This is a genomic window from Microvirga medicaginis (assembly GCF_052658925.1).
Window position 1 is genome coordinate 1 of record NZ_JBQWEL010000016.1, and the last position, 56049, is coordinate 56049.

55 protein-coding genes and 1 tRNA gene (1 of these 56 only partly in view) are annotated in these 56049 nt (G+C 61.7%); 29 read left to right on the forward strand and 27 right to left on the reverse strand.

The window, feature by feature from the left end:
• Nucleotides 1-188 precede the first annotated feature (188 nt).
• A complete protein-coding gene (locus ACUXUR_RS18605) occupies nucleotides 189-575 on the forward strand; it encodes a hypothetical protein (protein ID WP_445503849.1) in 387 nt (128 codons plus the stop codon).
• 45 nt (nucleotides 576-620) lie between these two features.
• Complete coding sequence (gene rnd / locus ACUXUR_RS18610; protein ID WP_445503850.1) at nucleotides 621-1781, forward strand: ribonuclease D; 1161 nt, start codon at nucleotides 621-623, stop codon at nucleotides 1779-1781.
• Between the two features lie 224 nt (nucleotides 1782-2005).
• Here the strand turns inward: rnd and ACUXUR_RS18615 are convergent, their stop codons facing one another.
• From ACUXUR_RS18615 to ACUXUR_RS18640, 6 genes are all read right to left on the reverse strand, one after another.
• Nucleotides 2006-2629, reverse strand: a complete 624-nt coding sequence (locus ACUXUR_RS18615) for a 2OG-Fe(II) oxygenase (RefSeq protein WP_445503851.1) — start codon at nucleotides 2627-2629, stop codon at nucleotides 2006-2008.
• 105 nt (nucleotides 2630-2734) lie between these two features.
• Nucleotides 2735-4258, reverse strand: coding sequence for an exopolyphosphatase (ppx, locus tag ACUXUR_RS18620; RefSeq protein WP_445503852.1), 1524 nt, complete (start codon nucleotides 4256-4258; stop codon nucleotides 2735-2737).
• A gap of 1 nt (nucleotide 4259) precedes the next feature.
• Nucleotides 4260-6428 carry an RNA degradosome polyphosphate kinase gene (locus ACUXUR_RS18625; RefSeq protein WP_445503959.1) on the reverse strand — a complete coding sequence of 723 codons (2169 nt, stop codon included), beginning with the start codon at nucleotides 6426-6428 and terminating at the stop codon, nucleotides 4260-4262.
• A gap of 146 nt (nucleotides 6429-6574) precedes the next feature.
• Nucleotides 6575-7267, reverse strand: coding sequence for a P-loop NTPase family protein (locus ACUXUR_RS18630; RefSeq protein WP_445503853.1), 693 nt, complete (start codon nucleotides 7265-7267; stop codon nucleotides 6575-6577).
• A complete protein-coding gene (locus tag ACUXUR_RS18635) occupies nucleotides 7260-8375 on the reverse strand; it encodes an AI-2E family transporter (RefSeq protein ID WP_445503854.1) in 1116 nt (371 codons plus the stop codon). The genes ACUXUR_RS18630 and ACUXUR_RS18635 overlap by 8 nt, the downstream gene beginning before the upstream one ends.
• 32 nt (nucleotides 8376-8407) lie before the next feature.
• Nucleotides 8408-8938 (reverse strand): CDP-alcohol phosphatidyltransferase family protein, encoded by a 531-nt coding sequence (locus ACUXUR_RS18640; RefSeq protein ID WP_445503855.1) that lies wholly within the window; start codon nucleotides 8936-8938, stop codon nucleotides 8408-8410.
• A 246-nt stretch (nucleotides 8939-9184) separates the two neighbouring features.
• On the opposite strand from ACUXUR_RS18640, the gene purM reads away from it, so the two are divergent.
• Together purM and purN are read left to right on the forward strand one after the other, a co-directional pair.
• On the forward strand, nucleotides 9185-10252 hold the full coding sequence (gene purM, locus ACUXUR_RS18645) for a phosphoribosylformylglycinamidine cyclo-ligase (RefSeq protein WP_445503856.1): 1068 nt from the start codon (nucleotides 9185-9187) through the stop codon (nucleotides 10250-10252).
• Nucleotides 10252-10896: a phosphoribosylglycinamide formyltransferase gene (gene purN, locus ACUXUR_RS18650; protein WP_445503857.1), complete on the forward strand. Its 645-nt coding sequence runs from the start codon at nucleotides 10252-10254 to the stop codon at nucleotides 10894-10896. Before purM ends, purN begins: the two co-directional genes overlap by 1 nt.
• A gap of 234 nt (nucleotides 10897-11130) precedes the next feature.
• On the opposite strand, the gene ACUXUR_RS18655 is transcribed toward purN, so the two are convergent.
• Entirely contained in the window at nucleotides 11131-13284 is a 2154-nt protein-coding gene (locus ACUXUR_RS18655) for a molybdopterin oxidoreductase family protein (protein WP_445503858.1), read from the reverse strand.
• A 282-nt stretch (nucleotides 13285-13566) separates the two neighbouring features.
• Complete coding sequence (gene ndk, locus ACUXUR_RS18660; protein WP_445503859.1) at nucleotides 13567-13989, reverse strand: nucleoside-diphosphate kinase; 423 nt, start codon at nucleotides 13987-13989, stop codon at nucleotides 13567-13569.
• A 217-nt stretch (nucleotides 13990-14206) separates the two neighbouring features.
• On the opposite strand from ndk, the gene ACUXUR_RS18665 reads away from it, so the two are divergent.
• On the forward strand, nucleotides 14207-14611 hold the full coding sequence (locus ACUXUR_RS18665; protein ID WP_445503860.1) for a DUF2147 domain-containing protein: 405 nt from the start codon (nucleotides 14207-14209) through the stop codon (nucleotides 14609-14611).
• A gap of 127 nt (nucleotides 14612-14738) precedes the next feature.
• Nucleotides 14739-15083, forward strand: coding sequence for a hypothetical protein (locus ACUXUR_RS18670; protein WP_445503861.1), 345 nt, complete (start codon nucleotides 14739-14741; stop codon nucleotides 15081-15083).
• Nucleotides 15084-15190: 107 nt separating this feature from the next.
• Here ACUXUR_RS18670 and ACUXUR_RS18675 read toward each other — a convergent pair whose 3' ends face one another.
• On the reverse strand, nucleotides 15191-15898 hold the full coding sequence (locus ACUXUR_RS18675) for a glutathione S-transferase N-terminal domain-containing protein (protein WP_445503862.1): 708 nt from the start codon (nucleotides 15896-15898) through the stop codon (nucleotides 15191-15193).
• 187 nt (nucleotides 15899-16085) lie between these two features.
• Between ACUXUR_RS18675 and ACUXUR_RS18680 the strand changes: the two genes are divergently transcribed.
• Both ACUXUR_RS18680 and ACUXUR_RS18685 read left to right on the forward strand, forming a co-directional pair.
• Nucleotides 16086-16340 (forward strand): hypothetical protein, encoded by a 255-nt coding sequence (locus tag ACUXUR_RS18680; protein ID WP_445503863.1) that lies wholly within the window; start codon nucleotides 16086-16088, stop codon nucleotides 16338-16340.
• Between the two features lie 93 nt (nucleotides 16341-16433).
• Nucleotides 16434-16793: a hypothetical protein gene (locus tag ACUXUR_RS18685; RefSeq protein WP_445503864.1), complete on the forward strand. Its 360-nt coding sequence runs from the start codon at nucleotides 16434-16436 to the stop codon at nucleotides 16791-16793.
• Nucleotides 16794-16800: 7 nt separating this feature from the next.
• On the opposite strand, the gene ACUXUR_RS18690 is transcribed toward ACUXUR_RS18685, so the two are convergent.
• Complete coding sequence (locus ACUXUR_RS18690) at nucleotides 16801-17259, reverse strand: GNAT family N-acetyltransferase (RefSeq protein ID WP_445503865.1); 459 nt, start codon at nucleotides 17257-17259, stop codon at nucleotides 16801-16803.
• Entirely contained in the window at nucleotides 17256-17897 is a 642-nt protein-coding gene (locus ACUXUR_RS18695; RefSeq protein ID WP_445503866.1) for a glutathione S-transferase family protein, read from the reverse strand. The genes ACUXUR_RS18690 and ACUXUR_RS18695 overlap by 4 nt, the downstream gene beginning before the upstream one ends.
• A gap of 102 nt (nucleotides 17898-17999) precedes the next feature.
• Between ACUXUR_RS18695 and ACUXUR_RS18700 the strand changes: the two genes are divergently transcribed.
• Complete coding sequence (locus ACUXUR_RS18700; protein ID WP_445503960.1) at nucleotides 18000-18410, forward strand: DUF4345 domain-containing protein; 411 nt, start codon at nucleotides 18000-18002, stop codon at nucleotides 18408-18410.
• A gap of 204 nt (nucleotides 18411-18614) precedes the next feature.
• Nucleotides 18615-20021, forward strand: coding sequence for an adenylate/guanylate cyclase domain-containing protein (locus ACUXUR_RS18705; RefSeq protein WP_445503867.1), 1407 nt, complete (start codon nucleotides 18615-18617; stop codon nucleotides 20019-20021).
• 200 nt (nucleotides 20022-20221) lie between these two features.
• On the opposite strand, the gene ACUXUR_RS18710 is transcribed toward ACUXUR_RS18705, so the two are convergent.
• Together ACUXUR_RS18710 and gatB are read right to left on the reverse strand one after the other, a co-directional pair.
• Nucleotides 20222-20725 (reverse strand): GNAT family N-acetyltransferase, encoded by a 504-nt coding sequence (locus ACUXUR_RS18710; RefSeq protein WP_445503868.1) that lies wholly within the window; start codon nucleotides 20723-20725, stop codon nucleotides 20222-20224.
• A gap of 2 nt (nucleotides 20726-20727) precedes the next feature.
• A complete protein-coding gene (gatB, locus tag ACUXUR_RS18715; RefSeq protein WP_445503869.1) occupies nucleotides 20728-22203 on the reverse strand; it encodes an Asp-tRNA(Asn)/Glu-tRNA(Gln) amidotransferase subunit GatB in 1476 nt (491 codons plus the stop codon).
• 222 nt (nucleotides 22204-22425) lie between these two features.
• On the opposite strand from gatB, the gene ACUXUR_RS18720 reads away from it, so the two are divergent.
• From ACUXUR_RS18720 to ACUXUR_RS18730, 3 genes are all read left to right on the forward strand, one after another.
• On the forward strand, nucleotides 22426-22749 hold the full coding sequence (locus ACUXUR_RS18720) for a hypothetical protein (protein ID WP_445503870.1): 324 nt from the start codon (nucleotides 22426-22428) through the stop codon (nucleotides 22747-22749).
• Nucleotides 22750-22899: 150 nt separating this feature from the next.
• Nucleotides 22900-23427: a hypothetical protein gene (locus tag ACUXUR_RS18725; protein WP_445503871.1), complete on the forward strand. Its 528-nt coding sequence runs from the start codon at nucleotides 22900-22902 to the stop codon at nucleotides 23425-23427.
• Nucleotides 23428-23725: 298 nt separating this feature from the next.
• Nucleotides 23726-26401 (forward strand): glycoside hydrolase family 113, encoded by a 2676-nt coding sequence (locus tag ACUXUR_RS18730; protein ID WP_445503872.1) that lies wholly within the window; start codon nucleotides 23726-23728, stop codon nucleotides 26399-26401.
• 99 nt (nucleotides 26402-26500) lie between these two features.
• Here the strand turns inward: ACUXUR_RS18730 and ACUXUR_RS18735 are convergent, their stop codons facing one another.
• The 4 genes from ACUXUR_RS18735 to ACUXUR_RS18750 all read right to left on the reverse strand — a co-directional run bounded on the left by ACUXUR_RS18735 (nucleotide 26501) and on the right by ACUXUR_RS18750 (nucleotide 29653).
• Nucleotides 26501-26800: a hypothetical protein gene (locus ACUXUR_RS18735; protein ID WP_445503873.1), complete on the reverse strand. Its 300-nt coding sequence runs from the start codon at nucleotides 26798-26800 to the stop codon at nucleotides 26501-26503.
• 5 nt (nucleotides 26801-26805) lie between these two features.
• The gene (gene gatA, locus ACUXUR_RS18740; RefSeq protein ID WP_445503874.1) at nucleotides 26806-28320 is read right to left on the reverse strand and encodes an Asp-tRNA(Asn)/Glu-tRNA(Gln) amidotransferase subunit GatA; all 1515 of its coding nucleotides are present in this window, start codon (nucleotides 28318-28320) and stop codon (nucleotides 26806-26808) included.
• Between the two features lie 121 nt (nucleotides 28321-28441).
• A complete protein-coding gene (gene gatC, locus ACUXUR_RS18745) occupies nucleotides 28442-28729 on the reverse strand; it encodes an Asp-tRNA(Asn)/Glu-tRNA(Gln) amidotransferase subunit GatC (RefSeq protein ID WP_445503875.1) in 288 nt (95 codons plus the stop codon).
• Nucleotides 28730-28951: 222 nt separating this feature from the next.
• Nucleotides 28952-29653: a metal-dependent hydrolase gene (locus ACUXUR_RS18750; protein WP_445503876.1), complete on the reverse strand. Its 702-nt coding sequence runs from the start codon at nucleotides 29651-29653 to the stop codon at nucleotides 28952-28954.
• 131 nt (nucleotides 29654-29784) lie between these two features.
• Between ACUXUR_RS18750 and ACUXUR_RS18755 the strand changes: the two genes are divergently transcribed.
• From ACUXUR_RS18755 to ACUXUR_RS18790, 8 genes are all read left to right on the forward strand, one after another.
• Nucleotides 29785-31050 (forward strand): ABC transporter substrate-binding protein, encoded by a 1266-nt coding sequence (locus ACUXUR_RS18755; RefSeq protein ID WP_445503877.1) that lies wholly within the window; start codon nucleotides 29785-29787, stop codon nucleotides 31048-31050.
• Nucleotides 31051-31052: 2 nt separating this feature from the next.
• Nucleotides 31053-32024, forward strand: a complete 972-nt coding sequence (locus ACUXUR_RS18760) for a carbohydrate ABC transporter permease (RefSeq protein WP_445503878.1) — start codon at nucleotides 31053-31055, stop codon at nucleotides 32022-32024.
• Complete coding sequence (locus ACUXUR_RS18765; protein WP_445503879.1) at nucleotides 32021-32845, forward strand: carbohydrate ABC transporter permease; 825 nt, start codon at nucleotides 32021-32023, stop codon at nucleotides 32843-32845. Before ACUXUR_RS18760 ends, ACUXUR_RS18765 begins: the two co-directional genes overlap by 4 nt.
• 17 nt (nucleotides 32846-32862) lie before the next feature.
• A complete protein-coding gene (locus ACUXUR_RS18770) occupies nucleotides 32863-33999 on the forward strand; it encodes an ABC transporter ATP-binding protein (RefSeq protein ID WP_445503880.1) in 1137 nt (378 codons plus the stop codon).
• Between the two features lie 65 nt (nucleotides 34000-34064).
• The gene (gene ruvX / locus ACUXUR_RS18775; protein ID WP_445503881.1) at nucleotides 34065-34625 is read left to right on the forward strand and encodes a Holliday junction resolvase RuvX; all 561 of its coding nucleotides are present in this window, start codon (nucleotides 34065-34067) and stop codon (nucleotides 34623-34625) included.
• A gap of 171 nt (nucleotides 34626-34796) precedes the next feature.
• A tRNA-Gln gene (locus ACUXUR_RS18780) sits at nucleotides 34797-34870 on the forward strand.
• Between the two features lie 290 nt (nucleotides 34871-35160).
• Nucleotides 35161-35328: a hypothetical protein gene (locus tag ACUXUR_RS18785; RefSeq protein ID WP_445503882.1), complete on the forward strand. Its 168-nt coding sequence runs from the start codon at nucleotides 35161-35163 to the stop codon at nucleotides 35326-35328.
• Between the two features lie 156 nt (nucleotides 35329-35484).
• Nucleotides 35485-36516 (forward strand): Ldh family oxidoreductase, encoded by a 1032-nt coding sequence (locus ACUXUR_RS18790; protein WP_445503883.1) that lies wholly within the window; start codon nucleotides 35485-35487, stop codon nucleotides 36514-36516.
• A 15-nt stretch (nucleotides 36517-36531) separates the two neighbouring features.
• On the opposite strand, the gene ACUXUR_RS18795 is transcribed toward ACUXUR_RS18790, so the two are convergent.
• The 6 genes from ACUXUR_RS18795 to ACUXUR_RS18820 all read right to left on the reverse strand — a co-directional run bounded on the left by ACUXUR_RS18795 (nucleotide 36532) and on the right by ACUXUR_RS18820 (nucleotide 42444).
• Entirely contained in the window at nucleotides 36532-37098 is a 567-nt protein-coding gene (locus ACUXUR_RS18795; RefSeq protein ID WP_445503884.1) for a VUT family protein, read from the reverse strand.
• Nucleotides 37099-37151: 53 nt separating this feature from the next.
• Entirely contained in the window at nucleotides 37152-37466 is a 315-nt protein-coding gene (locus ACUXUR_RS18800; protein ID WP_445503885.1) for a hypothetical protein, read from the reverse strand.
• A 348-nt stretch (nucleotides 37467-37814) separates the two neighbouring features.
• On the reverse strand, nucleotides 37815-39332 hold the full coding sequence (locus ACUXUR_RS18805) for a UxaA family hydrolase (protein WP_445503886.1): 1518 nt from the start codon (nucleotides 39330-39332) through the stop codon (nucleotides 37815-37817).
• Between the two features lie 50 nt (nucleotides 39333-39382).
• Nucleotides 39383-40789 carry a TRAP transporter large permease gene (locus tag ACUXUR_RS18810; RefSeq protein WP_445503887.1) on the reverse strand — a complete coding sequence of 469 codons (1407 nt, stop codon included), beginning with the start codon at nucleotides 40787-40789 and terminating at the stop codon, nucleotides 39383-39385.
• Nucleotides 40789-41373, reverse strand: a complete 585-nt coding sequence (locus ACUXUR_RS18815) for a TRAP transporter small permease (protein WP_445503888.1) — start codon at nucleotides 41371-41373, stop codon at nucleotides 40789-40791. The genes ACUXUR_RS18810 and ACUXUR_RS18815 overlap by 1 nt, the downstream gene beginning before the upstream one ends.
• Nucleotides 41374-41472: 99 nt before the next feature.
• Nucleotides 41473-42444, reverse strand: a complete 972-nt coding sequence (locus ACUXUR_RS18820; RefSeq protein WP_445503961.1) for a sialic acid TRAP transporter substrate-binding protein SiaP — start codon at nucleotides 42442-42444, stop codon at nucleotides 41473-41475.
• Between the two features lie 150 nt (nucleotides 42445-42594).
• Here ACUXUR_RS18820 and ACUXUR_RS18825 point away from each other — a divergent pair, with 150 nt between their 5' ends.
• On the forward strand, nucleotides 42595-43311 hold the full coding sequence (locus ACUXUR_RS18825) for a GntR family transcriptional regulator (protein ID WP_445503889.1): 717 nt from the start codon (nucleotides 42595-42597) through the stop codon (nucleotides 43309-43311).
• A gap of 2 nt (nucleotides 43312-43313) precedes the next feature.
• On the opposite strand, the gene ACUXUR_RS18830 is transcribed toward ACUXUR_RS18825, so the two are convergent.
• The 3 genes from ACUXUR_RS18830 to ACUXUR_RS18840 form a co-directional block, all read right to left on the reverse strand.
• The gene (locus tag ACUXUR_RS18830) at nucleotides 43314-44153 is read right to left on the reverse strand and encodes an amidohydrolase family protein (RefSeq protein ID WP_445503890.1); all 840 of its coding nucleotides are present in this window, start codon (nucleotides 44151-44153) and stop codon (nucleotides 43314-43316) included.
• 165 nt (nucleotides 44154-44318) lie between these two features.
• Nucleotides 44319-44753, reverse strand: coding sequence for an RbsD/FucU family protein (locus tag ACUXUR_RS18835; RefSeq protein WP_445503891.1), 435 nt, complete (start codon nucleotides 44751-44753; stop codon nucleotides 44319-44321).
• Between the two features lie 23 nt (nucleotides 44754-44776).
• A complete protein-coding gene (locus tag ACUXUR_RS18840; protein WP_445503892.1) occupies nucleotides 44777-45754 on the reverse strand; it encodes an aldo/keto reductase in 978 nt (325 codons plus the stop codon).
• A 457-nt stretch (nucleotides 45755-46211) separates the two neighbouring features.
• Here ACUXUR_RS18840 and ACUXUR_RS18845 point away from each other — a divergent pair, with 457 nt between their 5' ends.
• From ACUXUR_RS18845 to ACUXUR_RS18865, 5 genes are all read left to right on the forward strand, one after another.
• Nucleotides 46212-47756 (forward strand): sugar ABC transporter ATP-binding protein, encoded by a 1545-nt coding sequence (locus ACUXUR_RS18845; RefSeq protein ID WP_445503893.1) that lies wholly within the window; start codon nucleotides 46212-46214, stop codon nucleotides 47754-47756.
• A 5-nt stretch (nucleotides 47757-47761) separates the two neighbouring features.
• Complete coding sequence (locus ACUXUR_RS18850) at nucleotides 47762-48763, forward strand: ABC transporter permease (RefSeq protein ID WP_445503962.1); 1002 nt, start codon at nucleotides 47762-47764, stop codon at nucleotides 48761-48763.
• Between the two features lie 114 nt (nucleotides 48764-48877).
• A complete protein-coding gene (locus tag ACUXUR_RS18855; protein WP_445503894.1) occupies nucleotides 48878-49819 on the forward strand; it encodes an ABC transporter substrate-binding protein in 942 nt (313 codons plus the stop codon).
• A gap of 198 nt (nucleotides 49820-50017) precedes the next feature.
• Nucleotides 50018-50584: a FecR family protein gene (locus ACUXUR_RS18860; RefSeq protein WP_445503895.1), complete on the forward strand. Its 567-nt coding sequence runs from the start codon at nucleotides 50018-50020 to the stop codon at nucleotides 50582-50584.
• Complete coding sequence (locus ACUXUR_RS18865; protein WP_445503896.1) at nucleotides 50584-52467, forward strand: CHASE2 domain-containing protein; 1884 nt, start codon at nucleotides 50584-50586, stop codon at nucleotides 52465-52467. The genes ACUXUR_RS18860 and ACUXUR_RS18865 overlap by 1 nt, the downstream gene beginning before the upstream one ends.
• An 85-nt stretch (nucleotides 52468-52552) precedes the next feature.
• On the opposite strand, the gene ACUXUR_RS18870 is transcribed toward ACUXUR_RS18865, so the two are convergent.
• A complete protein-coding gene (locus ACUXUR_RS18870; protein ID WP_445503897.1) occupies nucleotides 52553-52897 on the reverse strand; it encodes a DUF6894 family protein in 345 nt (114 codons plus the stop codon).
• A 1206-nt stretch (nucleotides 52898-54103) separates the two neighbouring features.
• Here ACUXUR_RS18870 and ACUXUR_RS18875 point away from each other — a divergent pair.
• Together ACUXUR_RS18875 and ACUXUR_RS18880 are read left to right on the forward strand one after the other, a co-directional pair.
• The gene (locus ACUXUR_RS18875) at nucleotides 54104-54307 is read left to right on the forward strand and encodes a hypothetical protein (protein WP_445503898.1); all 204 of its coding nucleotides are present in this window, start codon (nucleotides 54104-54106) and stop codon (nucleotides 54305-54307) included.
• A 240-nt stretch (nucleotides 54308-54547) separates the two neighbouring features.
• Nucleotides 54548-56049 carry the 5' portion of an AMP-dependent synthetase/ligase gene (locus ACUXUR_RS18880; protein ID WP_445503899.1) on the forward strand. It continues 481 nt past the right edge of the window, so only the first 1502 of its 1983 coding nucleotides appear in the window; it begins with the start codon at nucleotides 54548-54550; the stop codon falls past the right edge of the window.

Below are 56049 nucleotides of genomic sequence, written 5' to 3' on the forward strand. Positions count from 1 at the left end.
AGCATCGGTTTCGTAAGGGCCCTTCCCTCCGGCACGGACCTCGGGAACAGCCGAGATCCGTGCGGCAGGGGAACACGCGCTCTAGCCTGACCCCGCTGCGCTCCGTCGGGGATGAAGGCTATTGCCGAGCCCCCTTTTTCAGCCTCAAACCCCTATCCTTCAATGGTTTTTCCCTTGAAGAACAAAGCGTGAATTCCCATATCAGGTTCATGATGACGAACCATGCAACAACCCTGCTGCACCATGGCCGGAACGCCCCGAGCGAGGAGCGGATCGAGGGGAATTGGCACGTCTATCCCTTCGACGGTGCGCTTGAGATCGACTACGTGGACCAGGCCGGCAACCCCACCCGGCGCTGGGTGATCGCGCGTGAGCTGAAAGTGGGTCCGGGCAAGATGCTGCTCGGCGGCATCGACATGTCCGACGACGGCTATCGCGGCTTCCGGGTGGACCGGATCGAGCGCCTGGAGGATGCGGAGACCGGCTTCGTGGTCCATCGCAACATCCTGGACTGGCTCATGAAGCGGGCCGAGCGGCAGGCAAAAGAGCGGAGGAAAGCCCTTCAAAGGGCTTAAACGGGGAGTCGCCTGCACCAACAGGTTCCGCTAAAAGACTCCTCCATGGATTTGATCACGACCACCGAGGCACTCGAAGCCGCCTGCTCCCGCCTGAGCCAGAATCCGTTCGTCACCGTCGACACGGAGTTCCTGCGCGAGACCACCTATTTCCCGAAGCTCTGCCTCATCCAGATGGCGGGTCTGGATCCTTCGGACGCCTATCTCATCGATCCTCTGGCCGAATCCTTAAGCCTCGAGCCCTTCATGGCGCTCATGGCCAACCCGGATGTGGTGAAGGTCTTCCACTCTGCGCGGCAGGACCTGGAGATCATCTGGAATCTCGGCAATATCGTTCCCTCCCCCCTGTTCGATACCCAGGTCGCCGCCATGGTCTGCGGCTATGGCGATTCGGTTTCTTACGAGCAGCTGGTGAACGACCTCGCCAAGGCCAAGGTCGACAAATCCTCCCGCTTTACCGACTGGTCGCGCCGGCCCCTCACCGAGGCCCAGCTCACCTATGCGCTCTCCGACGTCACCCATCTGGTGAAGGTCTATGATGCCCTGATGGCTCAGCTTGAGAAGAACGGCCGCCTCGACTGGCTGAGAGAGGAAATGTCCATCCTCACCTCGCCGGAGACCTATCAGGCCGATCCGACCAATGCCTGGCGTCGCCTCGGCGGCCGCCTGCGCAAGCCGAAAGAGGTCGCCGTCCTCATGGAGGTCGCCGCCTGGCGCGAGCGCGAGGCTCAAAACCGGGACGTGCCCCGTGGACGCATTCTCAAGGACGACGCATTAATCGACATCGCTACCTCCATCCCCCGCAGCGTGGAGGCTCTGGGCCGCCTGCGTTCGATCCCCAACGGCTTCGAGCGCTCCCGGACCGGTGCCGATATCCTGGAAGCTGTCGAGCGCGGTCTCGCCCGCGATCTCGCCAGCATTCCCATGCCCGAGCGCAGCCGGGGGCGCGGCAATACGGGGGCCGTTGTCGACCTTCTCAAGGTGCTGCTCAAGGCCGTGGCCGAGCAGGAGGGCGTGGCGCCTAAGATCGTCGCTACCGTCGAGGAACTGGAAGCCATCGCCGAGAGCGACACGGCGGACGTGCCCTCCCTGCACGGCTGGCGGCGGGCCTTGTTCGGCGAGAAGGCGCTCGCCCTCAAGAACGGCCAGCTCGGCCTCGTGCTGGAGCGCGGGCGGGTGAAGCTCAAAACCATCCCGAGCGCGTAAAGCATCTCAATTTTTATCCCGGAGCCCTCATCCTGAGGAGGTGCGCAGCACCGTCTCGAAGGACGAGGGCGTCTCCAGTGCACTCTGGACCCTCCTTCGAGACGCAGACTCCGTCTGCTCCTCAGGATGAGGGCGGTGTTTCCAAGGCCCGCTCTAAAAGACAAACGCCACGGCGACCTTGCGTCTGCCGTGGCGCTTCTGTTTTCCTGGATCGAAGATCTGTCTTACCGCCCGAAGATGCCCTTGAAGAACTGGGCGACCTTGTTGTGCTTCTTCTTGCGGTCCACGTCGGCCTGGCTCTTCACCCAGGCGATCTGGACGACGCGACGTTCGCCGACGAACGGCAGGTGGCCGTGCCAGGAATTGTCGGAGCGCAGGAAGGCGAACATGGTGCCCATCATCGGCGGCACTTCCAGCTTGTAGGGCTCAAAATTCTTGCCGTCGTAGAGCACGCGGAGACGTCCGCCATCGTCCTGCTGCCACTCGTCGTTCATGTAGACGAGCATGGTCATGACCTTGGATGGGCCATCCGTGTGGATCGCGCCGTATTTCGGCTGCGAGCGCTTCATGATCGTGGTGAGGCGCGGATAGGGATGCAGGTCGATCCCGAACTTCTTCGACAGAGCCTCCGTCAGCTCGGGTCCTTCGAGCTCGTCGATGAGCTGCTTGAAGCGGCCGTGGAGCTTGACTTCGTCGACCGTGAGATAACCCGGCTTGTCGATCTGCGGAAAGTCGCGGCGGAGCTCCTCGACGGCCTCTTCCTTCAGAAAGCTGGACGCCAGAAGATGATCGTAAGGGTCGCGCGAATGCTGCGCGTTCTCGACCGCGGACAGGTTGATAAGGCTCATATGTTACTCCCGCTTGAGCCCCCTATTGGCTTTATGATCGGGGCTCGACTGACCTTTCGCCAAAGTTGCACTGAGCAGTCGAAAAATCAAACCCTCAGTAGGGGCTCAGCCCACGATCTCGATCACCGGCTCCATGTTGAGAAGCTTGGCGAGCGCCTTGACGCGGCCCACGAGACGCTCATTGGCGAGGTCCTCCATGTGGGGCGGCAGCTGCAGCACGACTTGGCTGCCCCGCACCCGTAGGGGGGCCTGCGGCAGAATGCCTTCCATGGACACGGAGACCGGATAGGCGACGCGCATGAGTGCGGCGAGCAGCCGCGCGCGTTCCAGATAGCGCGGCCCTGCCAGAGACCTGATGCGCGAGCCGACCTTGTCCGGTGAAAGGCCCTCGTGACGGAAGAAAATCGAGAGCGCGAGATAGGCGCGGCCCGGATGATCGAGACCGGCGAAGGCTCCATAGGCGATGAGATTGAGGCTCTGCTCGCCCCGGTAGTCGGGATGAGCGCGCCAACCGATATCGGCGAGCAGGCAGGCCGCACGGCGCAGCCGGGTTTCCGTCTCGGTTTCCTTGATGCCTAAGCTCTTCATGAAGGCTTCGGTCCACTCGCACAGTTCCTGGCCATGGCGCGGGGAACGGGACCGGAGCAGGTTCAGGTCGCTGGCAGCGGCAAGAAGCGGATCGCGCTTCTGCGTCTCCGGATCGAGCTTGTCGTAAAGCACACCCTCGCGGACACCGAAGGCGGAGATGGCGACCTCCTTCGGCTCGCCGAGCCGGAGGATCTCCTCCAGCACGATGGCGCCATAGGCCAAAAGCGGCCGTCGCGCCTCGGAAACGCTCTCGATATCCTTCAGGGTCTTGGCATCCGCCTCCTCCACGAGGCGCAGGAAGTCGAGACCGTCCTCGGTGTTGAGAAGATAGCCATGCATCACATGGAGCGGATAATCGGCTGCCGCCTGATGCAGGCGCGCCAAAGCGCGCCAGGTGCCGCCGACCGCATAGAAGGTGCGGCCATGCAGGTTTTCGAGATATTCCGGAGCGCGCTCCAGGGCTGCACGCACGATCTTCTGCGCCTTCTTCAGCGAGCCGCCACTCATGTCCTGAAGGGCCAGGCCGCCGAGGGGCATCGTGATGCCCCTGCCCACGGTCGCGCCCTTCACATCCACGAGTTCCAGGCTGCCGCCGCCCATGTCGCCCACGATGCCATCCGGCCCGTGGAAGCCTGCAACGATGCCCAGCGCCGAGAACCGTGCCTCTTCCGCACCCGACAGCAGGCTGATGGGGCAGCCGCAGGCTCTCTCCGCGGCCTCCAGGAAAGCAGGACCGTTGGAGGCATCGCGTGCGGCGGCGGTGGCCAGAACGAACACGTCGGACACCTGCATCGTTTCACAGAGCACGCGAAACCGGGCGAGAGCGCGCAGCGCCCGATCCACCGCCTCCTCATCGAGCTGGCCCGTCGTCGCCACATGCCGGCCAAGTCCGCAGAGAACCTTCTCGTTGTAGATCGGCGTCAGGGCGCGAGCCATGCCCTCGTAAGCCACGAGGCGCACGGAGTTCGAGCCGATATCGATGATGGCGACCGGACGTCCGATCTTGAGCCTGCCTTGCGCTTCGCCGGCGACGATCTGCATGTCAGCGCTGCCCACGTTTCGCGAGCGCCTTGGGGCTCGACGTCTTGAGGGATTTTCCGCGTCCGGAGAGACTTGGGTTCGTCATGAAATACTTGTGAGCGTTGAAGGGTTCCTCGCCCTTGGCAGGTACGATCCGCCGGCTCGTGCCGTCCGGCATGACAGTCCAGCTCTGCTCGTTGTCGAGAAGATTGGCGAGCATGATCTGATCCAGCACCTGCTGATGGACGGTGGGGTTGATGATGGGCAATAACGCCTCGACGCGCCGGTCGAGGTTGCGCGTCATCAGGTCGGCGGAGGAGATATACACATGCGCCTTGGGATTCGGGAGGCCCTGCCCGTTCCCGAAGGCATAGATGCGCGTGTGCTCCAGAAAACGTCCGACGATCGACTTCACGCGGATGTTTTCCGACAGGCCCTTGATGCCGGGCCTGAGGCAGCAGATGCCGCGCACGATGAGGTCGATCTGCACGCCCGCCGCACTCGCGTCGTAGAGCGCATCGATGATATCCGCATCGACCAGCGAGTTGCACTTGCCCCAGATCGCTCCAGGCCGCCCGGCTTTGACGTGAGCGATCTCCTCCTGGATGTGCTGAAGAAGACGGTTTCTCAAGGTCAGCGGTGAAACCGCCATGCGCTCCAGCTCCGCTGGTTCCGCATAGCCCGTCACGAAGTTGAAGATGCGCGACACGTCCCGACCGATCACGGGATCGGCGGTGAAGAAGGAGAGATCCGTATAGATGCGCGCTGTGATCGGGTGGTAGTTGCCCGTGCCCACATGGCAATACGTGATGAGCTGACTGCCCTCGCGCCGCACGACCATGGAGAGCTTGGCGTGGGTCTTCAACTCGATGAAGCCGAACACCACCTGAGCGCCCGCGCGCTCGAGGTCGCGAGACCAGCGGATATTCGCCTCTTCGTCGAAGCGGGCCTTCAGCTCCACGAGAGCCGTGACGGACTTGCCTGCCTCCGCTGCCTCGGCGAGTGCCGCCACGATGGGCGAATCCGACGACGTGCGATAGAGCGTCTGTTTGATCGCGACCACGTTCGGATCGCGTGCCGCCTGACGCAGGAACTGCACCACCGCATCGAAGGATTCGTAAGGGTGGTGGACGACGAAATCCTTTTCCCGGATGGCAGCGAAACAATCGCCACTGTGTTCACGGATGCGCTCGGGGAAGCGTGGATTGTAGGGCTTGAACTTGAGATCCGGGCGTTCGAGTGCGACAAGCTGCGAGAGATCGCGCAAGCCCATCATGCCCTCCACGACGAACACCTCGTCGCTGGAAACCTCCATCTCCTCGACTACGAAGAGGCGCAGATCCTCCGGCATCGCGGCCTCGACTTCGAGGCGGATCGCACTGCCGCGACGGCGCTGCTTGAGCGCCGTTTCGAACAGGCGCACCAGATCCTCGGCCTCTTCCTCCACTTCGATATCGGAGTCGCGAATGACCCGGAAAGCGCCCTGCCCCTGCACCTCGTAACCCGGGAACAGGCGGCTCGTGTAGAGCACGATCATCTGTTCGAGCGCGATGAAGCGGGCGGATCCCGTCTCGGAGAAATCCGGCAGGCGGATGAAGCGCTCGGCGCGGGACGGCAGGCGAATCAGCGCGTTCAGCACCTTGCCGTCGCTCTGGCGCACGAGCTTCAGGGCGATGGACGAGCCGAGGTTCGGAATGAACGGAAACGGATGCGCCGGGTCGATGGCGAGAGGCGTGAGAACCGGGAAGATGTGGTTGAGGAAGTAATCCTCAAGCCAGGAGGCCTCAGGCTTCGTCAGGCCGACGCCGTCGACAAGAACGATACTTTCCCCCTGCAGGGTCTCGCGAAGCTCCCGCCAGCGTCGCTGCTGATCGGAAGCGAGGTTCGACACCTCGACCGAAATCTTCGCCAGCTGCTCCTGAGGCGAGAGCCCGTCCTGCGAGATCGTGGCGACGCCGGAGCGCACCTGGCCCCGGAGGCCTGCCACGCGGACCATGAAGAACTCGTCGAGGTTTTCTGCCGAAATCGAGAGGAAGCGCAACTGCTCCAGAAGCGGATGATTGCGGTTTGAGGCTTCCTCCAGCACCCGGCGGTTGAACTGCAGCCAGGAGAGCTCGCGATTGATGAAGCGCTGAGGAAACTGGCGCAGCACGGCACCGTCCAGCTCGATATCCGGCGGGGCCTTCGGCAAGGGAGCTTCGCTGACCGTCTCCACATCTCTCAAGGCAATCGCGTCACGCACTTCGATCTCCGCCGCTTCCTTCTTCGGCGTCCGTTTTGCTCTGGGCTTCGTGACGGTTTCACGACGGTTCAACGACAATGCGGTAGGATCAGGCTTCACTCGATTTCATCCGTTTCCTGCGAGGCTCCGAGGATCTCGGCGGCAATCGCCCGCGACACGCGTCGACCCCGGCTGAGCGCCTCCTTGTCGAGAAGCGCCACCAGTTCCGAAGCCTTGGCCAGAGATCGCTCGATCCGAAGCGAAATATAGTCGACAACGGAGGTGTCGACCACGAGTTGCCTGTCGACGAAGAGCTTGACCAGCACGGCCTTGAGCAGCGCGTCGTCCGGAGCGTCGAGCGTCACGCTCGGAGCAAGCCGCAGGCGGGAGAGCAGATCCGGTGTCTTCAGGCCCCAGCGGTCGGGCGATGTCTCGCTGGTGATCAGAAGAGAGGCCTTCTTCTCCCGCGCCAGATTAAGCAGATGGAACAGGGCCGCCTCGTCCCGCTCAGCCCTGTCCATGTCCTCGATGGCAAGAGCCCCGTTGGAGACAAGATGCGGAACCTTGTCATGCGTGATCCCGGACGCATCGATGGTCCAGGCGTGGGCGTTCGTCGCCCAGATCGAGGCGAGATGGCTCTTGCCGCTGCCCGGCGGGCCGATCAGCAGAAGGATCGTATCCGGCCAGTCCGGCCAGCTCTCGATGAGACCATAGGCCTGCTCGTTGGACGGGCTGACGAGAAAGTCCTCCGCCCCGAAGCGTGGATCCAGGGGCAGATCGAAGGCCAGCTGCTTGGGCGCATCACGCATCGAGATCCGCCTTGTCCTCGACTTTCGGGTGGATGATCACCGGGCCGCCCGGGCCGCGATAGAGCGGGCTCGCCAGGTACTGTCTCAGTGCAAAGCGCGCGATCACGCCCATGGCGGCGGCAAGCGGCACGGCAAGCAGCAGGCCAACGAAGCCGAAGAGCGCGCCGAAAGCGAGCAGCGCGAACATGAGCCAGACCGGGTGGAGCCCCACGGAGTCGCCCACCAGCTTGGGCGAGAGGATGTTCCCTTCCACGAACTGGCCGAAGACGAAGATGCCGAGCGTCGCCAGGATCATGGTCCAGTCGGGCCAGAACTGCACGATGGCGACGCCCATGGAGAGAATGAGACCTGTGAGCGAGCCTACATAAGGAATGAAGCTCAGGAGGCCCGCGGTCATGCCGATGAGGGCGCCGAAGTTCAGGCCGATGACGGCAAGGCTCACCGCATAGAAGGTGCCGAGGATGATGCACACCAAGGCCTGCCCGCGCACGAAGCCCGCAATGGCCCGGTCGATGTCACGGGCGATGACACGGATCGTGTCCCGCTGGCGAACCGGCATCCAGGAATCGACCGTCTTCACCATGCGGTCCCAATCGACCAGCATGTAGAAAGCGACCACCGGCGTCACCACGAGCAGGGAGAAAATGCCGAGCAAGGCCTGCCCACCGGACCAGAGCCCCTGCAGGAAGGCGGCGATCCAGGCGATGCCCTGGGTGATCAGATTGGCCGCCGAGGTCTGCGTCTGGGGAAGAGCGCCCTCAATCCCGAGCCTTCGGATCAGCGGTCCCAGCTGTTGGCTTCCCAGTTCCTGGAGCCTTGCCACGTAGCTGGGAAGCCGCTCCACGAAGGCGCCGACCTGCTGGGCCGCGAACGGCACCAGGATCATGAGGGTGATGATGAAGACGAGAACGAAGAGCACCAGGATCAGGAGACTCGCGCCCAGGCGCCCGATCCCGATCTTCTGCAGCCGGTCCGCCAGAGGATCGAGCAGATAAGCCAGTGCGAAGCCTGCCACGAACGGCAGCAGGATGCCGCGCAGGGCGAAGAGCAGAAGCACTGCCACGACCAGCGCTGCAATCCAGAACCCGATCTGCCGTTGGATCGTCATCGATACTCCATACCCCGAAACGGCGAGAGCCTTCAGCCTGCCATGTGCCGCAGCCAGCCGCCGAGATAGGCACCTGCGGAAGCTACGGTCAAGGTGGCGACAGCCAGCATGACCAGATCCTCGAAACCACCCAGTTCCACTCCATAGGCATTGGCGGCAAGCGCAAAGGCCGCAAAGCCGATCTGTGCGCCCGTATTCAGCTTGCTCACCAGGATCGGCTTGATCTCGACCGGGCGGCTCATGACCCAGGACAGGAGCACGGCCGATACGATCATCGCATCGCGCGACACCACGACGATGGCAAGCCAGCTCGGAATCGCCCCCACGACCGCCAAAGACACATAGATCGAGACCAGCAGCGACTTGTCGGCCAGAGGATCGATATAGGCCCCGAACTCGCTTTTCATGTTGAATTGCCGGGCGATGAACCCGTCGACCGCGTCCGAGACGCCTGCCACCACGAACAGAATGAAGGCCGTCGCCCATCGTTGCTGCATGATCATGACGATCACGATGGGGACCATGATGAGGCGGGCGATGGTGATGAGGTTTGGAATAGTCATCGTGCAAGGATGATGCCGGGTCGGGGGGCCGAGTTCAATGTCTGACTCCGGTAAGAGTCCATTCCCTCTCCTCGTCATGGCCGGGCTTGACCCGGCCATCCACGTCTTTCGACATGAGATGCGAACAAGACGTGGAACCCCGGAACAAGTCCGGGGATGACGGCAGAACCATCATTCCAGGCGGGCAAAAATCCTTGCCTCTTCGCCCTTCTCGTCTTACTCCCCACCCCAACACGGGGTGTGCCCATGACCGAGAAGCAGACGAACGGCCTGACCTATGCCCAAGCGGGCGTCGATATCGACGCGGGCAATGCCATGGTCGACCAGATCAAACCCCTGGTGCGCTCCACGCGCCGCCCCGGCGCGGATGCGGAGATCGGCGGGTTCGGCGGCCTCTTCGACCTCAAGGCCGCGGGCTTCAAGGACCCGATCCTGGTCGCCGCCAATGACGGCGTGGGCACCAAGGTGAAGATCGCCATCGATACCGGCATCCACGACACGATCGGCATCGATCTCGTGGCCATGTGCGTGAACGACATCATCGTTCAGGGCGCCGACCCCCTCTTCTTCCTCGATTATTTCGCCACCGGAAAGCTCTCCCCCGAGGTGGGCGTTCATATCGTCAAGGGCATCGCCGAGGGCTGTCTCCAGGCCGGCTGCGCGCTGATCGGCGGCGAGACGGCGGAGATGCCGGGCCTCTACGCCAAGGGCGACTACGATCTCGCGGGCTTTGCCGTGGGCGCCGCCGAGCGCGGCACGTTGCTGCCGCAAGACGTGAAGGTGGGCGACGTGCTCATCGGCCTGCCTTCCTCAGGCGTTCATTCCAACGGCTTCTCGCTCGTCCGCCGCATTGTGGAGCATTCCGGCCTGTCCTGGGATGCGCCTGCTCCTTTTGCCTCCGGCAAGACCCTGGCTCAGGCTCTCCTTGAGCCGACCCGGATCTATGTGAAGCCCCTCCTCCAGGTGCTGAGGGGCGGCGACGGGATCAACGCGCTCTGCCACATCACCGGCGGCGGCTTCCCCGACAACATCCCGCGCGTTCTACCCGACGGCGTGGGCGTGCGGCTCGATCTGAACGCCATCTCCGCTCCCCCCGTGTTCGGCTGGTTGGCCCGGACCGGCGGAGTTGCCGAGGCTGAGATGCTGCGCACCTTCAACTGCGGCATCGGCATGATCGTGGTGACGAGCGCCGATCAGGCCGATGCGGTGATGGAGCGCCTGCGCCAGGCCGGTGAGAATCCGGTGCGCATCGGGGAGACCATCGCCCATACGGGTGGCGAGCGCGTGCAGACCGCAGGGTCTCTTAAGCTCTGATGACCCGCCGCGTTGCCGTCCTGATCTCCGGGCGCGGGTCCAACATGATCTCGCTGATCGAGGCCGCTTCCGCGCCTGGCTTTCCGGCCGAGATCGCCCTCGTCCTCTCGAACCGCCCCGATGCGGCCGGGCTCGAGCGCGCTCGGGCAGCGGGTATCGCGACGGCTGTCATCGATCACAAGTCTCACCCCACCCGTGAGGATTTCGAGCAGGCGATGGATGGGGTGCTGAGCGAGCACGGCATCGAGTTCATCTGCCTCGCCGGTTTCATGCGCGTGCTCACCGACTGGTTCGTGGAGCGCTGGGCGGGACGGATGATCAACATCCACCCTTCCCTCCTGCCCCTGTTCCGCGGCGTGCACACCCATCGCCGCGCGCTCGAGGAAGGCGTGCTCGTCCATGGCTGCACGGTGCATTTCGTGGTGCCGGAGCTCGATGCCGGTCCCATCATCGCCCAGGCCGCCGTGCCTGTGGTGCCGGGCGATACGGAAGAGACCCTGTCTGCGCGCATTCTCGTGCAGGAGCACCTGATCTACCCGCAGGCCCTGCGCATGATCTGCGACGGCAGCGCCCGGCTCGAAGGCGGCCGCGTGGTGTTCTCCGGAAGCTGGGATGGCACGGGCGCGCTGCGCTCGCCGGCTTAACCGATGCCTCCATGTCATGGCCGAGACGAGCCCGGCCATCCCGACCCGCGGGGCACTGCGCTCTTCCTCATCGGGATCACCGGCACAGGGCCGCTGATCCGCGCCTGAACCCTATCTCCGTCCTCATCCTGAGGAGCCGCGAAGCGGCGTCTCGAAGGAGGCTCCCGTGCGCGCTGGAGACGCCCTCGTCCTTCGAGACGCTACGCTCCTCAGGATGAGGGCTGTGTTTCGTTCTTACCCAGCGACCGGCTCGGCTCTTTCACGAACCGTGACGCGCGGCACCTCGACCTTCAGGTCCGCATCGACCTTTTCCAACGCCACCCGGTTGTCATGGAAGGCAGCACCGCCATAGGGCGCCACCTGATCGCCACCGGTGAGCGTGTTGATGCCGCGCCCGAGAGGATGCGCCCTGTTGGGCCAGATGCCTTCCGCGATCAGCACGCCGCGACGCACGCCATCGAACAGACGGGCTCGCAGGAACACCTCGCCGCGATGATTCTTCAGCTTTACCCAATCGCCGTCGGCAATGCCCTGCCGCTCCGCATCGAGGGGGTGGATCATCACCTCGGGCCTGCCCTCCTTGGCAATCGAGCCCGGCGTTTCGGTGAAGGACGTGTTCAGGAAGCTGCGCGCCGGGCTCGTGGAGAGGCGGAAGGGATAATCGCTCGTCGCATCTTCGATGACCGCCCAGTGGTCAGGCAGCGCGGGCATGCTGGCGTAAGGCCCCATCGGCCCGTTGTTGTAGGACGGCACGGATGTCCAATCGGGCTTGAACCGGAACTTGCCGTCCGGATAGCCGAAGCCATTCAGATAATGCGCATCCTCGAAAGGCGGCTGCACATCCTTGTGAACCGCAAGCTCCAGCTCCTCGATGGAGCCCCAGCCGGAGTTGCGCAGGGTCCAGTCGATGATCTCGCGCGGCTCCATGTCGAAGCCCCGATGCTCGGCTCCCAGGCGCTTCGCGAGCGCACGGGTCACCTCGTGGTTCGACCGGCATTCGCCGGGCGGATCGATGAGCTTCGGGCCGATCTGGAAATGCTGATGCCCGCCGCCGGAATAAAGATCGTCGTGCTCCATGAACATGGTCGCGGGCAGCACGATATCGGCCATCATCGCCGTCTCGGTCATGAACTGCTCATGCACACAGACGAACAGATCCTCACGCGCGAAGCCCTGTTTCACCAGCTCCTGCTCGGGAGCCACGGTCACCGGATTGGTGTTCTGGATCAGCATCGCCTTGACCGGCGGGCCGTTGTAGAGCGCGTCTGCATCGCCGGTGAGCACGCGGCCGATCTGCGACTGGTCGAGAATGCGGATCGAAGGATCGATGGTGTCGTGCCCCTCGATCAGCGCCTTGTTCCAATGATAGATGCCGCTGTTCGAATGGAATGCGCCGCCGCCCTCGTATTGCCACGCGCCCGTGACCGCCGGAATGCAGGCTGCTGCATGCATGTTGACGGCGCCGTTGCGCTGGCGCCCGAAGCCGTAGCCGAGGCGGAAGAAGGTGCGCTTGGTGGTGCCGACGAGCTTTGCGAAGCCCTCGATCTCCCCGACCGACAGGCCGGTGATGGCGGAGGCCCAGGCCGGATCGCGGGTTTTGAGATGCTCTTCGAGTTCGCGCGGATGATCGGTGTAGCGCTCCAGATAATCCCAATCCGCGTAACCATCGCGGAACAGAACGTGCATGACCGCGCAGGCGAGCGCGCCGTCCGTTCCCGGCTTCACGAGCAGCGCCATATCGGCCTGCTTCATGGTGGCGTTCATGTAGATGTCGACGGCGACAATCTTCGCCCCGCGCTCCTTTCGCGCGCGCATGGCATGGGTCATCACATTGACCTGGGTGTGAACCGGGTTCGTGCCCCAGATCACCACGCAATCGGAGACCGCCATCTCGCGGGGGTCGGAGCCTGCGAGCTTGCCCGTTCCGGCGACATAGCCGGTCCAGCCCATGGGGGTGCAGATGGTGGAGTACTGGCCGGAATATTTCTTCACGTGGCGCAGGCGGTTGATGCCGTCGCGCATCACGAGGCCCATGGTGCCCGCGTAGTAATAGGGCCAGACGGATTCCGAGCCGAACTCGGCTTCCGCCTTGAGGAAGGCTTTTGCCACCGCATCCAGCGCCTCGTCCCAGGAGATGCGCTCGAACTGCCCCGATCCCTTGGGGCCGGTACGCTTCAGCGGATAGAGCAACCGCTCCGGATGATGGATGCGTTCCGCGTAGCGCGCGACCTTCGCGCAGATGACGCCCGCCGTATAGCTGTTGGTCTTGGCCCCGTGCACGCGCCCGATGCTTCTGCCGTCGATCACCTCGACGTCGAGGGAGCAGGCCGAGGGGCAATCATGAGGGCAGATGGAGGCGCGGCGGTCGATGCGGGGAGCTTGGTTCATGGCAGGCGCATCATGACGGAGCAGAAAGCCAAAGAAAAGGCCGCATCTTCTCCCTCTCCCTGATCTCGGGTGTTCCCGAGATCAGCTTTTGCTTGCGCAAGTCGGGAACACCCGACTTGCGATGGGAGAGGGCCGGGTGAGGGAATGCCCTCGAACAGGAAGACAGAACCCAAAAAAGAATGGCCGGGTCGAGCCCGGCCATCGTAAGAGTTTTGCTGGATCAGGGTCCTGCCCTCACCCGGCTGCTAACGCAGCCACCCTCTCCCACTGGGGAGAGGGAATTTAGCCGACGATCTCGTTGCCCGAGAAGAACTGGGCGATCTCGATCTTGGCGTTCTCGATGCTGTCGGAGCCGTGGACCGAGTTCTCGCCGATCGACTTGGCGTAGAGCTTGCGGATGGTGCCCTCGGCAGCGCTCTCCGGGTTCGTGGCGCCCATGATTTCGCGGTAGCGGAGAACGGCGCCCTCGCCCTCGAGAACCTGAACGACGACCGGGCCGGAGATCATGAAGTCCACGAGCTCGCCGAAGAAGGGACGCTCCTTGTGGACCGCGTAGAAGGTCTCGGCCTCGCGGCGGGCCATGATCATGCGCTTCTGGGCGACGATGCGCAGGCCGGCGTTCTCGATGACGGCATTGATGGCGCCGGTCAGATTACGCTCGGTCGCGTCGGGCTTGATGATGGAGAAAGTACGCTCGATGGCCATGACAGGTCACCCTTTTAAGAGAAGAAATCGGGAAAGTCCGGCGCTTATAGCGGCGAGGCCCCTCCCCCTCAAGCGCCTTTTCGCAATTGCGAAGGTTCTCATGAGGGTTATCGTAAAGATCGCCCCGTTGGAAAGCTGGGCCGTCTCCTCTAGTCTCCTCCCCTGATCGGCCCCATGAAGGCTGACTTGGAGGAACAGGCTGATCTGGAGGAATAGTATGAAGTCTCTATCCCTTGCCGCCCTCGGTTTTCTTTTGCTCGCGGGAGCAGCCCAGGCCCAAGCTCTGGACCCGAGTGGCACCTACCTCAGCGAGAGTGGCGAAACCCGGGTGCGCATCGCCAAATGCGGCCAGGCCTATTGCGGAACCATCATTTCCGTTCAGGGCGATGCCAAGGACGTCAACAACCCGGAGACCAGCTTGAGGGGCCGCAGCCTCGTCGGGGTCCAGATGATCTCTGACATCCGGCCTTCCGACAACGGCTTCACCGGTCAGCTTTACAATTACAAGGACGGCAAGACCTATACGGGCAAAATGAGCTTCGCCGGCAAGTCCATGCAGCTCTCCGGCTGCGTTCTGGGCGGCCTCATCTGCCGGTCACAGACCTGGGCGAAATTGAATTGAGCCCCTTCTGACACATCCCACTCAGCAAGAGCCGAAGCTGCACCGAATAGATATATTTTCCTTCAATGCTCGACGCTATTTAAGTTACATGATAACAGGCCCTCAAGATTGCTCTTGGAGGCCCTTCATGCGTCGCGCTTTCCTCGCCGTTGTAATGGTTTTAGCTGGCACCAGTGCTGCTCCGGCCATCGAGTGCACGAAGGCCCTGCAGGCCCGCTGGGAAGCGGCGATGGGCGAGGCAATGCAGCTTCGCAAGATCCATTTCAAGGATCTTGATCAGCCGACGCTTTGCAGAATTACAAAGAACGCGAATGAGCTGATTGAAGCCGGAAAAGACTATTTCCCGGCCTGCGACCCGCTCGATGATGATGGGCGTCGTGTTGTCCTCACAAAGATGGAAACGCTGCTCGAAAACGCGGATCCGTCGGTTTGTTCGCCGGTCGGAAAGAACGGCCGAGAGAAGAAGAATTAGTCTCTCGGCTCTATAACTTGCTCGCGGCGGTAACTTGAAACAAAGCCAAATCAGGAATTGGAGCGGCCGGGAGAGGCACCTGCCATGTGGAGAGGCTGAAGGGGCTCTTACCGCGCCTTCTGACCAAACAATACTGCCTGAACGGCGGGGTCCTTCATGTCATAGGAGCTACGGTCGTCGGCATTGACCTCCAAGGCGCGCTTCACCGCTGGGCGCTCCAGCACGGTGCTGAGCCAGCGCTTCACATGCGGGAAGTCTTCGATGTTCTGGCCTTGGCGCTCCCAGAGCTTGGCCCAGGGGGCGATGGCCATGTCGGCGATGGAATAGTCGCCGGCCACGAACTCACGGTCCGCGAGGCGCTTGTTGAGCACGCCGTAGAGGCGGTTGGTCTCGTTGGTGTAGCGCTCGATGGCGTAAGGCACCTTCTCCGGCGCATAGATGCGGAAATGGTGCGTCTGGCCCAGCATGGGGCCGAAACCGCCCATCTGCCAGAACAGCCATTGATCCACCTCGACGCGCCCGCGCTCGCCCTGCGGATAGAACTTGCCCGTCTTGCGGCCGAGATATTGCAGGATCGCGCCGGACTCGAACACGGAGATCGGCTGCCCGTCCGGCCCCTGATGGTCGACGATGGCCGGCATCTTGTTGTTCGGGGAAATCGCCAGAAACTCGGGCTTGAACTGGTCGCCCTTGCCGATATTCACCGGATGGATCGCATAGGGCAGCCCGCATTCCTCGAGCATGATGGTGATCTTCCACCCGTTCGGGGTCGGCCAGTAATAGAGATCGATCGGTTGTTGGGCGGAAGCCGCCATGACACGCCTCTCCTTGTGTACGACACAGGTTGATGAGCTAAAGTTAGGGTATCGAACTCGATCCCGCACCCTCAAGCCCTCTGGTTTGCGGTGGATAGAGCGCATGGCTGACCACCCCCACTTGCATGTTTCATAGTTTCATCATGAGATGCCCAGCGCGCCTTTTGCAGCGCCTAAGGGGGATCTCATGATGAACCGAATTGTCACCACTGCACTCGCCGCCACCCTGGCCCTGGCTTTCGCAGGCACCTTTCCGGCGGCGGCCGAAACCAAGCCGAAGAAGGAGCCGACCGCAGCCCAGCTCGCCGCCCGCGAGCGCATGACCAAGTGCAGCGCCGAGTGGAAGCAGGCCAAGGCCGGCGGAAAAATCGAAGCCGGCATGAAGTGGCCGAAATTCTGGAGCGCCTGCAACACGCGCCTGAAGGGCGGCGCGAGGGCCTGAAAGGAAAAGGTGCGCGATCAGACCTTGATCGCGCACCTGCACCCGAGTGGGCGGCCCGCCTTACAGTTCGTCCGCACACGATGAGAGAATTCTATGGAATGGTTGTCCCGTTTGTTGGGAAAGCGCCCATCAGCTCCAGAGACTGTATCAGACGAGCAGGCCATCCTCATTCATCTTGATGGTGCGTCGCTGCCCGATGAGGTCTACGCAGCGTACGATCTCGCGATGCTTGAAGACCGTTTGACCGAGGCTCTAGGCAGCCTCGGTACATATGACGGCCACGAGAGCGGGCCAGGTGTAACGACCGTCTATCTTTATGGCCCCGATGCCGAAGCGATGTTCCGCACTATCGAGCCTGTTTTGACGGACTATCCGCTGGCCAGCGGTGCAGGCGTGATCATCCGCAAAGGAGCACCCGGAGCGCCAGAGCGTGAAGTCCGCATACCTCGCTGAAGGATCCTCACAGCTTCTTCTTGAAGCCCTCGTGGGAGCGTGCAAAGCCCAATCGCTCGTAGAAGCGGTGGGCGTCCTTGCGGACCTTGTTGGAGGTGAGTTCCATGGCCGCCGCGCCCCGAGAGCGGGCCACGCTTTCCGCATGGGTCATCATCTTCGCGCCGATGCCGCCGGAGCGGCGCGCGGCCTTCACCTTCACGCTCTCCACCTTCACGCGCAATGCCCCGCGCCCGGTCAGGTTCGGGATGAAGGTGAGTTGGAACGTACCGACGACCTCGTCACCGTCCACCGCCACGAAGAGCATGTTCTCGGGGCTTTTGGCGATGGCGGCGAAAGCGGCTTCGTAGGCCGGTCTTGTCTCAGGCGACCACATGTCTCCGTGAGCGCCGAGTTCATCCTCCTCATGAAGGCGGATGATCGCCTCCAGATCCTCTGCCCTCGCCTCGCGAAACTCGATCACGCTCATGCGGCCACCCGCGATTCCATGGGCAGAAGGGCCTTTGTCGAGGCAAAGCCGGGCAAAGCCTCGAACCGTTTCATCCAGGACTGGATATTGGAATAGGCAGAGAGATCGAATCCGGCCTCCTCGGCGTAAGCCACGACGCCATAGATATCGATATCGGCAATGGTGACGCCCTCCCCGACGATCCAGTTGCGGCCGGCGAGATGCTGATCGAGCACCTTCAGGGCAGCGTTTCCTCCGGCGATATGGGCGTCATACACTTCAGGAGGGGCCGGGCGGATACCGAGCTTGATGGTCCGGGCGCGATAGATCTGGGAGGCCAACCGGTCGAAATCCCAATAGAGCCACTCGCGGGCCTGCAGGCGCTCGTCCAGGGTCGCACCGCCGAACTTGCCCAGCGTGTCCGAGAGATATTCCAGGATCGCCGCCGACTGGCAGAGATGCCGTCCGTTGTTGCGGTCGGTCAGCAGCGGCACCTGGCCGTAGCGCTGTTTCGAGAGATGGGCAGGCTGCTTGTGCTCGCCCTGCATCATGTTCAAGTGCACGTAATCGAATGGCTCGCCCGCCAAGGCCAGCATCAGGCCCACCTTGTAGGTCGGGCCCGAAAAGGCGATCCCATGGAGTTCAAAACGCGCCGGCATGAGCATATTCCTCGTAGGATAATTTTGTCGCGACAGACCCTATCGGATTGTGTTTCGATACGGAAGCGACAGCAATGACCGGCAGGAGAAGTTATGCCCAACATGGATCGTGAGCGGAAGCTGTTGCAGCAAACAGTGGCCATCGTCGCCACGATTCCCGTGGCAACGGGGCTTTACGGCGTCCTCTTCGGGCAGGCTCTCACGGGTGATGCGGTGAGTATCTCGGCGGAAAGCCATTTCCGCTTCCTGTCCGGCCTTCTGCTCGGCATCGGCCTGTGCTTCTGGAGCACGCTGCCCGGCATCGAGGACAAGACCAACCGCTTCCGGTTTCTGACGCTGCTCGTCGTCATCGGGGGGTTGGGCCGCCTGATCGGCCTCGCGCTCACCGGCCTGCCTTCCTTCTTCATGATGGGAGGCCTGTTTATTGAGCTCATCGTCACCCCGGTTCTATGTCTATGGCAGACGCGGGTCGCGAACCGCTACGCGGAGGAATACGGCGTGGCAGAAACGTAAAAGCCTTTTCTGCGCCATCAATTTGCCTCCTCGTCCCTTTCTGCTGCCCGATTGCGCGCTCAAGCCCTTGTTTTGCAAGCCTTTGAGCCCACAAAGTGCTATTCTGAAAGCTAAAGCCGACATCTTGCGAGTGTGTATGTGAAACACTGCATGCAATGATGCCCGAGACTCAAGGCGTACCTGAACCTCGAAGGAGGTCGGACCATGAGTGAAGATCAGAAACTCCTCGCAATACTGCGTCAATCGGCAGATCCGGACGCCGTCGATGCCATCGAGCACCTGATCCGCGAGGCGCCGGACCATGAACTGAACCGCATCAACGCTCTCGCTTTCGCTGCCAAACACCATCTCGATGAGGAGGGCACCATTGCTGCCTTCCTGCACGCCGCGCGGCTTGGCCTCTTCGAGTTGTCCTGGAACGTCCTGTGCCCGGGCTGCGGCGGGGTGATGGATGCAGGCGCAAGCCTGAAGTCCATAAAGAAAGAGGAATACAGCTGCGCTCTCTGTGCTGCCGGATATGAACCCACCCTCGATGAAATGGTCGAGGTGACATTCACGGTCAGCCCGCGCGTGCGCAGGATCGCAGCGCATGAGCCGGACAGGCTTCCGATGCCGGAATACTTACGCCAGATTTTCTGGAGTTCCGGTGTCGATCTGCCGGAGGATTTCGAAAAGCGCCTGGAGGAGATCATGCTCGATTCCGTCGAGCTTCCCCCCGGAGATCGGGTCATCCTGTCCCTGCAGCTTCCTCCGGCATTCGTGATCGTCTTCGATCCCGTGACGCATGTCACTCAGTTCGTCGAGGTTAAAGGCGAACCCACTCGCGAGCGTCAGAATCTATCCTTGATCCTGACCGAGCAGCCTGCGGAGAACCAGACTTTGGAGCTGCACCCGGGCCCCGTCCGCCTCCTGCTCGAAAACCATACCAAGAGGCGCGCGCTTCCCGCCGTATGGCTCGCCAACGATGCCCTGCATGAATTGATGGAGCATCGCCGTCCGTTCCTCACCGCCAAGCGCCTTTTGACGAACCAGACATTCCGCGACCTCTACCGCACGGAAACGCTCGATATCGATCAACGGTTGAAGATCACGAGTCTCACCTTTCTCTTTACCGACCTCAAGGGCTCGACAGAGCTCTACGAGCGTGTCGGAGACCTCGTGGCCTACGATCTGGTGCGCGAGCATTTCCGCGTGCTGAATGAGATCGTAGCCTCCGAGGCCGGGGCCGTCGTGAAGACCATCGGTGATGCGGTGATGGCCACTTTCCCGACGCCGGATCACGCTGTTGCGGCAGCGCTGCGCATGCGCGAGGCCATGCGCATGCTGAACGAGCAGCGCGGACATGAGGACCTCCTGCTCAAGATCGGCATTCACGAGGGCCCATGTCTTGCCGTCGTTCTCAATGAGCGGCAGGACTATTTCGGGCAGACCGTGAATATCGCTTCAAGGGTCCAGAACCTCGCGGACTCGCGCTCGATCTATGCAACCGGAGCAGTGATCGAGAACCCTGAAGCTCTTGAGATCATCGAAACGCAAGGCCTGCACCCGAACCTGCAGAAGACTACTCTGCGCGGGATCAACAACGAGTTCTCGGTTTATGAGATTCCGTGAAGCATTGCGCATTCCCCCTCTGCCCTCATCCTGAGGAGCAGACGCAGTCTGCGTCTCGAAGGAGTGTCCAGAACGCACCGAAGCCTCCTTCGAGACGGTGCTTAAGCGACCTCCTCAGGATGTGGCGAGAGTATTGGAAACGAATGAGGCGTGGATGGCCGGGACAAGCCCGGCCATGACGTGAGCAGCAAAGAGCCGCCTCAAAGCTCCTTCTCGAAGTGATATTCCGACGAGTTGGAAATATCGCCGAGATCGCGCCGCCGATCCGTCTGCGTGTAGCCCAATTTCCTGTAGAGCCGGTGCGCATCGGTGAAGCGCGTATCGGACCAGAAGAACATGAGCCGCGCACCCTTCCCGCGAGCGTGACGCTCGACAGCGCGCACGAGCGATGAGCCGAGGCCTCGTCCGCGCTGATCGGGACGCACGTAAAGGCGGTGAAGCTCCGCCACGCCGACTTCGGGAAAATCGACGGAAACGCAGGCGCAGATCCGTCCGCTCTCGTCCTCCATCACCCATAGAACGCCATCGTTCTGTCGCGGCGATCCCGGCGCACGAAGATCCTTCAGATCGTCGTGGGGGTCGATGAAGCAGCCGGGATAGTCGGCGAAGCAGAGAGACAAAAGCCCGAAGAGATCCTGCGCATCGCGATCTTCCGCGAGGCGCAGGACAAGAGCGCTGTCAGCGACTTTCAGCGCCTCGCTCACAATCACTCGATCCCGAGCTTGGACTTCAGGATCTCGTTGACGGCCTGCGGGTTGGCCTTGCCGCCGGTCTGCTTCATCACCTGGCCGACGAACCAGCCGAGCAGTGTGGGCTTGGCCTTGGCCTGCTCGACCTTGTCGGGATTGGCTGCGATGACGGCGTCGATGGCCTTCTCGATAGCGCCTGTATCGGTCACCTGCTTCATGCCGCGCTTTTCCACGATCTCGCGCGGGTCGCCGCCTTCGGTGAAGACGATCTCGAACAGGTCCTTGGCGATCTTGCCGGAGATCACGTTCTCACCGATGAGCTCGATGATGGCGCCGAGCTGCTGCGCAGAGACCGGCGTTTCCGTGATGTCCCTGCCTTCCTTGTTCAGGCGGCCGAACAATTCGTTGATGATCCAGTTCGCGGCGGCCTTGCCGTCGCGGCCCTTCGCGACGTCCTCAAAGAAGTCGGCGGAAGCCCGCTCGGCCACCAGCACGCTCGCGTCATAGGCCGAGAGACCGTAATCGCTCATGAAGCGGGCCTTCTTGGCGTCCGGCAGCTCCGGCAGGTGCTGGGCGAGATCATCCACGTAAGCCTGGTCGAATTCGAGCGGCAGCAGGTCCGGATCGGGGAAGTAGCGGTAATCGTGCGCCTCTTCCTTCGAACGCATGGAGCGGGTCTCGCCCTTGCCCGGATCGTAGAGGCGCGTCTCCTGCTCGATGACGCCGCCGTCTTCCAGGATCGCGATCTGACGGCGCGCCTCATACTCGATCGCCTGGCCGATGAAGCGGATGGAGTTGACGTTCTTGATCTCGCAGCGGGTGCCGAGTTCCTCGCCGGGGCGGCGAACGGACACGTTCACGTCGGCGCGCAGGTTGCCCTTGTCCATGTCGCCGTCGCAGGTGCCGAGATAGCGCAGGATCGTGCGCAGCTTGGTGACATAGGCGCGCGCCTCGTCCGACGAGCGCAGATCGGGCTTCGACACGATCTCCATCAGGGCCACGCCGGAACGGTTGAGATCGACGAAGCTCAGGGTCGGGTGCAGGTCGTGGATCGACTTGCCGGCATCCTGCTCGAGGTGCAGGCGCTCGATGCGCACCGTGATCGTCTCAGACGTTTCCGGCACGTCCACGATCACCTCGCCCTCGCCCACGATGGGGCTCTTGTACTGGCTGATCTGATAGCCCTGCGGCAGGTCCGGATAGAAATAGTTCTTCCGGTCGAAGGTGCTCTTCAGGTTGATCTGCGCCTTGAGGCCGAGGCCGGTGCGGATCGCCTGGCGGACGCATTCCTCGTTGATGACGGGCAGCATGCCGGGCATGGCGGCATCCACGAGGGAGACATGGCTGTTCGGATCGCCGCCGAAAGCTGTCGAGGCGCCGGAGAACAGCTTGGCCTGGCTCGTCACCTGGGCATGGATTTCCATGCCGATGACCACTTCCCAATCGCCTGTCGCACCTTTGATGAGCTTCTTCGGGTTCACCGGAGCGTTCATGAGCCTTGCGCCTTTATCTTTCAATATTTCCTGCCCGGAGTAAGAGCGACGCGAAATCGGGTCAACCCCTTTCGAGATGAACAGGCGTTCAGATTAGTGCGGCATAAGGCCAAGATAAATTATGATTTATGCACAAGGATTTAAGATAATTGCCACGCTGGCATGAAACCGCATCCAACATCAGGCGTTGATCGGGAGGTAAAACGGTCAAGGAGCTTAAAAATGGCTATGGATCCCATGGATCGCGAACCGAATGTCTACAATCGGGAGACGAATGTCTACGATACGGATCGGCGCGGTTCCAATACTCTTGCTTACGTGATCGGCGGTCTTGTTATCGCCCTCGGCCTGCTGGCTTTTCTCTTCTATGATGGCGGCCGCAATGAGCCGAGCACGACCGGCAGCACGAGCACGCAGACGGAAAGCTCCTCACGGAGCACCAGCCCGTCCCCGGCTCCGGCTGCTCCGTCGGCCCCGGCTACGCCGGCCACTCCGGCCCCGTCGGCCCCGGCTGCTCCGTCGGCTCCGGCTTCCCCGCAGCAGTAATCCCGCATCTCGTGTGAAACTGCCGCAAGGGCCTGACCTCGGTCAGGCCCTTTTTCTTTTGGCTCGAAACCCTGCCCAACCAGGAACAAAGCCGAAGCTTAAGCGGTTACGCCTGTCGATCCCCCACGGCACCGCATCAGGAGCATCGCGATGGCAAGCAAATCGAGCTTCACCCCCGAGGAATGGTCTCGTCTCGTTGCAAGCCCGGTCGTGGCCAGCATGGCGATCACCGCCGCGGACCCCGGTGGCCTCTGGAGCCTCTTGCAGGAATCCATGTCGAGCGGCTGGGCCCTTCTGGAAGCCAAGCAGGACGCGCAGGCGAACCCGCTCGTGAAGGCGGTGGCCGACGACATCGCGAACGCAGACACACGGGAGGCCGTGCGCCATTCCTTTCAGGCGCAATTCAAGGGAAGCCAGTTCTCCGACATCAAGCGCAAGGCCATCGATGAATTGACAGCGATCTCGAGCCTGCTCGACGCCAAGGCGCCTGACGACGCAGCGGCTTTCAAATCCTGGCTTTGGAGTGTGGCCCGGAAATCCGCGGAAGCTGGCAAGGAAGGCGGCTTCCTCGGCTTCGGCGGCGTCGCGGTGAGCGACGCCGAAAAGGCTACGCTCGCAGATATTGCAGCGGCGCTGGGGAACCCTGCAGGTTCCGGCGCAGGCCTTGCAGAAACTTAGAGCATCGGCGCCGACTTCTCTCTGCAGCAGCGATCACGCGTCAAGCGGAATGCTGTCTCACAAGGGTCTGATCCCTGTTAGGCCCTTTTCTTTTGCGCGAAGCCCAAGGGCATTGAAGGGCCTTTACCCTGGAGCTGCAAATTTGGCTCCATGGCTTGCATGAATGCAAGCATTTCGCAATTGAGCCCGCCAAAGGGCAATAGTAACTTTATATCATAAATTATCGAAAGCGGCCGAATAGCTGCTGCAACGCGAAGTGATCGAGGCAAGGCCTGAGCTTTGGGGAGTGAGAAAACCTATGCCAATTCGAAAAAAGAAGTCTCACCCGGTATCCTTTCCCGCTATTGCAGAGTCCCGGAACAATTCGGCCAAGCTGGGCGAGTTGTTGCTCGACAAGGTCCACAAGCGCTCTCCAATCGAGCAGGACGCGTATGTGGCAAACAGCACCCTCTCGAAGGTCACAATCGCCGGGAGAGCGACCAAGACAACAGGCGTGCAGATCAACGGAACCGAAAGCGCCGATTCCCTGGTGGGCGGTGCCGGCAACGACACTTTGAATGGAGCAGGCGGGAACGACACGCTCGTAGGGGGAGACGGCGCCGATCGTCTCGACGGCGGCCTTGGTGACGACCGCCTCGTCGGCGGGCTCGGCAACGACACGTTGAGCGGCGGCGCGGGCAACGATTATTATGTGATCGATGCCACCCGCGAGAGTGTCACGGAACTCGCCAATGAGGGCAGCGACACGGTTGAATCCTCCGTATCCTTCACGCTCGGCAGCAATGTCGAGAATCTCATTCTTGCTGGCTCGGCCAATCTCAGCGGCACTGGCAACACGCTCGACAACCAGCTCACCGGCAATGCGGGCTCCAACCTGCTCTCGGGCGGCGGCGGCAACGACACTCTTGATGGCGGGGCGAATACGACCGGCGCCGTCGACACGCTCGCGGGCGGCGCGGGTGATGATACCTATATCGTGCGCAGCAGCTCGGACATCGTGCGCGAATATACCGGTGACGGCGTCGATACGGTTCGCGCCGCGGTCAGCCATACACTCGCGGCCAATGTCGAGAACCTCGTTCTCACCGGATCGGTGGCTCTCGACGGCACCGGGAACGAGTTGGCCAACCGCATCGAAGGCAACGGCGCGGCCAATACTCTTCGCGGCCTCGCAGGCAACGATACGATCCTCGGCGGTGACGGAGCGGACACACTTGAGGGCGGAACCGGCAATGACCAGCTCACCGGCGGCGCCGGGGCGGATCTGTTCCGTTTCATCAAAGCCGTGGGGCAGGACACGATCACCGATTTCAATGCGACGCAGGGTGATCTCATCGACCTGACCGGTACGGGGATCACCGGCATCGAACAATTGCAAATCACCCTGTCTGGCTCGAATTACGTCATCAGCCTCGGCGACGGCACGACGATCACGTTGACCAACAGCACGGCGCCTCAGGCGAGCTGGTTCAAGTTCGACCCTGCGCTCCCTCCCGGCGGCGGCGGCGGCAGCACTGGCGAATCGATCTTTGCCTGGGAAGGCACGACCCTGGTGTCCTATTGGGGTGGAAACTTCGCCACCACCGGCGGGCACTCGGCCATGGACCAGGTCGCGGCCTCCGGCGCCAACACCATCACGCTGGTGCCGAATTTCTTCCAGAGCGATCAATACAGCAACTCGGTCGCGTTGGGACTCGGCGATCCGAATAACCCTTGGGACAACGAGAGCGACACCTTCGAGCAGGTCAAGCAAGCCATTCTCGATGCGGCGGCCCGTGGTCTGAAGGTGGTTCTCAAGCCACATCTCGAGACCAACAACCGTGTTTGGCGCGCCGAAATCGCGCCCACCGATCCCAAGGCGTGGTTTGAGAGCTACAAGGCCATGATGGTGGAATACGCCAAGGTCGCGCAGGCCGCGGGCGCATCCATGATCTGCGTCGGCACGGAACTGAAGAGCATGACCGATCCGACCAAGGTCTGCAGCGACGGCATGACCTACACCCAGAAATGGGTGGACATCATCGCGGCGGTGCGCAGCGTCTTTTCGGGCCAGGTCACCTACGCCTCGACCTACGATGAAGTGACCAAGATCGGCTTCTGGGACGCTGTCGATAATATCGGCGTTGACGCCTATCTGCCGCTTTCAACCACCAATACGCCGACTGTCGATCAGATGGTGAAGGCTTGGGTCGAACCGCATTTCAACAGCTGGATTCGGGATACCCTGTACCAGGGCAAATCCGCCATCGAGTACTACAAGGGCCTGTCCGAGCAATACGGCAAGCAGGTCATCTTCACCGAGGTCGGCTATCGCAGCATGGATGGCACGAACAAGGATCCGGGTGTTTTCACCGGCAGCGGCACCGTCGATTACCAGGAGCAGGCGGATAGCTACACGGCCCTGTACAAGGTGATGGAAAATTACGGGGGCCAGTGGCTCGGCGGCTCCTTCCTCTGGAGCTACTATCCCTATGCGAGCAAGCAGGACATGACCGCAGCAGGCGTATCCGAACTCGACTACACCACCCAGTGGAAGCCCGCGAACGACATCGTCACTGCGAATTATTCCAGCCCGGCTCACGTGACGGGACTAGTCTGGACGGGAACGTCCGGCAACGACAAGCTCGATGGCGGATATCACAACGACACCCTCAATGGCGGAGCCGGCAATGACACCCTCTGGGGTGGCAACGGTCACGACATCATCAGCGGCGGCATGGGTGCGGATCGCTTCGATTTCGGAGCGTCGAACGGCACCGACACGATCACGGATTTCGAAGTCGCGACTTTGGGTGAGGTCATCAGCATCGCCAAGAACGTGAACGGCCTCTCCTTGAGCACTTTCGAGGAGCTGATGGCCCGCACGACGATGTCGGGAGCGGACGCGGTCATCGATCTGGGTGCAGGAAACAGCATCAAGCTGGCCAATGTCGACAAGGCCATGCTCAACGCGAACCACTTCCTCTTCATTTAAGAAAAAGGCGGCGCGGAGATCATTCGCACCGCCTCCCTCGTTCAAAGGACAAAGGCCGCGGCGACGTCGCGGCCTTTGGCTTTCAGGAATGCACCCTCTTCAACGCTTCGCCACGTGCCGCACGGCATAGGCGCCGCCGGCCCAGAGAAGCGCTGCGACGAACCGCACGGGAAACAGCATCAGCGCGTCGGCCCGTACGGGCGCGATCCACGGAATGCCGACGAGGCTGATCAGATACGACACCACGATCGACAGGCCGAGCGCCGCCATCGCGGCGATCAGGATCTTGCCGAACTGATCGGCCTTCCAGCCGAGGAGCACGGCGATGATGACCAGCACGGGGTCGAAGGCCGCGGGCAGCCAATCCCAGAGGTGAATGACGGGAACAGTCGGACCCACGTCGTTCAAGCCCACCAGGGCTGGGGCAGCCTGATGCGGCCAGCGGCATCCTCGATTACCTGGCCTGCGGCGAAGAGCGTCTCTTCATCGAAGGCGCGGCCGATGAGCTGGAGGCCGAGCGGCAGGCCCTGAGAATCGAGGCCAGCCGGAACGGCGAGGCCCGGCAGGCCCGCCATGTTCACGGTCACCGTGAAGATGTCGTTGAGGTACATCTCCACCGGATCGCCGGAGCCCTTCTCGCCGATGCCGAAGGCGGCGGACGGCGTGGCGGGCGTCAGGATCGCATGAACGCCTTGAGCATAGACTTCCTCGAAGTCGCGCTTGATGAGCGTGCGGATCTTCTGGGCGCGCACGTAATAGGCGTCGTAATAGCCCGCCGAGAGCACATAGGTGCCGATCATGATGCGGCGCTTGACCTCGCGGCCGAAGCCGGCGGCGCGGCTCTTCTCGTAAAGATCGACGATGTCCTTGCCGTTCTCACGCAGGCCGTAGCGCACGCCGTCATAACGTGCGAGATTCGAGGAGGCCTCGGCCGGCGCCACGATGTAGTAGGCCGGCAGCGCATACTTGGTATGCGGCAGGGAGACCTCGACAATCTCGGCCCCGGCCGCGCGCAGCCATTCCGCGCCCTGATGCCAGAGCTTCTCGATCTCGGACGACATGCCGTCGACGCGGTATTCCTTCGGAATGCCGATCTTCAGCCCCTTCACGCCGCGCGTGACGGCGGCCTCGTAATCCGGAACCGGCAGATCGACGCAAGTGGTGTCCTTGGCGTCGGGGCTCGCCATGGAACGCAGCATGATGGCGGCGTCGCGCACCGTACGGGTGATGGGGCCCGCCTGGTCGAGGGACGAGGCGAAGGCCACCGTACCCCAGCGGGAGACGCGGCCATAGGTCGGCTTGATGCCCACGGTGCCCGTGAAGGCCGCAGGCTGGCGGATGGAGCCGCCCGTATCGGTTGCGGTGGCGCCGAGGCAGAGGTGCGCGGCGACAGCCGCCGCCGAACCACCGGACGAGCCGCCCGGGACGAGATGCGTGCCTTCGATCTGGCCGGAAGCCCCCGCGCTCACGTTCGAGCCCTCGCGCCGCCAGGGCGACACGACCGGGCCGAAGGCGCTGGTCTCGTTGGAGGAGCCCATGGCGAACTCATCCATGTTGAGCTTGCCGAGCATCACGGCGCCGTCGTTCCAGAGGTTCTGGGTGACGGTGGACTCGTAGGGCGGGTTGAAGTTGCCGAGGATCTTGGAAGCGGCGGTGGAAACCACGCCCTGTGTGCAGAACAGGTCCTTGATGCCGAGCGGGATGCCCTCCATCGGGCGGGCCTCGCCCTTGGCGATCTTCTCGTCGGAAGCCTTGGCCATGGCGAGTGCCTTCTCGGGTGTCTCGAGCACATAGGCGTTCAGCGCCCTCGCCTTCTCGACGGCGGCGATATGAGCCCGCGTGAGCTCGGTGGCGGAGAAGGTCTTGGCCTTCAGGCCGTCACGGGCCTCGGAAATCGTGAGATGGGTCAGTTCGGTCACTGGACTGGATCTCTTTTATCGACGTCATGGCCGGGCTTATCCCGGCATCCACGCCTTATTCTGCGGGAGATCCCCGGGTCGCGCTTCGCTTGCCCGGGGATGGTCGAAAAAGGCTGGCGCCTTATTCAACCACCTTCGGCACCAGGAAGAAGTTGTCTTCGGTGGCGGGGGCGTTCTGGACGATCTTCTCCGGATAGCCGCCATCGGTCACGCCGTCCTGGCGCTTCTTCATGGTCATGGGCGTCACGGAGGTCATGGGCTCCACGCCGTCCACGTTCACCTCGTTGAGTTGCTCGACGAAGGAGAGAATCGCGTTGAGCTCGCCCTGGAGGTGAGGCACCTCCTCATCCGTCACGGCAATGCGCGCCAGATGGGCGATGCGGCGGACCGTTTTCTCATCGACCGACATGAATGGTCATATCCCTTGGAAATCTGATGGCCGGGCTATAGCACCCGCTCGCCTCAGGGGGCAACGGCGGATGTGCGCAAGGATGGGCGCATGCTAACCGTCTCACTGCCGTCATCCCCGGGTTCGTCCCGGGGATCCACACCATTGACCCGCCGCCGTTCCGAAAGACGTGGATGGCCGGGACAAGCCCGGCCATGACGAGGAATGACAGCACTCCGGAAGCTAAACCCTCACCGCTACCGTCTTATGAGGCACCACCACCTGGACGCCGTTGCCCTCCAGGGCCGCCACGAACCGGTCCGCATCGGGGACGAGTGGCGGGAAGGAGGCATAGTGGCAGGGAATGACCGCCTTCAGGCCGCTGAAATAGCGCTGGACGGCGAGTGCAGCGACCTCCGGGCCCATGGTGAAGCGGTCGCCGATGGGCACCATGGCCACCTCCGGCTGATGGATCTCGGCGATCAGGGCCATGTCCCCGAAAATATCCGTATCGCCCATGTGGTAGACGGTCGGCTCTCCCGGTGCCTTCACGATGATCCCGTTGGCGGAGCCCAGCGGGAAGTTCACATCCATTTCCACGAGGCCGGAGGAATGATCCGCCCGCACGAGCGTGACGGTAAAGCCGCCCTGCTCCGTCGTGCCGCCGGTATTCATGGGGTCGATGTTCTGAACGCCCTGCTTCGTCAGGTACATGCAGAGCTCGAAATTGGTGACGACCTTGGCGCCCGTCGCCTTCGCGATCTCCACCGTATCGCCTACATGGTCGCCATGACCGTGGGTGAGCAGGATATGGCTCACGCCCTGGGTGATCTTAGCCTTGTCACCCTCGAAAGCCGGATTCCCGGTGAAGAACGGGTCGATAAGCAGGGCCTTGTCGGCAAAATCGAGCCGGAAGGCGGAATGTCCAAACCAAGTAATTTTCATGGGAGCACCTTCGCTGAAACGAGCATGAAGATGGGGCAAGGCCCACGCATGGCCATGTTCCAAAGGAACAAAGAGCGGGTCCTGGGCTTATCAACCTAAGCAATAAACGCGAACTTTGCCGGAGGATAGCCATGTCTCGCCTCATCGCCTGCCTGACCCTTGCGGCTGGCCTTCTCACCTCAGCCAGTGTCTCCGCCGTCGAGATTTCCATCTCGTGCAGCGCGCTCGGCAAGGAATATGAAATCTGCAAGCAGGGCGTCGATGCCTGGGCGCAAAAAACGGGCAACACGGTCAAGATCGTCTCGACGCCGAACTCCGCAACCGAGCGCCTTGCTCTCTATCAGCAGCTTCTCGCTGCCGGCGCGGGCGATATCGACGTCTTTCAGATCGACGTAGTGTGGACCGGCATTCTCGCCGATCATTTGCAGGATCTGACTGCCAAGGGCCAGAGCGTCGTGAGCCAGCATCTTCCCGCAATGGTCGAGACGAGCCGCGTGAACGAAAAGCTCATGGCGATGCCCTGGTTCGCCGATGCAGGCCTGCTCTATTACCGCAAGGACCTGCTCGACAAATACAAGCGCCCCGTGCCGCAGACCTGGTCCGACCTGACCGAGACCGCCCGCATGATCCAGGAGGGCGAGCGCAAGGAGGGCAAGGGCGATTTCTGGGGCTATGTCTGGCAGGGCCGCGCCTATGAGGGCCTGACCACCAACGCTCTCGAATGGATCGCCTCCTACAACGGCGGCACCATCGTCGATGAAAAGGGCGAGGTCACGATCGAGAATCCGAAAGCCGTCGAGGCCTTGAAGACGGCCGCCGGCTGGGTTGGCACCATCACGCCGGAAGGCGTGCTCAACTACACGGAAGAGGAATCGCGCGGCGTCTTCCAGGCGGGCAACGCCGCATTCATGCGCAACTGGCCCTATGCCTGGGCACTGGCTCAAGGAGCGGACAGCACCATCAAGGACAAGGTCGGCATCGCACCATTGCCGAAGGGTGGTGCGGACGGGCGTCATGCGGGTACGCTCGGCGGCCAGTTGCTCGCCGTCTCCAAGTATTCCAAGAACGCCGATGTCGCGATCGATCTCGTCATGTACCTGACAGGTCAGGAGGAGCAGAAGCGCCGCGCGGTCCAGGGCTCGTTCAATCCCACCATCGTGTCGCTCTATGGCGATGCCGACATTGCCAAGGCCAATCCGTTCATCGGCGATCTTGAAGATGTGTTTTCGAATGCGGTCGCACGCCCGGCAACCGTGACGGGGCAGAACTACAACAAGGTCTCAACCGAGTTCTTCAACGCCGTCCACCAGGTGCTCTCGAAGCGGGCGGAACCTGCACAGGCGCTCAACCGCCTCGATCGTGATCTGAAGCGGATCAAGCGCAGCGGCTGGCAATGATCATGTCGGGAGCGGCCATCCGGGCGACCGCCCCTGCGCGCGAAACCGTGCGGGGCGGCCGATCCGCCCTCACCCGCTCGCGCGTCAGGTCGGCGTGGATCTTCATCGCGCCGACGCTGGTCGTGCTGGTGCTCATCGCAGGCTGGCCTCTCGCGCGCACCATCTGGTTCAGCCTCACGGATGCGAACCTCAACAGCCTCAACGATTACGAATTCATCGGCTTCGAGAACTACATCGCCAATTATGACGGCGAGTGGTTGGGCCTGCTCACCGATCCGGATTGGTGGCGCTCGGTGTGGAACACGGTGTGGTTCACAGGCGTATCCGTCTCCATCGAGACCGTGCTCGGCACCATCGTCGCGCTGCTCCTCAATGCGTCCTTTCCCGGACGCGGCATCATGCGCGCCGTCATTCTCATCCCCTGGGCCATTCCCACGGTGGTCTCGGCCAAGATGTGGAACTGGATGCTGCACGACCAGTTCGGCGTGATCAACGACATGCTCCTGCGCCTCGGCCTCATCGCTGCGCCGATCACCTGGACCGCCAACCCGGACACGGCGCTTTGGACCGTGGTCATGGTGGACGTGTGGAAGACCACGCCCTTCATGGCGCTGCTCATTCTTGCCGCCCTCCAGATGCTGCCGGGTGATATCTATGAAGCCGCGAAGGTGGACGGGGTTCATCCCGTAAAAGTCTTCTTCCGAGTGACGCTGCCGCTGATCAGGCCGGCGCTCATCGTCGCCGTGATCTTCCGCGCGCTCGATGCGCTGCGCGTCTTCGATCTGATCTACGTGCTCACCGCCAATTCGCGGGACACCATGTCCATGTCGGTCTATGCACGCCAGCAGCTCGTTGATTTCCAGGAGGTGGGTCTCGGCTCGGCAGCCTCCACTCTCATCTTCCTCATCATCGCCCTTCTCATCGTCATCACCATGGCGGCGGGCCGGGTTCGGCTGGGAGGTGAAACCCGATGAAAGCGCTGACCCGCCTCGGCTTCTGGTTGCTGGTTGTGGCCATCGGCCTGTTTTCGATCTTCCCGTTCTATTACGCCGTGATCTCGTCCTTCCGCTCAGGCTCGGATCTGTTCAAGGTAGCCTATTGGCCCGAACGTCTTGACTTCTCCAACTACATCGCCGTGTTCGAACGCCAGCCCTTCGGCACGAACATCTTCAATTCGGTTGTCGTCGCGGGCTCAGTGGTGGCGCTGTCGCTTGGCTTAGGCATCACGGCGGCCTATGCCTTCGGGCGCATCCGCTTTCGCGGCCGGTCGCTGCTGCTCATGACCATTCTGGCGGTCTCCATGTTCCCGCAGGTGGCGGTGTTGTCGGGCATGTTCGAGCTGATCCGGACTTTCGGTCTCTACAACACCCTGCCCGGCCTGATCCTCGCCAACCTCATGCTCACCCTGCCCTTCACGGTCTGGGTGCTCACCACCTTCATGCGGGAATTGCCGAAGGAGATCGAGGAGGCCGCCTTCGTGGACGGAGCAACGCCCTGGATCGTGGTGCGCCGGGTCTTTTTGCCGCTCATGATGCCGGCCGCCGTCACCACGGGGCTGCTTGCCTTCATCGTCTCATGGAACGAGTTCCTCTTCGCCCTCACCTTCACCCTGACGAACGAGCAGCGCACGGTGCCGCCCGCCATCGCGCTCATGAGCGGCTCGACGGCCTACGAGCTGCCCTGGGGCACGATCATGGCGGCCTCCGTCATCGTGACGCTGCCGATCATCGCGTTGGTGCTGATCTTCCAGCGCAAGATCGTGGCGGGCCTCACCGCAGGAGCGGTCAAGGGATAATTCTAAGGACTTTTCAGATGGCTGATGTCGTTCTCAAAAATGTTCGCAAATCCTTCGGCCGTGCCCGTGTGATCCACGGCGTTGATCTCGACATCAAGGACGGTGAGTTCATTGTCTTCGTCGGCCCTTCCGGCTGCGGGAAATCCACCTTGCTGCGCCTCATTGCAGGCTTGGAGGACATCACCTCCGGCGACATCTTCATCGGCGGCCAGCGCGTCAACGACCTTGCACCCGCCAAGCGCGGCATCGCGATGGTGTTCCAATCCTATGCGCTCTATCCGCATATGAGCGTTTATGACAACATGGCCTTCGGCCTGGAATTGGCGAAATCCTCAAGAGCTCAGATCGATGCCAAGGTGCGCGAGGCCGCGCGCATGCTGCAGATCGAGAACCTTCTCGACCGCAAACCGCGTCAGCTCTCCGGCGGACAGCGCCAGCGCGTCGCCATCGGCCGAGCCATCGTGCGCGATCCGAAGGTGTTTCTCTTCGACGAGCCGCTCTCCAATCTCGACGCGGCTCTGCGCGTGCAGACCCGCATCGAGATCGCCAAGCTCCACACCGACACCCGCGCCACCATGATCTACGTGACCCACGATCAGGTGGAGGCGATGACGCTCGCCGATCGCATCGTGGTGCTCAACGCCGGCCGTATCGAGCAGGTAGGCACGCCTCTCGAACTCTACCACCGCCCGGCGAATCTCTTCGTTGCGGGATTCATCGGATCGCCGCAGATGAACTTCATCACCTGTGCCGTCTCGCATGTCGGCTCAGACGGCGTGCAGGTGCAATTGCCCAATGCCAGCATGATCACCGTTCCGGTTTCATCGGACGGCGTACACGTGGGTGAAACCGTGACCCTCGGCATCCGGCCCGACCATGTGCAGATCTCTGCCCAAGGCACTTTCACCGGCCGCATCGAGCTGGTGGAGGAGCTTGGCGAGAACCACCTGCTCTATGTGGATTTCGGCAGGGACCGGCACCTCACAATCCGCGAGCCGGGCGATGCGCGCCACGAGGTCGGACAAGAGGTCAGTCTCCTGCTGGCGCCGGAAGCCTGTCATCTTTTCAGGGAATCGGGCGAGGCTCTGCCTCTGCTCGCCCCCACAGGGACACCCATCGCTCGGTTACCCTCTCCGGCGTCCAGCGCCGCCTGATCTCGACGCAGGCCAACTTCCTCTATACTGGCTGTCATCGAGACAGCGCCGCGAGGAGGCCGCCCATGACATCGAGGGATGACGAGCTGATCGCCTTCATCGAAGGTTTGAACCCGCGCGCGCGCCTCATGGGCGTCGATCTCGGCACCAAGACAATCGGGTTGTCTCTGTCCGATGTGGAGAAGCGGATCGCGACACCGCTCGAGACCGTCAAGCGGGTGAAGTTCACCCCCGATGTGCAGCACATCAAGAATCTGGTGGAGCGCTACGAGGTTGGCGGCCTCGTCTTCGGCCTGCCCCTCAACATGGATGGCACGGAGGGCCCCCGCTCGCAGGCGACCCGCGCCTTCGTGCGCAACCTGAAGCCTCTCCTGCCCCTGCCCGTGCTGTTCTGGGACGAGCGCATGTCCACCATGGTCGTGACCCGCACCCTTCTCGACGCGGACGCCTCCCGCGCCAAGCGCGCCGACGCCGTGGACAAGATGGCCGCCGCCTACATCCTGCAAGGAGCGCTCGATCGCTATGAGCGGATCGCGGCGGACGCCGAGGCCGCCCGGGACGAGGCCGAATACCGGGCAGGCATGGGCCTCGACCCGCCCCCCGAAAGCGGCGACATGGACGATTGACGGCCCGCCCCAGCGCCAAGCTTGAAGAGCCTGTCATTCAGATGTCGGAAAGCCGTCGAATGGGGTTGACGCACCCGCAAAAGCAGCCTATCTGACCGGCACTCGCTGAGTTCGCCGCCCATAACCGGACCTTTCGTTCTCCGGAAATCCAAGCGGTTCAAGGACTTATGGTGGGGGATAGTTTAATGGTAGAACAGCGGACTCTGACTCCGTTAGTCTTGGTTCGAATCCAGGTCCCCCAGCCAATGCTTTTCGCCCGTTAAGTCCATGACTTAGCGGGTTTTTTAATGCTTCTTCGACAGAAAAGAACCTGTGCCGTCTGGTCGTCTTCGTTTGCTCGAAGGCCGGAGGAGCGGCCACCCGGCTTCGAACCTTCACCCTGTCCTTAATCCCCATAGCAATCTAAGGAGATGCTGAAGATCGCACTGAAAGAGTTAATCCAAGCGCGTCACTAGGATTATCCGCCTGCTACAGGGTTTGTTAAGGCAGCAGGAGTAAAATCGGGCCCTGACATCCCTTTGACTGAGGAGGGACCATGTCACGCGAACGTCAAGCTCAGTGGACGCATCGGCTTGAGCGCCTGCGCGCCTTAAGAGAGCGCTTTACGATAGCCCACCGTTATGATCGCGCCTACGAAGCCTATCTCACCATCCAGCACCTCTATGACCGCTGGGCGGATGAGGTGTTCTGCTCGCAGAGGTAGCCTGTCGCCGAATGGCAGCGCAGATCAGGGCTTCCTCGAGCTTCAGCTAAGGTCGCGTCCAACGACAGTTTATTTATCAAGGCTATTTTGCATTGTCTCGATGCGGAGGCGCGTGGCACTGTTCTCCGCAACAAAGCAAGCATAACGAGGACCCACGTGGCAGATTTGATTTACGTTCCCGAGCAGATACTGGATGCAAGGACCTTCGACGCCCTGCGCGATGCCGGTGCGGATGAGAACTCGGCACGCGCGGCGACACGTGCCATGCTTCACGCATCGCGCTTCGGAATCGACAGCCATGGCGTCCGGCTCACATCCCATTATGCGAAGGTTCTGCGCGGCGGGCGTGTGAATCTGACACCTCGGATGGAGATGCGCCGCACGGCTGCGGGCTCCGCCATTCTCGATGCCGACAACGCTCTTGGTCATGCGGCAGCCTATGCCGCCATGGACCTCGCCTGCGACATGGCGAAGGAAGCCGGCGTCGCCGCTGTCGGAGTCGTCAACTCCTCGCATTACGGAGCAGCCGGCGCCTATGCTCTTGCGGGTGCCGAGGCTGGTCTCATCGCCATATCGATGACAAACACCGATTCCGTTGTCGCCTTGCATGGAGGAGCACAGCGTTTCCACGGCACGAACCCCATCGCGGTCGGCGCCCCCGTGCCGGGTCAGCGGCCATGGCTGTTGGACATGGCGACCTCTTCCATTCCGTTCAACCGGGTTCTGCTCTACAGAACACTCGGCCGATCCTTGCCGGAAGGGGTTGCCGCCGATCAGTCGGGCCAGCCGACGCAAGATCCCAACGATGTCGAGATGTTGATGCCTCTCGGCGGCATCGACTTCGGTTTCAAGGGCGCAGCCCTGGCAGGACTCGTGACCCTTCTGTCAGCCGTTCTGACCGGCAGCACCTTGGATCATCTCATGATCCGAATGGCCGAGACCGATGATTTCAAAACGCCCCGGCAGATGGGACATTTCTGCCTTGCCATCGATCCGGACCGGTTTGCGGGCCGCGCCCTCTACGACGCAGCAATCACGCGCTACCTGACGGATCTCCGGGCCAGTGCAACCAGCCAAGGACAGAGCGTCATGGCACCCGGAGACAGGGAGTGGGCCGTCGAGGCCGAGCGCCGGCGCACCGGCATTCCAGTGGATTCGGAAACCGCAAGGTTTCTCGGTGTCGGCTAGGTCCTCTCGCCTAGCTCAAGTGCACACAGGCATGCCGATCCGCTCATCGCGTTGGCGCAGCCAGGAGATGACCGGAATGCTGAGGATCACCATCCAGGCCTTGCCGATGATCTGAGGCAGCAGGAACTGGAGACTGCCGAAGGCCAGGAACAGGAACACCATGCTGTCGATGACCAGGCCCACGACGCTGCTCGCGACCACCGCAAGAACGAGGCCACGCTTCTGCAGAGGCGTGTAGACGGCCAGATCAGCCATTTCGGACAGCAGGAAGGCAGCCGTCGACGCGAGAATGAGCGACGGCGGAGCAAACACTGCGGAGAGGATCGCTCCGACAGCAATGGCGGCCAGGGCCCAGTAACGCCCCAAGCGGCGCTGCACGAGGTCACGCAGAACAAGCGCAAGACCGACCACGAGCACGCCGCTGGGGGCCGAGACGCCTGGTGCGACGGGTATGAGGCAAGGACCATCCGGAACGCAGGTTGTGCCGACATTGCCGACGAGCCAATTGGCTGCCGGAATACAGGCAGCAAAACCTATCAGAACGGCAATCCCCTCGATCCTGCGGCGTTTATCCGGAGTCATGGTTCGGCTCATCCCTGTGTTCACTGCAAGCGGTTCAAAAGCAGTCTAACACCTCAATGCGCCAGCACCGAGCGTCCCTCTTCCGTCAAGGTCGAGCTGTTGAGTGCCGCCTCGGGCGGATGCGGCACAGGACGCACGATCTGGGTCGGCTCGAATGCCTGCGCGGCGAAACGCGGCCTGTTGCGCAGATCCATGAGAGCGCGCAATTCGGTTGCCGGAAGATCCATCGGCTTCGCATCACGCCAGCGCCTGCGGAACTTGGGCTGCCGGGAAAAGAGGCTCCAGGCGCTCTTCACCTCTTCTTCGACCTGCAAAATGATCCGTCCGGAAAAGGATTTCCGGAGATTGAAACGCCCCGTCAGAGCCATTGTCTTCTTCCTTTTTGAGTTTCTTCGACCCGCCGCGTGATTAGCGCATCGTGCGGACCCAGAGGGCCACGTCAGCGACCCGAAAGGCCACGTCAGTGACCCGCAGGGCCGCGTCAGCGAAAAGTGGACCCGGTTTTCCGCTCTCAAGGATGCGCTCTCCCAAGGAAATGAGCATCGGATCAAGCCCAAAAGTGCAAGTCCACTTTTGGGTCCGATGCTCTAGCCGATCGAGGTCGCCAAAGGCTTAAGACATAAGGTAAACGACAGCGGATGAGGGCGGTGAGAGCGCCCTGCCCTCACCGCCCTGGCGCGCATTGAGACGTTGTGGTGAGGAACAGTTCCCTGTGCTTACATCACCGCGCCGACCTGCCAGGGAACGAATTCCAGATCGCCATAGCCAAGGTCTTCGGATTTCGTGTGCTCGCCCGATGCCACACGCAGAAGCGTATCGAAGATCTCCGCACCTTTCTGCTCGAGCGAGACTCCATCGAGGATATCGCCGCAGTTGATGTCCATGTCCTCCTGCATGCGGCGGTAAATGTCGGAGTTGGTTGCGAGCTTCAGCGATGGCACGGGCTTGGCCCCGAAGGCGGAGCCGCGTCCGGTGGTGAACGCGATGAGGTTTGCCCCTCCCGCCACCTGGCCGGTGGCCGCCACCGGATCGTAGCCGGGCGTGTCCATGTAAACGAAGCCGTGCTCCTTCACCGGCTCGGCATATTCGTAGACGGCGTGCAGGGTCGAGCGCCCTCCCTTCGCCGAGGCGCCGAGGGATTTTTCCAGGATCGTCGTGAGGCCGCCCGCCTTGTTTCCGGGAGACGGATTGTTGTTCATCTCACCGCCGTTGCGCGCGGTGTAATCCTCCCACCAGCGGATCCGGGAGACGAGTTTCTCGCCCACCTCGCGGGTCGCGGCGCGCCGGGTCAGCAGATGCTCGGCCCCATAGATTTCCGGCGTCTCGGACAGGATCGACGTGCCGCCATGGCGCACAAGCAGGTCGGATGCGACACCGAGAGCCGGATTGGCCGTCAGGCCCGAATAGCCGTCGGAACCGCCGCATTGAAGTGCGAGGACCAGTTCGGAGGCCGGGCGCGTCTCGCGCTTTGCGCGGGCTGCGATGGGCAGCATGTCGCGGATACCGGCGGTGATCGCCTCGACGGTCTTGCGCGTGCCGCCCGTCTCCTGGATCGTCAGGGTCCGGAAAGTATCCGTCTCCTCCAATCCGTATTCCTTCTTCATGCGCCCGATTTGAAACACCTCGCAGCCGAGGCCGACCATCACGACTCCGGCAAAGTTCGGATGGCTGGCGTAGCCCCATTGCGTGCGGCGCAGAATGTCGAATCCCTCGCCATAGGCCGCATGTCCGCAGCCCGTGCCGTGGACAATCGCCACCACACCATCGATGCCAGGATAATCCTTCAGGACGCCCGAACGCTCGATTTCTGCTGCCGCAAACCGGGCGACCGATGCCGAGCAGTTCACAGAGGTCAGGATGCCGAGATAGTTCCGCGTGCCGGTTTTCCCCGACTCGCGCCGATAGCCCTCGAAGGTGGCCCGCATGTCCGGCGGAAGGAGATCGTCATCGTGAGCGTCCACGCAGAAGGCGTAGTCGCGCTCGAAATCATGGAGGCCCACATTGTGCTCATGCACCCATTCGCCGGGGGCGATGTGGGTTTTGGCAAAGCCGATGATCTGGCCGAACTTACGGATCGGCTCCCCCTCGCGGATCGGCTCGATGGCCATCTTGTGACCACGCAGAATGCGCTCCCGGGCGGTAAGACCGGAGACGGTATCGCCCTGGTTCACGAGATCGATGGCGATGGCGACGTTGTCGTCAGCGGAAAGACGGATGGTGCGGGGGGATGTCATGGTCATCTCACAAAATCGGTTATTTTCATCGGATGTCGCCCTTCACCTCGTCATCGGCCGAGACCCATCTGCCGGGGCAGCCAGAGGGTCAGCTCTGGAATGTATGTGATCGCGATCAAGGCGAGCATCAAGGGCACCAGCCACGGCAGGATTGCCATGGTCGTGCGTTCGACGGAGAGTTTCGACACTCTTGCCAGCACGAACAGAACCATGCCGAGCGGCGGATGCAGCAGGCCGATCATCAGGTTGAGGGTCATGATCAATCCGAAATGAACCGGATCAATGCCGAGCTTGAGCACGATCGGCAGCAGGATCGGCACCAGGATGGTGATGGCCGCGATGGTGTCGATGAAGCAGCCGACGAACAGGATGAGGATGTTGGCCAGCAGCAGGAACACCCACTTGTTCTGCGTGAAGCCCAGGATGGCATCGGACAGAATCTGCGCCGCTTGGCTGACGGTCAGAAGCCAGGCGAAAATCGACGCGGCCGTGACGATGAAGAGCACCGAGGCGGTGGTTTCGATGGTGTCGAAGGTTGCCTTGGCGAGGCTCCTGAAAGTCATCGAGCGGTACCGCACGAGACCCAGGAACAAGGACCAGATCACGGCGGCTACGGCCGCTTCAGTCGGCGTGAAGAGGCCCAGCGTCATGCCGCCGATCAGGATGACCGGAGCCATCAGGGCCATCACGGCCGAGAAGTCGAAATACCAGTCGAGGGCCAGAAGCACGACAAGCGCGATGCCGATGGCGACATTGGTGGAGAGGCCGGCCTGAACCAGCACCCAGACCGCCACCGGAAAGGCGAGCACCATCACCACTTCGATGCTGGCACTGCCGAGCTGACGCCAGGAGAATGGCGTATCCGAGCCCCAACCGTTCCTGTAGGCGAAGTAGGCGACGGTCGCCATCATCATGAGCGTCATGACCACGCCAGGAATGAGCCCGCCGAGGAAGAGCGCGCCAATCGAGACATTGGCCATCATGCCGTAGATCACGAAAGGCAGAGACGGCGGAATGATCGGCCCGAGAGTTGCAGAGGCCGCCGTCACGCCGACGGAGAACTCGGTCGAGTAGCCATGATCCTTCATGGCCTTGATCTCGATCGTGCCGAGACCCGCCGCATCGGCAATGGCCGTGCCGGACATGCCCGAAAAGATCACGGAGCCGACGATGTTCACCTGGCCCAGCCCGCCCTTCATCCAGCCGACAAGGGCGACGGCGAAAGAATAGATACGGCCCGTCACGCCGGCGATGTTCATCAGGTTGCCGGCAAGGATGAAGAACGGGACCGCCAGAAGCGGGAAGCTCTCGACGCCGGCGATCATGCGCTGCGCCACGATGACGTCCGGCACCACACCGGTGGCGAGAATGTACAACAGGGAGGCGAGCGCCATCGAAACGGCGACGGGCAGCCCGAAAATCATGAGGACAAGAAAGGAGCCAAGCAGAATGAGCATCAGGTTTCCGCCACGAGAGGAGCATCAAAAGCTTCGGGCCGTTCAAGAACGGAGTAGCCGCGCCGCCAGTTGGCCACAGCCACCTGGATCGAGCGGAAGCACATCAGCAGGAAGCCGATGAAAACGAAGGCATAGGTCAGGTTCTTCGGCAGATTGACCGTCGTCATCTGCTCGTCACCCACGATGCTCATGAAGCGCCAGATCAGGACGGCGCCATAAGCAAAGAAGGCAAGGCGAGCGAGGTCAACGACGGTCGCCAGGATGCGCCCTACCCGAGACGGGACATAGCGATAGACGAAATCCACATGGATGTGGCGGCTCATGCGCACACACATGGCGGAGCCGATGAAAACCAGCGCGACGTTGAGATTGGTCGCGATCTCTTCAGTCCAAGCGAAGGAGTCGTTAAGCACATAGCGCGTAAAGAACTGCACGAAAACGGCAAGCGCCATGGCCCAGAACAACGCCAGCGCCAGCCAGTCCTCGAAGGCATATTCCGATAGATCGACGGGCGCGTGCTCGCTCTCGTCGAAGGTTTGCGCCAGCTCCTCGGCGTTCACTTGGGTATGAACTTCACTCGTCATGGAACGATGATCCTCGTCCTCGAAATCAGGGTGCCGCAACGCGGCGGGTCAGTCGACCGAACGGGAGAACGGGGCCGCCGCACGACGGCCCCGGAGGTATCACAGCCCTTCCGATTTCAGCGCCTGGATCCTGTCGTAATCGGACTTCCGGTAGCCGAGGGACTCGAGGCTGACATTCTTCATCACCGCGTCCTTGAACTCGTCCTTGTTCACTTCGGTGATTGTGAGCCCCTTCTGTTTGAAGGATTCGATCAGCTCCTTCTCCTTGGCCTGGATCTCGGCCGAGGCGCGCACAGCAGCCTCCTGGGCGACGTCGTTGAAGATCTTCTTGTCTTCATCCGAGAGCTTGGCCCAGAGCTGCTTCGAGATGATGGTGGCCAGGTGATCGACGATATGGCCGGTGAGCACGATGTGTTTCTGAACCTCGTAGAATTTCTTGGCCTCTATGGTGGTCAGCGGGTTTTCCTGTGCATCGACGGTCCCGTTCTGGAGAGCAAGATATACCTCGGCGAAGGCAATCGGCGTCGTGTTCGCACCGCAGGAGCGCGGCATCGCCAGATAGGCGGGAGCATCGGGCACGCGGATCTTGAGGCCCTTCATCTCGGCGCAGGTCTTGAATGGCTTGTTCGTCGAGGTGTGGCGCACGCCGTAATAGGTCAGGGCGACCATGTGATGGCCCGTCTTGTCGGTGTACCCATCCGCCAGTTCCTTGAACACATCGCTCTTTGCGAAGGCGAGGAGATGGCTGGCGTCACGGAAGATATAAGGATAGTAGCCGATGCCGACCGGCGGATAGCTGCGGGCAGCGAAGCTCGGACCGGAGATGATCATATCGACGGTACCGAGCGACAGGCCCTGGTTGATATCGCTCTCCTTGCCGAGCTGCGAGGCCGGGTAGACATCGATCTGATAGCGGTTATTGGTGCGCTTCGCGATCTCCTGCGCCGCCCAGACGGACTGCGTATGGAAGGGCTCCGAAGTTTCGTAGACGTGGGCCCATTTGAGCTTCGTCTGCGCGCTGGCGGGCAGCGCAGGCAAGGTCAGGGCAACGGCGGCCGTCAGGCCAAGCATAAGGCGGCGGGTCACGGAAGGCATGCTGGCGTTTCTCCGAAAGCATCCGGCTCTTCGTCCGGTTGATGAGCATGAACGAGCGGTTTCGCTCGCAGTGAACCCGACAAGACGATGGCGTCAGCCTGCCGGATCGACTAACATGTTAGCGCCATGAAAATGATCGGCAAGGCAGAACAATATAGCTTTCTTGAACCTCTCGAGCGGGGACCACGCGGAAACACGACCGAGCAGGTGGAGCGATCACTCCGTTCCGCCATCGTCGCTCTCGATTTCGCGCCGGGCGAGTTCATCGACAAGGGCCTCGTCTGCGCCAGGCTTGGCGTTTCGAGATTTCCGGTTTCGGAGGCTCTCGCGCGGCTGGCTGCGGAAGGGCTGGTGGAGATCCTGCCCCAGCGGGGCACGCGCGCCGCCCGAATCCGCCTCGCGGAGATCGAAGAGTCCATGCTGATCCGCAACGCGCTTGAGGCAATGGTAGCGGAGACGGCGGCCCGGCGCCTGCCATCCCCGGCCCTCGCTGCGCTGAAAAGGAACTTGCAGGCCCAGGAGAAAGCGGTGGCGAAGGGTGACAGGGCCGGCTTCCACGCTCTCGATCTTGCCTTCCATGCTATCCTGGTGGACAGCCTGAAATTGCCGCGGGTCGCGGCTGTGATCGAGGCCTCACGCGCCAATATCGACCGGGTTCGCCGGCTTCTCTCCTCCCCACGTCGCCATGCCGTCACGCTTGCCGAGCACCGGGACCTGCTCAAAGCGCTGGAGTCTCACGATGCCGAGGCAGCGCGCCGCGCGATGAAATCCCATCTGGAAGCGGTGATGGACGAGCTGGAGCACTTCTCCTCCGAGTACCCGGAGGTCTTCGCGCCGCAGTGATGTCAGCGCCGACCTCGATCTCTCAGATAGGTCCGGGCCGCATTGCCGCCGAGGATGGCGGCTTTCTCCGTATCGGAGAGGCTCGCGAGCAATTCCAGTGCAGCCTCTCGCCAACGATCATACCCGCCAGCGAGATTGACGACGGGCCAATCGCTCCCCCAGAGCAGCCGCTCAGGCCCGAACACCGTGAGAAGATGGTCGACATAGGGGCGCAGATCATCGACCGACCAATCCGCCCGGGCCTCGGTGACCAGACCGGAGAGCTTGCATACGATGTTGGGGCGGGCCGCCAGGGCAGCCATGTCCGCCCGCCACGGGTCGAGCAATCCCTCCCGGATGAAGGGCTTGGCTCCATGGTCGATGACGATGGAGAGATCCGCGTAGCGATCAGCCACCACAAGCGCCCGGGACAGATGGCGGGGCAGGACAAGGGCATCGAACACGAGCCGCTGTTCGACAAGAGTGCGAAAGGCAACCGCCAGATCCGGGCGCAGAAGCCAGTCATCATCGGGGATATCCTGCACCATGGGACGAAAGCCGACGGTCAGGGGATCGGCCGCCAGTCTTTCTATCGTTTGCGCAGCGTCCGGATCGCTGAATTCAACCCAGCCGACCACTCCGGCAACGAAGGGAGCGGCTTCGGCGATCTCCAGCATGAACTCGGTTTCAGCCACACTCGGCGCCGCCTGCACAAGGATCGTCCGATCGATATCATGGCGGGCCAATAGAGGCTGGAGATCCTCAGGGCCGTAGTCGCGATAGAGCACCTCGACATCAGGGCTCATCCAGAAGTAATCGCCGCGACTGACGCGCCAGAAATGCTGGTGAGAGTCGATCCGCATGGTTGAGCCTCGCTAGAGCATCGGACGAAAAAGTGGAATCCCCTTTTGGGATTCGATCCGATGCCTCCTTTCTAGAATAGCGCATCGTCCAGAGCGAAAACCGGGTCCACATTTTCGCACGATGCGCTGCTGCCGGACCTTCGGAGCATATTGTCACGGTCTGCATCATGAAGGGCGGACGACGCCCTTCTTCAGGATGATATTGCCGTAGAGCCTGGCCTCCCCTGTCGAGACGATGGCATAGGCCGCCTTGGCCCGATCATAGAAGGCGAAGCGCTCGAGGGCCGCGAGGCGAAAGCCTATCCCCTCGTGACGCGCAATGATGGCGCGGAACTCATCGAAGATCGGCTGTTCGGCCTGCGGCTCCCCGACCACCTCCATACGCCATGCGGCTTCTGGCACGAAGTCGTCGAGAGGCATCACCGACAGGATCGCGTCCGTGACGGCCGTCACGCTCAACCCATCGAGCCTCACGAGACGCTGCGCCATCGAGGCCGCCGGAAAATTGGCGTCGACCACGGCAATCTCATCGCCGTGCCCCATCGAACGGAGCACCATCAACAGTTCAGGAGACAGAAGAGGATTGAGATTCTTCAGCATGGCGGAGGCTCCACGAAGGTCGGCTATCCCGGCTTGTACTCACGTGTCGCCTCAGGATCATCGGTCGAGAAGGACAGGGAGGCCAGCTCATCCCACACCTCTTGGGGGATCGGCCAGCGTGCCCATTCAAGCGTCTGCTCGACCCGCTCAGGCCGGCTCACTCCGCAAACCGTCGAGGTGATCCGGGGATCACGCATCGAGAACTGCAGGGCCGCGGCACCGGGCGGAACATTATGCTTGGCGCAGACCGCCTCGACACGCCGGATCGGATCCAGCATCTCCTCCGATGCCTCCTGATAGACATAGCGCCGGTACGAGTTCGAGCCCTTGGCCAGAACGCCGCCCGCATAGGGAGCCGCGTTCAAGACTGCGATGCCCTTGGCACAGGCAAAGTCGATCATGGCATGCGCGTTGCGATTGGTAAGGGTGAACCGATTATGCGTGATCAGGACGTCGAAATCCCAGTCGTGCAGGAGCGGCATCATGATGTCGACCGGGCCGGCGGCAAGCCCGACGGCGGTCGCCAACCCCTCCTCCTTCATCTTGAACAATTCCGGAAGGGCTCCCTGCGGCCCGGTAACTTCGTCCAAGGAGGCGGCGTGCTCCGGGTCGTGAAGATGCAGGATATCGATGCGGTCGAGGCCGAGCGCCTTCAGGCTCTCCTCCAGCGAGCGCCGAGCCTGGGAGGCATCGAAACGATTTGTCTCAGGATCACGATCCAATTTGGTCGAGACCACGAAGCCTTGAGGTAGGCCGCCCCGTTCGCGAATGGCCTCGCCGATCCGCTCCTCGCTTCGACCGAACCCGTAGATCCGGGATGTATCGAGAAAGTTCACTGGACTCTTGAAAATGGCCTGGATCGTCTTCTTGGCCCGCTCCTCGTCGACACCATAACCGTAGGTATCGGGCATATCTCCCAAGGATGACGTGCCGAAGCAGATCTTCGATACGGCAAGATCCGTGCGTCCCAGCTTGGTCTTTTCGATGGGGTCGTCTGCCATAAGTTCGCTCCGCTCGTCCCTGGCCTTGTTGGTGTCGTAACTCAAGCTATAGCGTATGCTCAAACCGGCAAGGCGGGGAAGCCTCGACGGACGAAGTCATCACATCATGAAGGAGGCTATCGCCATGTGCCATTCACAGCGTTGTCGCTGATACGGCACCGAAATCATTTCAGTTGCCTCCCTCCGCTCTTCATGAATATCATCCTCTCAAAGCAAGAAGCCTCCTCAGTTACAATCCAATCCGGCTCCTGCGACGCCGGGAAAAATGGATGAAGAGGCTCTAGGTCGTCGGGGGCCGACGATTGGGAGGAAATATGCGGGTCCAGGGCAATGTCCTGCTCTTTACCGCAGCAGCCCGGTGTCTTGAGCACACCTGCGCAGTCGCGCACCGGTGTACCGGTGCTGTTGATCCTGCGGCGGGCGAGCCCACCAGGACCGATCGGGCGGGAAGCGCCTCATGACCCCCCTCGTCACGATCCGGAATTTAGATAAAGCCTTTCCCGGCGTGCAGGCGCTGAAGCAGGCGCGCTTTGAGCTTCTCCCCGGCGAGGTGCACGCTCTCATGGGGGAAAACGGTGCAGGCAAGTCGACCCTGATGAAGATCCTCGCGGGCATCTACCAGAAGGATTCCGGCGAGATCCGTATCGAAGGCGCTTCCGTCGATATTCCCTCCCCCCGGGCAGCACAGGACCTCGGCATCAGCATCATTCACCAGGAACTCAACCTGATGAATGATCTCACCGCAGCCCAAAATATCTTCATCGGTCGCGAGCCCAAGCGTGCCCTTGGTCTTTTTCTCGATGAGGATGCTCTCAACCGGAACGCCGCCGCCATTTTCGAGCGAATGCATCTCAGGCTCGACCCACGCGTCGAAGTCGGCAAGCTCACGGTCGCCAAGCAGCAGATGATCGAGATTGCCAAGGCCCTGTCGTTCAGGTCCAAGGTCCTGATCATGGACGAGCCCACGGCGGCCCTGAACAATGCGGAAATCGCGGAGCTGTTCAGGATCATCCGGCAGCTCAAGGCCGAGGGCGTGGGCATCGTCTATATTTCCCACAAGATGGACGAGCTGAAGGAGATTTCCGATCGCGTGACCGTCATGAGGGACGGTGAATATATCGGTACCATGCCAACGGCTTCGACCTCCGTCGACACCATCATTTCCATGATGGTCGGGCGTAGTCTGACCGAGACGAAGACGGAAGTTCCGGACCTGCTGGAACATGAGGTCGTGCTCGAGGTGAGGAACCTTCGGCGCGATCCTGCCATCCGGGACGTGAGCTTCAGTTTGCGCAAAGGGGAAATTCTCGGGTTCGCGGGGCTGATGGGTGCCGGTCGCACGGAAGTTGCCCGCGCCATTTTCGGCGCCGATCCGCTCGATGGAGGCGAAATCATCGTCCGAGGCCGACCGGTGAAGATCGGATCGCCAAGAGACGCCGTGCGCTTAGGGATCGGCTATCTCTCCGAGGACAGAAAGCGCTTCGGGCTCGCGACCGGCATGGATGTGGCAACCAATATCGTCATGCCTTGCCTGAGCCGGTTTCTCTCCCTCCGCGCCTTTCTGAAAATGCGCGAGATCAAGGAGACAGCACGCTCCTATATCAGGCAGCTGCGGATCAAGACGCCCTCCGAGGCGCAGGAAACCCGGCTCCTGTCAGGTGGGAACCAGCAGAAGATCGTGATCGCGAAATGGCTCGCACGGGACTGCGAGATCCTGTTCTTCGATGAGCCGACGCGCGGAATCGACGTCGGAGCCAAGAACGAGATCTACAAGCTCCTGAACACGCTCGCCGCGCAAGGCCGCGCCATCGTCATGATCTCGTCCGAGCTGCCGGAAATCCTGCGCATGAGCCATCGCATCGCCGTCATGTGTGAGGGGCGGCTGACCGGCGAGCTGCCGGCCGAAGGAACTACCCAGGAAGATGTCATGCGGCTCGCTACGCAACGGCGTAGCGTAACGGCCGCCACCGCGAACACGGCGACTGAAGGGACAATGACGTGACGACCATTGCAGAGCAGGAAACCCGCACCGTCATCAAATCGGCCGTGCTGAGCCAGGGGGCCTGGCAGAAGCTTCTTGCCTTCGCCAGTCTGATTGCGCTCATGGCAGTGTTCAGCATCGCCTCCGAGAACTTTCTCCAGAGAGACAATCTCATCGGCATTCTTCAGGCGACGGCCGTCAACGGTGTCCTCGCGGTTGCGGCGACCTTCGTGATCATTACGGGCGGGATCGATCTGTCGATCGGCACGCTGATGACCTTCTGCGCGGTGATCGCCGGCGTCTTCCTGACCTACTGGGGTCTGCCGATTCCGGTCGGTATCGTTGCGGCGATCGCCGCGGGCGCTCTGTGCGGCGCCACCTCGGGCACCATCATCGCCAAGATGAAGGTCCCGCCGTTCATCGCGACGCTCGGCATGATGATGCTGCTGAAGGGGCTCGCCCTCGTGATTTCGGGGACGCGGCCCATCTACTTCAACGATACGCCGAACTTTCCGATGATCTCGCAGGAATCCCTCATCGGCACCATTCTTCCGTTTCTTCCCATTCCCAACGGCGTTCTCATCCTCTTTGTTGTGGCGATCGCCTCAAGCATCGTTCTCACCCGTACCGCCTTGGGCCGCTATACGTTTGCCCTGGGCTCCAACGAGGAAGCGGTGCGCCTGTCCGGCGTGAACACGGATTTCTGGAAGATCATCGTCTACACGGTCTCCGGCGCGATCTGCGGCATCGCGGGCCTCATCATCGCCTCACGCCTGAATTCCGCACAGCCCGCGCTCGGACAGGGATATGAGCTCGACGCGATTGCCGCCGTGGTCATCGGCGGCACATCGCTCAGCGGCGGCCGCGGCACCATCCTGGGAACGATCATCGGCGCGCTGATCATCAGCGTTCTCACGAATGGGTTGAGGATCCTCTCGGTCGCCCAGGAGTGGCAGACCGTCGTGACGGGAATCATCATCATCCTCGCCGTCTACGCCGACATCCTGCGCCGCAAAGGCCAAGGGTAACCCCTGCCCCCAAGTCACTGAAGGAGAACAAGCCCGGCTCAACCCATGACAATCCGGCCCACTCATCCCAACAGAATGCCGGAGCCAACAAACGATGATGTCCAGGAGGAAAACATGTTGAACAGACGCACTCTGATCGGTGCCATCGGCATCGGAGCTCTTGTCGGTCTTGCGGGGCCGGCAGCCGCTCAGGAAACCTATATCCCGCTTATCTCGAAGGGGTTCCAGCACCAGTTCTGGCAGGCCGTCAAGGCGGGAGCCGAACAGGCAGCCAAGGACTATAAGGTGCGGATCACCTTCGAAGGTCCGGACAGCGAGACTATGGTCGACAAGCAGATCGACATGCTGTCGGCGGCCCTCGCCAAGAACCCGCAGGCCATCGGCTTTGCGGCTCTCGACAGCCAGGCGGCCATTCCTCTTCTGAAGAAGGCGCAGGCCGCCAAGATCCCGGTGATCGCGTTCGACTCAGGGGTCGACAGCGATATCCCCCTCACCACCGCAGCGACCAACAACATCGCGGCCGCAGCGCTTGCCGCCGACAAGATGGCTGAGTTTATCGGCGGCGAAGGGGACATTGCCCTTGTCGTCCACGACCAGACCAGCCGCACCGGCATCGACCGGCGCGACGGCTTCGTCAACCGGATCAAGGAGAAGTACCCGAAGATCAATATCGTGAGCGTCCAGTACGGCTCGGGCGATCATCTGAAATCGACGGAGATTACGAAGTCGATTCTGCAGGCCAATCCGAAGCTCAAGGGGATCTTCGGAGCCAACGAAGGTTCTGCCATCGGAGTCGTCAACGGCGCCAGGGAGATGAACCGCAAGATCGTCATCATCGGCTACGATTCCGGCAAGCAGCAGAAGCAGGCCATTCAGGAAGGCCTCATGGCAGGGGCCATTACCCAGAATCCTGTCGGCATCGGCTACAAGACGGTCGAGGCTGCCGTGAAGGCCCTCAAAGGAGAGAAGCTCGACAAGGTGATCGACACCGGCTTCTACTACTACGACAAGTCGAACATGAACGATCCGAAGATCGCGGCGGTCCTCTACGATTGAGATTCTGAAATCGTGGAGAGGGCCTTGGCCCTCTCCACTCCCGTTCACCCGAGAGCCTCCCGCATCACCTTCGCAGACAGTCTGGTGTGCTCTCGCACTTAGATCGGCAGACCGTGCTGCCATAATCAGGCTCCTCCAAGCTGAGCGATTTTTGCAAAACAAGGTCCCTGGAGCCGGTGATGAACAGGGAGGTGCCTCATGACACTCCAATCGGTCGGCGATGGAGCCCGCGCCTCCAGGTTGAGCGGATGGTGGATCGTGATTGCTGCTCTGGGCGGCTTTCTCACCCCTGGCCCAACTCAGGCGCAGGTTTCCGGATGCACGCTGCAGCGGTCAGGCTCCCCCAGCAGACAAGTGTTGCGCTGCCAAGACGGGCTGCAGATCGAGGCTGAGTCCGGCGCCGATTATGCGCTTGTGGATCGTGACAGTGACGGACGTCCGGACGAGGTCAACCTGCGTAATCGCGCGCTTCTTATCGAAGCGGAACCGTCGTCCAGAGGCACTGGATTTCAGGTTCGGACACCCGTCGCCATCGCTGCGGTCCGCGGCACGCAATGGGTTGTCGATGTGGCGGAGGGAAAGACGGCCGTCTTTGTGTTGAGCGGCCGCGTAGCCGTCCGGCGCTCCGGTGCTCGGGCAGGCGTCGAGCTTGGCCCCGGTGAGGGCGTGGATGTGGATTCTGGAAGAGCACCATTGACGGTCAGGCGCTGGCCCATTGCACGGGCCAATGCCCTCTTGGAGCGCTTCGGACGGCAAATCCGGTGATGGACGCCAGACGCCAATCTTCCACTCTCTTGGCAATGCTTTTGGCAATCCTGTGGGGTGGCAGCCTGGCTTGGTTTCACTGGCGCGGCGACATCTCGGTTCTCGACCGCATCGAAGCTCCTCTCACCGATCTCCGCTTTCTCGTCCAGGGGCCGAGGACCGCACCGGGTTCAGTCGTCATTTTAGCCATTGACGACGAGACGGTGCAGCTAGCCGGTTCGTATCCGCTTCCCCGCAGCGTGATTGCCCGGCTCGTCGAGGAACTCGGACGGTTAGAGACAAAGATCGTTGCCATCGATCTCCTTTTCCTTGACCCCGACCCACGAGAGATGGACCAGGCCCTTGCGACCGCTCTTGCAGAAACGCGGAGCATTCTTGCGGCTGCCGGCATTTTCGACCGCCCGATCCAGACCGTCTTCAGCTACGGCAGCAGTGAACTTGAACGCGTACCGATAGCGCGGAACCTGTACCTTCCTGTCACCCCTCTGCGTCAGGTCGCAGCTATTGGCGCAGTCAATGTCGCGACGGATCCCTCGGGCGTGCCGCGGCATGTTCCCCTTCTCGTCCGGGCAGGCGATCAGCTCCTGCCATCGTTCCCGCTGCGAGCGGCGTCTATCGCATCCGGCCAGAATCCAGTGATCGAATCCCACCATATCGAACTCGACGGCTTTTCGGTCAGAACGGATTTCGGGTATTCGCTGCCGCTTCGTTTCTACGGCCCTCGCGGCTCGATCCGGACGATCTCCGCGACCGAAATCCTCAAGGGCGAGCTCAAGGCAGAAGCGGTCCGCGGCAAGATCGTGGTGATGGGGGCAACGATTACCGGAGGCGGCGACGTTTTCCCCACGCCCTTCGACCCTGTGCTGCCCGGAGTGGAAGTCATGGCGACCGCCATTGCGCATCTGACGACCGGCGATGGATTGATCAGAGACCGGCGCGTGCGCCTCGTCGACGTGGCAATAGCCGTCATTCTGCCTGCGCTTGCCGTGCTGCTGCTGGCATGGCAGCGCAGCACACTCAGTTTTGCCATCATCGCAGTCATTGCCCTCGTCTGGGTCGGACTGACGATCGTTGCCTTCACCTACGGCATCTGGCTCAGCGCGACCCTCCCTCTGGCCGCTACCGCGCCACCGGCCGTTCTGTTCGGTGCCGTAAGCCTTTGGCTTGATCGACGGCGTGCGGAAGAACTCGCCCGGGAGAGCAGCACATTGCGGCATTTTCAGCCGCCAAGCCTAACCGATCGACTGAAGCGCGATCCGGACTTTCTGATAAAGCCCCTTCAGCAGGAAGCAGCTCTCATCTTCATTGATCTATCCGGCTTCACAGGCTTGAGCGAAACTGTGGATCCCGGTGAAATCCAGGAAGTGCTCAGGGAATTTCACGAACTGATCGACGAGGAGGTCGTGCGGTGCCACGGTCTTGTGGCGAGCTTCATGGGAGACGGCGCCATGATCATCTTCGGCCTCCCCGAGCCTGATCCGCAGGATGCCTGCCATGCAGTTGAGGCCTGCGTTCGTTTATGCTCCCGCACGAATGCATGGCTCGCAACATTACCAAGGTCGGTTTCCTCCAGGCTCGGCTTCAAGATCGGAGCGCATTACGGACTGATCGTCGCCTCTCGCCTTGGTGGGGACAGCCACCATCACATTACGGCGACGGGTGACACAGTGAACGTGGCAAGCCGGCTGATGGAAGTCGCGGCCCATCACCAAGCGGATGTCGCCCTCAGCGCGGATCTCTTCGATGCGGCTGGAGACGCTTGTTCGGTCTTCAATACAGGCTTCCTCGACGAGGCGTTCCAGACGTCCATCCGTGGCCGCTCCGGCCCTTTGCGAATCCGTCTCTGGAGAAGCGCGAGGCCTGAGACCAGCCGCGAGGCGTGAACTCATGCGCAAGCCAGCCATGGATTGAGGCGAGAAGACAGGAAGCGCATCGTCTCTGGATTGACCGCTGGTCAGGGCCTAAAGCCTAAGACTGCCACGGATCTGATGACGCGGGTGGAGGGCCTACAGGAAGCGTGCGTGGCTCAAAAAGAACGCGATCGCCGCTCGAAGCCTTCTCCGACCTCGCCAGTTCAACGTATTTCACGAACTCAGAATAGGGGATCAAAATGATCGGGTGGAGATCCTCTCCCCTCACCTCGATCGTGATTTCGTCATAGTAGCTGGGAAGCATTCCGCTCCAACTGTTCAAGAGTTCCTCGGCAACCCTAAGCGCCGCCTTCTCGGCCGCGGCTGCATCAGGCAGCTCAGTTCCGGTGAGGTCCTCCCTCATTCCAAAATGACCTCGAAGATCGATGTAAAAGCGAGGCATGGCAGCACCTGAGGTTGCCATCTTGAGGCCTGAACCCTTCCAGCCTCCTAATCACATAGATTAATCTTCCGGCTTCGTCTCAGAAATCTCCTCTGAATCATTACTCACCCTGCACCAGCTTCAACTCTCCCTTTTACCCTTTTTCGGGAGACCGACGAGCAGCGGCGCGCCAACAAGGGAGAAACAATCAGCCATAAACCAGCATGACCGTAATCAGCGCTCCGAGGGCCAGAACGCCTGCTGCGAAGCCTGCTACGGTCAAGACACTCGTACGATGCTCCGGATCCATGAGGGCCTCTGAGCTTCCTAATAGCCAACACAACGCGTTCCAGGACCTTTTGTCTCAGCGCAGTCCAACCGGGCAATGCGCGATGCCGTGGGCACTGCGGCCTGGCGACGAATTAGCGTTGGCAGCAAAGGCTTTAGCTTCCCAAGTAAAGCTTGGCCATTCTGCAGATCACTCCTCACGAATAGACGCAGCTTAGCAGTAAATTACGTAGTTATACTTACTTCTTTCGAGGGAGTTTTGAGTTACACACCACCCTATTAATGGGGCCAATTCAACGAAACTGACCAATCGATTTTATAAAAACACTGTCATGTATGGGGGCTTACGCGACACGAGCCGCGTTCTTGGTTTTCACCGAGACGCGGCTTTTCTTTTGGAAGCCGCTTTCCATAGGGTGTCGGCAAGCGATCTCGTCGAGGTGGGGACCAGAACCTTCCCGAAGACGCGGAGTTGATGCTCCAGAGAAGGAGATGCTCATGCGATTTCGACTGATCCTGCCTCTCGCTGCGATGCTTGCCCTTGCTGCCTGCGGCGACGATGGTCCTAACGAGACAGGCAGCACGGATACGAATAACCCTTCGACCACTGCACCTGCCAATCCCCCTCCCGGCGGCGCCCCAGCGAAGCCTACGCAATAGCCTGACCATTTCATTCGCGTGCGAGCGCGGCCGGAAGCCGGTCCGTCACCGCGCTCGTTCACAATGCACTAGCCTATGTGAATGCAGGCTCGATGCCTTCACGTTTTCCTGATCGATGCCGGACAAGGATGCGGATCGTGCGACGGTTTAAGCCATTGCCATCGTGTCGCCACAGCGATCATCCTTGATCCGATCTGACACGGGAGTTGAACAGGCCTGAGCGACCTCCGCCTTATTCATGCCCGTGTTCATCGCATCTCAATGATGTTGGAGGCGCTGATGCAGCAGGACAGGTTTCACATCGGCCAGCTTGTGCGGATCACCCATCCCTCCGGATACGCGGATCACCGTACCTATTGCATAGTTTGCCTTGTTTTCGAGGAAAGCGGCGACCGGCTCTATCGTGTGAAGAACACGGTGGGGGTCGAGCGCCTGGTCAGGGCGGAGGAGATCGAGCCCGCAGCCCTCACGGCGGTGCCATAAGCCTGAATCAGGCTAAGAGCGCCTGCCTGAAAGCACACACGGCCGATATTAGTCCATGGTATTGGTGGCCTGCGCCTTGCCGATGCCGAACCGGCACGACAGAATACCTCCCACAAAGCTCGACAAGGGCAGCCGGCGATCGACCGGTCAAAGGCGCGGGCCATAACAACCGCGCAACAGAGGAAACGAGGCCAACCCGCAGGCTCATCAGGCCATGCGGTGTCCAGGGAGGAGACGTCGGTGACGGCGGCTGCGGACTCGCGCGAAGATACGTTCCCCAAACTGCTGGCGCGGAATGCCCGCATTCGCCCGCAGCGAACCGCATTCCGCCATAAGGACCTCGGGATCTGGCAATCCTGGACCTGGGCGCAGGTCTACGACATCGTCCGCGCCTATGCCTCCGGCCTTCAGTCGCTCGGGGTTCAGCGTGGCGGCAAGATCGCCGTCATCGGCTATAACCGCCCTTATCTCTACTGGACCATTGCCGCCGCCCAGTGGCTCGGCGCGATCCCGATCCCGGTCTATGCGGATTCCGTCGCCGAGGAGATGGCCTATGTGCTTAGCCATGCGGAGGTGACGCACGCAGCGGTGCAGGACCAGGAGCAGGTCGACAAGCTGCTCAGCGTCTCCGACCAGCTGCCGCGCTTGGAGCATGTGCTCTACGACGAAGACAAGGGGCTGCGCGACTACGACCACAGCCGCCTTCACTCCATCGCTGCCGTAATCGAGGAAGGACGTGCGCGGCTGGCCGATGCCGGGGAAGCCGAAAACAACGAGCGCGAACTGCGGACCGGCAAAGGCTCGGACCTTGCCATCATTCTCTACACCTCGGGTACCACGGGCCGTCCCAAGGGCGTGATGCTCACCTCCGATGCGGTGATCGCGGCAGCCCGGATCGGCTGCGATTTCGACAACCTCAACGAGACGGACGAGATCATGGCCTACCTGCCCATCGCGTGGGTGGGCGACCACATCTTCTCCTATGCGCAAGCCTTCCTCGCAGGGCTCTGCGTGAACTGCCCCGAGAGTCCTGAGACGGTGGCGGAGGATCGGCGCGAGGTCGGCGCCACTTACATCTTCGCCCCGCCCCGCGTCTTTGAGAGCATTCTCACGCTCACCATGGTGCGCATCGAGGATGCGAGCGCCCTGAAGCGGCGCATGTTCCATTTCTTCATCAAGCACGCCAACAAGGTGGGCGAGAGGATCCTGAACCGGGAGCCCGGCGTCAGCGCCTGGGATCGCCTTCTCTGGCAGATCGGCAATGTGCTGGTCTATGCGCCCTTGCGCAACCGCTACGGCATGACCCGCGTGAAGGTGGGCTACACGGCGGGCGAAGCCATCGGCCCCGAGATCTTCCGCTTCTACCGCTCCATCGGCGTGAACCTGAAGCAGCTCTATGGCCAGACGGAAGCCTCCGTCTACATCACCATGCAGCCGGACGGCGAGATCCGCGCCGACACGGTGGGCCGCCCTGCCCCCGAGGTGGAAATCCGCATCGCCGACAATGGCGAGGTGCTCTACCGCTCGCCGGGCGTGTTCATCGGCTATTACAAGGACGACGAGAAGACCGCCGAGACCAAGACGCCCGACGGCTTCGTGCATTCGGGCGATGCCGGCTTCTTCGATGCCAATGGCCACCTCAAGATCATCGACCGCGCCAAGGACGTGGGCAAGATGCGGGACGGCGCGCTCTTCCCGCCGAAATACGTCGAGAACAAGCTGAAATTCTATCCCAACATCAA

Excerpts from the sequence above, each read along its gene's own strand:
- rnd (WP_445503850.1), top strand. The coding sequence starts at position 621 with ATGGATTTGATCACGACCACCGAGGCACTCGAAGCCGCCTGCTCCCGC.
- ACUXUR_RS18615 (WP_445503851.1), bottom strand. The coding sequence starts at position 2,629 with ATGAGCCTTATCAACCTGTCCGCGGTCGAGAACGCGCAGCATTCGCGC.
- ppx (WP_445503852.1), bottom strand. The coding sequence starts at position 4,258 with ATGCAGATCGTCGCCGGCGAAGCGCAAGGCAGGCTCAAGATCGGACGT.
- ACUXUR_RS18630 (WP_445503853.1), bottom strand. The coding sequence starts at position 7,267 with ATGCGTGATGCGCCCAAGCAGCTGGCCTTCGATCTGCCCCTGGATCCA.
- ACUXUR_RS18635 (WP_445503854.1), bottom strand. The coding sequence starts at position 8,375 with ATGACGATCCAACGGCAGATCGGGTTCTGGATTGCAGCGCTGGTCGTG.
- ACUXUR_RS18640 (WP_445503855.1), bottom strand. The coding sequence starts at position 8,938 with ATGACTATTCCAAACCTCATCACCATCGCCCGCCTCATCATGGTCCCC.
- purM (WP_445503856.1), top strand. The coding sequence starts at position 9,185 with ATGACCGAGAAGCAGACGAACGGCCTGACCTATGCCCAAGCGGGCGTC.
- purN (WP_445503857.1), top strand. The coding sequence starts at position 10,252 with ATGACCCGCCGCGTTGCCGTCCTGATCTCCGGGCGCGGGTCCAACATG.
- ACUXUR_RS18655 (WP_445503858.1), bottom strand. The coding sequence starts at position 13,284 with ATGAACCAAGCTCCCCGCATCGACCGCCGCGCCTCCATCTGCCCTCAT.
- ndk (WP_445503859.1), bottom strand. The coding sequence starts at position 13,989 with ATGGCCATCGAGCGTACTTTCTCCATCATCAAGCCCGACGCGACCGAG.
- ACUXUR_RS18665 (WP_445503860.1), top strand. The coding sequence starts at position 14,207 with ATGAAGTCTCTATCCCTTGCCGCCCTCGGTTTTCTTTTGCTCGCGGGA.
- ACUXUR_RS18670 (WP_445503861.1), top strand. The coding sequence starts at position 14,739 with ATGCGTCGCGCTTTCCTCGCCGTTGTAATGGTTTTAGCTGGCACCAGT.
- ACUXUR_RS18675 (WP_445503862.1), bottom strand. The coding sequence starts at position 15,898 with ATGGCGGCTTCCGCCCAACAACCGATCGATCTCTATTACTGGCCGACC.
- ACUXUR_RS18680 (WP_445503863.1), top strand. The coding sequence starts at position 16,086 with ATGATGAACCGAATTGTCACCACTGCACTCGCCGCCACCCTGGCCCTG.
- ACUXUR_RS18685 (WP_445503864.1), top strand. The coding sequence starts at position 16,434 with ATGGAATGGTTGTCCCGTTTGTTGGGAAAGCGCCCATCAGCTCCAGAG.
- ACUXUR_RS18690 (WP_445503865.1), bottom strand. The coding sequence starts at position 17,259 with ATGAGCGTGATCGAGTTTCGCGAGGCGAGGGCAGAGGATCTGGAGGCG.
- ACUXUR_RS18695 (WP_445503866.1), bottom strand. The coding sequence starts at position 17,897 with ATGCCGGCGCGTTTTGAACTCCATGGGATCGCCTTTTCGGGCCCGACC.
- ACUXUR_RS18700 (WP_445503960.1), top strand. The coding sequence starts at position 18,000 with ATGGATCGTGAGCGGAAGCTGTTGCAGCAAACAGTGGCCATCGTCGCC.
- ACUXUR_RS18705 (WP_445503867.1), top strand. The coding sequence starts at position 18,615 with ATGAGTGAAGATCAGAAACTCCTCGCAATACTGCGTCAATCGGCAGAT.
- gatB (WP_445503869.1), bottom strand. The coding sequence starts at position 22,203 with ATGAACGCTCCGGTGAACCCGAAGAAGCTCATCAAAGGTGCGACAGGC.
- ACUXUR_RS18720 (WP_445503870.1), top strand. The coding sequence starts at position 22,426 with ATGGCTATGGATCCCATGGATCGCGAACCGAATGTCTACAATCGGGAG.
- ACUXUR_RS18725 (WP_445503871.1), top strand. The coding sequence starts at position 22,900 with ATGGCAAGCAAATCGAGCTTCACCCCCGAGGAATGGTCTCGTCTCGTT.
- ACUXUR_RS18730 (WP_445503872.1), top strand. The coding sequence starts at position 23,726 with ATGCCAATTCGAAAAAAGAAGTCTCACCCGGTATCCTTTCCCGCTATT.
- gatC (WP_445503875.1), bottom strand. The coding sequence starts at position 28,729 with ATGTCGGTCGATGAGAAAACGGTCCGCCGCATCGCCCATCTGGCGCGC.
- ACUXUR_RS18750 (WP_445503876.1), bottom strand. The coding sequence starts at position 29,653 with ATGAAAATTACTTGGTTTGGACATTCCGCCTTCCGGCTCGATTTTGCC.
- ACUXUR_RS18755 (WP_445503877.1), top strand. The coding sequence starts at position 29,785 with ATGTCTCGCCTCATCGCCTGCCTGACCCTTGCGGCTGGCCTTCTCACC.
- ACUXUR_RS18760 (WP_445503878.1), top strand. The coding sequence starts at position 31,053 with ATGTCGGGAGCGGCCATCCGGGCGACCGCCCCTGCGCGCGAAACCGTG.
- ACUXUR_RS18765 (WP_445503879.1), top strand. The coding sequence starts at position 32,021 with ATGAAAGCGCTGACCCGCCTCGGCTTCTGGTTGCTGGTTGTGGCCATC.
- ACUXUR_RS18770 (WP_445503880.1), top strand. The coding sequence starts at position 32,863 with ATGGCTGATGTCGTTCTCAAAAATGTTCGCAAATCCTTCGGCCGTGCC.
- ruvX (WP_445503881.1), top strand. The coding sequence starts at position 34,065 with ATGACATCGAGGGATGACGAGCTGATCGCCTTCATCGAAGGTTTGAAC.
- ACUXUR_RS18785 (WP_445503882.1), top strand. The coding sequence starts at position 35,161 with ATGTCACGCGAACGTCAAGCTCAGTGGACGCATCGGCTTGAGCGCCTG.
- ACUXUR_RS18795 (WP_445503884.1), bottom strand. The coding sequence starts at position 37,098 with ATGACTCCGGATAAACGCCGCAGGATCGAGGGGATTGCCGTTCTGATA.
- ACUXUR_RS18800 (WP_445503885.1), bottom strand. The coding sequence starts at position 37,466 with ATGGCTCTGACGGGGCGTTTCAATCTCCGGAAATCCTTTTCCGGACGG.
- ACUXUR_RS18805 (WP_445503886.1), bottom strand. The coding sequence starts at position 39,332 with ATGACATCCCCCCGCACCATCCGTCTTTCCGCTGACGACAACGTCGCC.
- ACUXUR_RS18810 (WP_445503887.1), bottom strand. The coding sequence starts at position 40,789 with ATGCTCATTCTGCTTGGCTCCTTTCTTGTCCTCATGATTTTCGGGCTG.
- ACUXUR_RS18815 (WP_445503888.1), bottom strand. The coding sequence starts at position 41,373 with ATGACGAGTGAAGTTCATACCCAAGTGAACGCCGAGGAGCTGGCGCAA.
- ACUXUR_RS18820 (WP_445503961.1), bottom strand. The coding sequence starts at position 42,444 with ATGCTTGGCCTGACGGCCGCCGTTGCCCTGACCTTGCCTGCGCTGCCC.
- ACUXUR_RS18825 (WP_445503889.1), top strand. The coding sequence starts at position 42,595 with ATGAAAATGATCGGCAAGGCAGAACAATATAGCTTTCTTGAACCTCTC.
- ACUXUR_RS18830 (WP_445503890.1), bottom strand. The coding sequence starts at position 44,153 with ATGCGGATCGACTCTCACCAGCATTTCTGGCGCGTCAGTCGCGGCGAT.
- ACUXUR_RS18835 (WP_445503891.1), bottom strand. The coding sequence starts at position 44,753 with ATGCTGAAGAATCTCAATCCTCTTCTGTCTCCTGAACTGTTGATGGTG.
- ACUXUR_RS18840 (WP_445503892.1), bottom strand. The coding sequence starts at position 45,754 with ATGGCAGACGACCCCATCGAAAAGACCAAGCTGGGACGCACGGATCTT.
- ACUXUR_RS18845 (WP_445503893.1), top strand. The coding sequence starts at position 46,212 with ATGACCCCCCTCGTCACGATCCGGAATTTAGATAAAGCCTTTCCCGGC.
- ACUXUR_RS18855 (WP_445503894.1), top strand. The coding sequence starts at position 48,878 with ATGTTGAACAGACGCACTCTGATCGGTGCCATCGGCATCGGAGCTCTT.
- ACUXUR_RS18860 (WP_445503895.1), top strand. The coding sequence starts at position 50,018 with ATGACACTCCAATCGGTCGGCGATGGAGCCCGCGCCTCCAGGTTGAGC.
- ACUXUR_RS18865 (WP_445503896.1), top strand. The coding sequence starts at position 50,584 with ATGGACGCCAGACGCCAATCTTCCACTCTCTTGGCAATGCTTTTGGCA.
- ACUXUR_RS18870 (WP_445503897.1), bottom strand. The coding sequence starts at position 52,897 with ATGCCTCGCTTTTACATCGATCTTCGAGGTCATTTTGGAATGAGGGAG.
- ACUXUR_RS18875 (WP_445503898.1), top strand. The coding sequence starts at position 54,104 with ATGCAGCAGGACAGGTTTCACATCGGCCAGCTTGTGCGGATCACCCAT.